Raw genomic sequence first — 57,671 nt, forward strand, 5'->3', positions numbered from 1 at the left:
GCTGTCAACGAGGTCTTCCCATGATCAACGTGACCAATCGTACCAATATTAACATGCGGTTTTGTTCGTTCAAACTTGCTCTTCGCCATCTGAGCTCTCCATTTTCCGTCCAAGCCAAGGACTAAGTTAAAAATTAATTACCAACCTGAAATTACGCGTATTTCTTTTGAATCTCCAAAGCAACAGCCGAAGGTACAGGCTCGTAATGATCAAACTGCATTGTGTACTGTGCACGCCCCTGACTCATAGAGCGAAGGGTATTCACATAACCAAACATATTTGCCAAAGGAACCATCGCATTCACAACCGTTGCAATACCGCGCGCTTCAGTTCCCGAAATCTGTCCCCGACGAGAATTGAGATCACCAATAACATCACCAACATAATCATCTGGTGTAACAACTTCCACCTTCATGATCGGTTCAAGAAGCTGTGCACCAGCCTTCTTTGCTCCATCACGAAAAGCTGCACGAGCAGCAATCTCAAAAGCCAAAACCGAAGAATCAACATCGTGATAGCCACCATCAATAAGCGTTGCTTTTACACCAAGCATAGGAAAGCCTGCAAGAGGACCTGACCCCATAACACTTTCAATCCCTTTTTGGACGCCGGGAATATATTCTTTAGGAACAGCACCACCCACAATCTTCGACTCAAAAATAAAGTCATCACCATCATGAGGCTCAAAAACAATTTTCACACGAGCAAACTGACCGGCACCACCCGATTGTTTCTTGTGCGTATAATCAATTTCCGCCATTTTAGTAATTGACTCACGATAAGCAACTTGAGGCTGCCCAACATTTGCTTCAACCTTAAATTCACGCCGCATACGGTCAACAATAATATCAAGATGAAGCTCACCCATTCCAGCTATAATAGTCTGACCAGATTCCTCATCCGATTTAACACGAAATGAAGGATCTTCGGCTGCCAGACGATTAAGAGCAATACCCATTTTTTCTTGATCTGCTTTTGTTTTCGGTTCAATCGCAATCTCAATAACAGGCTCTGGAAATTCCATCCTCTCCAAAATAACAGGCTTCAAAGGATCACAAAGAGTATCACCTGTTGTCGTCTCTTTAAGTCCTGCAAGAGCAACAATATCACCAGCAAATGCTTCTTCAATATCCTCACGAGAATTTGAATGCATTTGAAGCATACGCCCCAAACGCTCTTTCTTCTTTTTCACAGTATTCTCAAGAGAAATACCTTTCTGAACTTTACCTGAGTAAATACGACAGAACGTCAACGAACCAACAAAAGGATCATTCATAATTTTAAAAGCAAGCATAGATAGTGGAGCATCATCTGAAGATTCGCGTGTCGTCTCAGTCTCAGTCTTCACATCAATACCACTAATTGCCGGAACATCAACTGGAGAAGGAAGATAAGAAACAACAGCATCCAAAAGCGGCTGAATTCCCTTGTTTTTAAAAGCTGTACCACAAAGAACCGGATGAAACTGAACTTCTACTGTCCCCCTACGAATGAGAGAAACAAGCTGTTCATTGGTTGGCATAACACCTTCTAAATAAGCCTCTGTCGCAGCTTCATCAACCTCCACAGCCATCTCAATCAATTTCTCGCGATATTCTTCAGCTTTCTCTCTTAAATCAGAGGGAATTTCACTTATCACCGCCGAGGCACCAATAGAACCATCCCACTTTAAAGCCTTCATTTCTACAAGATCAACAACACCTTCAAAGTCATTTTCAGCACCAATCGGTAACTGCAAAACAAGCGCTTTAGCACCCAACCGAGAACCAACCATCTCCACACTACGATAGAAGTCAGCTCCTATTTTGTCCATTTTATTAACAAAAACCATACGAGGCACACGATATTTTTCAGCTTGCCGCCAAACAGTTTCCGTCTGAGGCTCCACACCAGCATTTGCATCCAACAAGGCTATTGCACCATCAAGAACACGCAAAGAGCGCTCAACTTCAATCGTAAAATCAACGTGCCCTGGCGTATCAATAATATTAAAGCGACGCTTCCGACCATCACGCCCTTCCCAAAACGTCGTTGTCGCAGCAGACGTAATCGTAATACCGCGCTCCTGCTCCTGCTCCATCCAATCCATTGTAGAAGCACCATCGTGGGTCTCGCCAATTTTATGATTCTTGCCGGTATAGAACAGAATACGTTCAGTCATCGTAGTCTTACCAGCATCAATATGCGCCATAATACCAAAATTACGATAATCTTCAATTTTATATTCGCGAGCCATTATATTTGCCTTAGTTTAAAACTTCTACCAGCGATAGTGAGAAAAAGCACGATTAGCCTCAGCCATACGATGAACATCTTCACGCTTCTTCACGGCAGAACCGCGATTATTAGCCGCATCCATCAATTCACCAGATAAACGCTCAATCATCGTCGTTTCATTTCGACCACGCGCCGCAGCAATCAACCAACGAATAGCAAGAGCCTGACGACGATCAGGACGAACATCAATCGGAACTTGATAAGTAGCACCACCAACACGGCGTGAGCGAACTTCAATATGAGGAGCAACATTCTCTAAGGCACGATGAAATAGAGCCACAGGATCTGTTTTCACTCTTTTTTCCACAGAATCGAGCGCACCATAAACAATACGCTCTGCAACTGATTTTTTACCATCAAACATAATGGCATTCATAAATTTCATAACAACCAAATCACCAAACTTAGGATCTGGATTAATTTCACGCTTTTCTGCTCTATGACGACGGGACATTGGCTTTGTCTCTCAATATTATTTTGGACGCTTTGCGCCATACTTTGAACGACGCTGTTTACGGTTCTTGACACCCTGGGTATCAAGCAAACCACGAATAATGTGATAACGAACTCCTGGCAAATCTTTCACACGACCACCACGAATCATCACAACAGAGTGCTCTTGAAGATTATGTCCCTCTCCAGGAATATAACCAATCACCTCAAATCCATTCGTCAAGCGAATCTTAGCAACCTTACGAAGAGCAGAATTAGGTTTCTTCGGTGTTGTTGTATAAACACGCGTACAAACACCACGCTTCTGTGGGTTCGACTGCAAAGCAGGAACCTTATTACGTTTAACTGGCACTACACGCGGTTTGCGAATCAACTGGTTTACGGTAGGCATGCAACCTTCCTCTTTTCGATCTACATTCGTCTCACCCAATCGGGCTTTTCTATTTCATTCCTATCCACTCCAACAGAATCGGAACAGATATCTAAGTCTACACACAAAATCGGGCATACCTGCAAAAAAACAGTTCACCCGACCACAAGCAGAGAAGGCAATAGCCTTTTGCACTAGCATTTGCTTTTAATCTTCTTAACACCTGTGAATAATCTTTCGGTTCATATCCAAAACACCTGATCACATCCACATCGGTTATGTCCACCTCTAATAGCGAGAACACTTACATTCGTCAAGAACTAAACAGCAGAAAGTTTTTAAAAATGAAAATAAATTAAATTTTAAAACTTTAAATTTGCTTTTACCGCTACTCTTGATAAATCAATTTACCATAGTAATATCCCTATAAATAAAAAAGCAGCAATGTGACTGTAATAAAACATGAATGCAGTAAATTGAATTGCATACTTGATATCTAATGATGAGCGCCATGAAAATAGCAACGTGGAATATTGCTGGAATAAAAGCACGACATGAAACATTATGTCAGTGGCTGCAGCAAAGCCAGCCGGACATAGTCTGTTTACAGGAAATTAAAAGTATTGATGAAAATTTTCCACGCGATGCAATTGAAAATTTAGGTTACCATATAGAAACACACGGACAAAAAAGTTTTAATGGTGTTGCGATTCTCTCTAAAAAAACACCAGATGAAGTGATCCGTCGATTACCAGGCAATGATAATGATGAGCAAACACGTTACATTGAAGCTGTTTATTCAACAAACAAAGGTGTTGTTCGTGTTGCATCTCTTTATTTACCAAATGGGAATCCTATTGAGAGCGAAAAATATTCCTATAAAATAGAATGGATGGAAAGACTATATACACATGCAAAATCATTGCTTGCGTATGAAGAACCCCTTATTCTAGCGGGTGATTATAATGTCATCCCCGCTCCATTAGATGCAAAAAAACCTCAAGAATGGTATCAAGATGCCTTATTTCTTCAAGAAACAAGAAAAGTATTTCAACGTATTCTTAATTTAGGTCTTTACGATGCTATCCGGAATGTCACCGATACTCCCTCCTTCAGTTTTTGGGATTTTCAGGCGGGTGCTTGGCCTAAGAATAATGGGATTCGCATTGATCATTTATTATTATCACCAGAAGCTGTTGATCAACTTATTTGCGCTCATAGTCAAACAGAAGTAAGGGGATATCAAAAACCATCCGACCACGTTCCTGTTTGGATTCACCTTAATATCAATTAAGAAAGTACAGCCGCCATTATGAAACAACAAAAAATTCCACTCAAAAATAATAACTATGCTACACCATGTAAACAGTATATCTTAAACAGCTAAAGTAAAGATAAATGAATGGAGGACATAAATGAAGAAATCATTGTTAATGTTTATTGCAGCAATGGCCATTGGATTCACAAGTGTCGCGCATGCTGAACATGAGACTCTTGAAAAAATAAAACGAACAGGGGAAATTACTTTAGGTGTCCGTGAATCATCTGGTTTAGCCTACGCCCTTGGTAATAATAAATATGTAGGTTTTCATACAGAAATGGCAGAACGTATCATTGATGATATATCAAAAAAAATTGGTAAACCAATTAAAATTCATTATCTTCCGATCACTTCTCAAAATAGAATTCCTCTCTTAAAAAATAAAACCTATGATTTTGAGTGCGGCTCAACAACAAATGATATTGCCCGCAGTAAAGAAGCAGCATTTGCTTATACGACATACATTGAAGAGGTTCGGATTGCTGTAAAGAAAAACTCTAACATTAAATCTCTTGACGATTTAAATGGAAAAACAGTTGCAACGACCACCGGTACAACATCTGTTCAACTTATTCGTAAAAACAAACGTGCAAAAAACATTCAGTTTAAAGTTTTAAAGGGGAAAGATCACGGAGATAGTTTTTTATTATTAGAATCTGGCAAGGCAGATGCTTTTGTTATGGATGCTTCAATTCTTGCTGGACATATTGCTAAATCAAAGAATCCATCTGATTATGTCATTCTTGATACTGTACTTTCAGTCGAACCTATCGCCTGTATGCTCAGATTAAATGACAAAAAATTTGAACAAACAATCAACGATAGTATCGTACGTCAGATTAAAGATGAATCACTTGAAAAGCTTTATAATAAGTGGTTTATGAAACCGATCCCACCTTCTAACACTGTTATGAACCTTCCCTTGTCAAAACAAACAAGATATGCTTGGGATCACCCAAATAATAAGCCTCGAGAAAGCTACACAGAAAAAGATTTATAAAATTTAATAAAGAAGAACCACACTCTTTAAAAGTTGAGTGTGGTTTATATTTTAATTCACTTTTTAATAAATTTGGCCTATGTAGATGCGCTTAGTTTATTGTCCTATTTGTGAATGACTAATTTGAGGGAATATCAATTAATGGACTTTTCTTTCCTTTGTAGAGATGACCTTACCCAAACACTGGTAACAGGATGTCTGGGAACTCCCGGCGTGAGTCATACCTATTTAGATACACTTCTCGATGGCTTAAAAAATACGGTTATATTGTCTATCACTTCACTTATCTTAGCTGTATTGTGTGGTGTTATTATAGGAACAATGCGCACTTTACCCAAAACATCGATAATCAATTATATATTTCGCACTATCGGTGCTATTTGGGTAGAGATTATGCGTAATATTCCCCTCCTTGTACAAGTATTTTTGTGGTATTTTGTTGTTCCTAAGATTTATCCACCAGCGATGAAATTTTCCCCTATTCTCTTAATAACATGCGCATTGGGATTCTTTACATCTGCACGCATTGCAGAACAGGTTCGTTCAGGCATTGAAGCGATTCCTTCTGGACAACGTTATGCTGCTATGGCAATGGGGTTTACAACTTATCAAAGTTATCGCTATATTATACTACCACGTGCTATACGTACAATTATGCCGCCGCTTACTTCAGAAGCAATGGGCATTGTGAAAAATTCGTCTATAGCATTCGCCGTTTCAATAAATGAGCTCATGCAATTTCAATACCAAGCAATTGAAGAGGTAAGCCATGTTTACGAAAACTATTTGCTTGTTACGATTCTTTATATTCTAATAGCCTTATTCGTATTCATTGTGATGACAGTCATTGAACAAATACTCAAAATTCCTAATTTTCAAACAAAGGGAAATTGAAAATGATGAATTTCATAAGCTCTCAGTTTGGACTTTATTTTCCTTTCAATTTTTCCGACTTTGATTTTTCCTTTTTTACCTTTGATGTATTTCGTTCTTACATTTTATCAGGTTTGCTCTTTAGCGTTTTTCTAACTCTTTTTGCAACGGTATTGGGGTTTGTTTTCGGCACCCTTTTAGCAATGATGCGCCTTTCTTCCATAAAACTTCTTTCTTGGTTTGCAATCGTTTACATAACAGCTATGCGTTCAATACCACTTGTGATGGTTATCTTATGGTTTTTCGTGCTTTTACCTTTTTTAACCGGTACATCCATCGGTGCAAATAAATCAGCACTCATTACCTTTACCGCATTTGAAACGGCTTATTTTGCAGAAATTATGCGTGCTGGCATAAACTCAGTTTCGCAAGGACAAAAATATGCGGGACAAGCTCTCGGAATGACATATTGGCAAAGTATGTACATTGTCATTCTTCCTCAAGCCTTTAGAGACATGCTACCAGTTTTTTTAACACAAGTTATTATCCTTTTTCAGGATACAACCCTTGTTTATGCAATCAGTGGCAACAGTCTTTTAAATGGTTTTGATATTGCTGCTAATAATTTTGGTGTAAAGCAAGAAGCTTATATCTTAGCAGCTGTTTTCTATTTTGTTATCTGTTTTACACTGTCACAAATAGTTTTGTATTTACAAAAAAAAGTGTCCATTATTCGCTAATAGGAAAAAAAATGTCTACTCATATGATCGAAATAAAAAATGTTTCTAATTGGTATGGCGAAATTAAAGTCCTTAAAAACTGTACAACCAACATTAATAAAGGAGAAGTCGTTGTCGTTTGTGGTCCATCAGGATCAGGAAAGTCAACACTCATTAAAACTATTAACGCTCTTGTCCCTTTTCAAAAAGGTGAAATTTGGATTAATGGAATACCTGTTCATTCAAAACAAACGAATCTGCCTAAATTGCGAAGTCAGGTGGGAATGGTATTTCAACACTTCGAGCTTTTCCCCCATTTATCTGTCACAGAAAATTTAACAATTGCACAAATCAAAGTCCTAAAACGAAGCAAAAAAGAAGCCCTTGAACGTGGATTGTTGTATCTTGAACGCGTTGGGCTGATTGAACACAAAGATAAATATCCTGGTCAACTTTCTGGAGGGCAACAACAACGTGTTGCTATTGCACGTGCCTTAACTATGGATCCACTTGTCATGCTTTTTGATGAACCAACATCTGCTCTAGATCCTGAAATGGTAGGTGAAGTGCTCGATGTCATGATTAGCTTAGCAGAAGAAGGTATGACGATGATTTGTGTAACCCATGAAATGGGATTTGCACAAAAAGTCTCGGAGCGTGTTATTTTCATAGATCAAGGAACAATTCTTGAAGACTGTTCATCTAAAGAGTTCTTTTCTGATCCACAAGCGAGAACACCAAGAACGCAAGAATTTTTGTCTAAAATCTTAAGTCATTAGCCGTTATATTATCACAAAAAGCTATCTCTACTGTAAACTTAGACACAAGACAGTAGAGTTTAATAACGGATGAGAGAATTTAAAAATATTACAATCAGATGTTTAAAAACTGTTATTTTTTAAAATATCAGCAACCAGTGAAATTGCTGTACGTCTCTCAAATTCATTACAAAGAGCAAAAGCCTGTTCTTGCAAAGGGCGAATCCAATTTCTGTTTTTTACATTAGCTTTTTCATAGGCAGCAGTTAACATTGCTGCCCCACGGACAATTTTTCCTTCTTGAAGCAGTATATTTCCAAGCATTGCTTGGGCAGAAGGACTTCCTTTTTTTGCTGAAAGTTGAAACCATCTTGCTGCTTGTATAAGATTCTTCTCCCTTCCCTCTCCCATTAAAAATATTTTTCCTAAATGATACTGAGCTTTAGGGTTTCCATAGTTTACCGCAGCCTGCATATAAAGATGAGCAGCATAAGAAGGATCAGGTTTCACTGGTGATTGAGGAATACCTTTTTTTATATATCCCGCAAGTTTAACCAATGCATCAGAAACATAACTTTCATCCTCTGAACCAAGATCAGCACCTTTTTCAACAATATATGCAAAAAAATTATATGCCTTATAATCATTTTTAGGGACACCATCACCGTTTGCATAGATAGAGCCAAGTTTCCAATTTGCACCAATATGGCCTCTCTTAGCTGCACAACGTAATGCTGCAATAGCCTGATTTATATGCCCATTTTTATAAGCAGACATGCCACGTTTTAAAAAATAAAACGAACCATCATTCGCTTCTTGCAAGCTATTGACATCTATTACATAAACAGTCGAAAAGAATCCCCCTAAAATCACAACAATCGTGACTTTTTTCCATATCTGAAGCCTACTAACCATTCCTCCCCCTATCTCAATTTTAATGATTATGTCTGTTACAAATTTCTTTATAGATATTTAAACCCTTTTTCTTAGTAAGAAACACACGCAATTTTAAAGTAAAAATTTTAAAAGAAAAGAAAAATAAATAAAAACCATCCAAAATGTTCGATAAAATTAAGTATCCATTTTTATATACAACAAATTGATTTTTAAATATAAATCCTCATTCTATATTTTGTAACACCTCCTTTAACATTCTAGGATTTATTGATTTTAAAATTTTATACACATGAGTAAAAATCACTCAATAAAATAACGTGCATTAAACAGCAACTTGAGAACGAAGAGAATACATGATGAATGGTAAGCGTTTAAGTATAAAAACAATACAAAAGATAGATAAGTATAATGATGATCGTTAACTTATAACTTCACGACTGCCTTACCACCTTAAAGATGAAGTTTCTTGCCACCGTCAATCTATAAACAATACAGCTTTTTGTTTAACAGATTCCACCTGACATCATTTCACATGAGGTTACTTCATACTTTACACACAAGCCCTACCTCAGAATACTCACCACTACATAAAACAAAAATACCACATGTATAATTTTACATGCCTTATATTGCTATTCTAAATGATGATATTTTACATAAATAAAATAACGTATTGATTTATAATGATAGTTTACATTTTTTTGCATATTGAATGAGACCCTCGAATATCCTAAGATTCTCTCATTCTAAACCTGTTCCATGTTAAATCAATCAAAACCATCCGCTTGTACATTACAAGCAGAGAGAGCTATGTGGATAAAAACTCTGTGTAAGAAAGAACTAAAAATGCCTCTTACGAACGGTCTGTGCTAAGGGCTGTCCGAATTGAACAGGATGGTGCCGGACGCTTGTTACTTCACGAGAATAAAGAAGGGAAGCTCAATAGATTTACCATTATACCATCATGATCTACATCGTGAAATAGGCTTGGATGCCTTAAAAGATGTCTCTTTAATGATAAACATAAAACAATGGATTTCAGTAGAGATTTTATGATCGTTCATGAAAAACTAACAAAAGAGAATGCTGCTTTAAAGAAGATCTATACCAGCCCTAATGATATGAAATCATCCATCAAAAAAATTAAAAGTTGAAATTAATCCAATCGCTCTAAAGCAACAAATATTTTCTTCTGCGCTGCACGCAGTTCTACAACCCTGTTCCGTTCACGCTCAACAATTTCTGCTTTTGCATTTTCTATAAATTTGGGGTTGTTTAACTTAAGCGATATTTTTTCAATATCTTGTTCAATTTTACTGACATCCTTCCTCAAACGAACACGTTCAGCCTCCAAATCAATCAACTGCCCTAATGGTAAACAAAAAACAGCCTCTCCCAAAATCATTTGTGCCGATACTTCCGGAACTTTATCAGAAAAATCAATAACTTCAATACGCGCTAATTTTTTAAGAAGTGCATCATAACGCTTCACACGCTCTCGCGTTACTTCCCCTCCTTCAACAACAACAAGAGGTGCTTGGGTAGCCACTGGAATATTCATTTCAAAACGTACAGACCGAATCCCTGTAACGACATCAATAAGCCAATTAATATCATCAGCAGCTTCTTCATCTATCAATGTTTCCTCTGGCCATTTTGTCAATGCGAGCATATCCTCACGCTTGATGGCTTGCGTTTCTGTAAGAGACCACAACTCTTCCGTCATATGAGGCATAAAAGGATGAAGAAGTTTATAAACTTCATCTAAAACCCAAGCAGTACAAGCTTGAGCCTCATTTTTAGCATCTTCATTTTCCCCCTGAAAAATAGGCTTGAGAAGCTCCAAATACCAATCACATAATGTATTCCAAATGAAACGGTAAAGTGTGGCAGCTGACTCATTAAATTTATAGTGTTCAATACCAGTCGTCACTGCTGAAATCGTTTTGGATAATTCTGTTAAAATCCAACGATTAAGCGCCAGTTTTGCTTGTTCTGGCTTAAAAGTTGGATCATGCTTTACACCATTCATCTGTGCAAATCGAGTGGCATTCCACAATTTCGTAGCAAAATTACGATAACCAGCAATACGGGAAGCGTCAAGTTTTACATCACGACCTTGCGCTGCCATAATAGCTAAAGTAAACCGAAGTGCATCAGCACTATATTGATCAATAAGCTCTAAGGGATCAATAATATTTCCCTTTGATTTTGACATCTTTGCACCCTTTTGATCCCGAACAAGAGCGTGCACATAGACCGTTGGGAAAGGAACGTCACCCATAAAGTGAAGTCCCATCATCATCATACGAGCAACCCAGAAAAAAATAATATCAAATCCTGTCACGGATAAAGATGTTGGGTAAAAAGTAGATAATTCAGTCGTTTTATTTGGCCATCCTAATGTTGAAAAAGGCCAAAGAGCTGATGAAAACCAAGTATCTAAAACATCTGGATCACGGATTAACTCAACAACCTCACCATAATGAGCAAAGGCTGAATCTAAAGCCTCTTTTTCACTTTTTTCAACAAAAACCGTTCCATCAGGACCATACCAAGCAGGAATCTGATGTCCCCACCACAATTGGCGAGAAATGCACCAAGGTTGAATATTTTCCATCCAATTGAAGTAAGTCTTTTTCCAGCTATCGGGAACGAACTGCATTTTGCCTTGTTGAACAGCCTCTATCGCTGGCTTTGCTAATTCAGCAGCATGAACATACCATTGATCTGTCAAAAACGGCTCGATAGGGACACCACTGCGATCTCCATGAGGAACCATATGGGTATGATCATCAACAGAGGCTAAATATCCCTGTTCTTCCATCAAAGAAACAATCTTCTGGCGCGCAACAAAACGATCAGATTTATCGAGATTTTCTACTAACATTTTTAATTCATCTGATAAAATCAAACCATCAAAAAAAGCTTCATTTTCACGGAGAAAAATCTCGGCTTTTTGGGTAAAAATATTGATCAAGCGTAAATGATTACGCTGTCCTACTTCAAAGTCATTAAAGTCATGAGCTGGCGTGATTTTTACAGCACCACTTCCAGCTTCAGGATCAGCATGCGTATCACCAACAATTAATAACCTACGACCAACAAGTGGCAAAAGAGCATTTTTACCGATAAGATTTTTATAACGTTCATCTTCAGGATTAACGGCAATTCCTGTATCACCAAGCATTGTTTCTGGTCGTGTTGTCGCCACTGTTATAAAAGTTGTCGCATCATTTGGATCAAAAATTTTACCCTCAAGTGGATATCTAAAGTGCCACAAATGTCCTTGAACTTCTTTTTGCTCAACTTCAAGATCTGAAATAGCTGTCAACAATTTAGGATCCCAATTAACGAGGCGCTTATCCCTATATATCAACCCTTGCTTATAAAGCGTGACAAAGACTTCACGAACTGCCTGCGACAACCCCTCATCCATTGTAAACCGCTCACGCGACCAATCACATGAAATCCCAAGGCGACGCAACTGATTTGCAATAACGCCTCCAGTTTCATAACGCCACTCCCAAATACGCTCAATAAACTTTTCTCTCCCCATTTCTTGACGCGTTGGCTCTTGGCGTTCTGCAAGTTGACGCTCTACAACCATTTGTGTAGCAATCCCAGCATGATCCATACCAGGCTGCCACAAAACATTTCTGCCACGCATCCGCTGAAATCTAACTATTATATCTTGAATTGTCGTATTGAGCGCGTGCCCCATATGAAGTGAGCCCGTAACATTAGGAGGTGGAAGCATAACGCAAAAAGGTTCTGCACCGCTTTTAGAACCAGCTCCCACTTTAAAGGCCCCACGTGTCTCCCATCTCTTTGCAACCCGTTGCTCTATAGAGGCAGCATCATAGTTTTTTTCTAACATTCTATCCATCCATAACGCCGCTGAAAAACACAATATATGATCAAATCCCGATCAAAAACCCGTGATTTTCAGCCATTCACTAGAGAGCTCGCAAAATTGCAAACAAAATTCTCATAAAATGAAAAACATAAAAATAATGTAAAAAATAGTTAAGATGATTTTTTAATCGCTTTCACAATCTCTTCACGCAAAATATCTTCCAGCAAAATAGGCAATTTAGACTGTAACCATTCTGCTATAGCCGGACGCAACACATCCTTTGCAATCTTTTCTGCAGAAGAAATACAATATGCTGACAATTCCACATGACCATCCCCTCTAGCTTCTGACTGTGATTTCCTTATCTCATCTTCATATTCTTTTGCTTTATAAACAGAATTCCGTTCTTCAGAAGAAAGCTTCATCTTTTGCATATCCATACCAACTGTATTATTTTCTGCCTCTATATCCTCTTTCTCTTGCGTTATCTTCCCCCCTTGATTTTCAGAAGAAAGACCAATACGATCAGCTAAAGCTTTCATAGCATCATCAACCGATAAGGTTGTATCATAAATACCCTCTGATGCAGCTTCTGAACGACCTTCCGAAGCATTCACTGCAACATCTTCATTTAAAAAGTGATCAGATTGAACCGCATTTTCTTCGATTATTTCACGAATAGATGTTAAAATTTCATCCATACTTGGCTCACGTAACACGCTTGAACTCTGTACCATACTTTACAACCTTTCAAAGACGCAACAATAAATAGAATCATATTTTCAGTGTATGCAAAAGAATCATAAGATCAACATGCCTCCCGCGATATTTTCAAATATGCTTGTCATAAAGAGGGCGCTACACGCAATTTTCTACACTTATAAATAACATCTCACCGTTCTATTTTTGAACATATTCAACTATTGATTTACTAATCTTTTAAAAACTAAAATAATTTAAGATTAAAGAGATACTTTTACGCATTATCGGATATATTTAATTGTTTTTAAACCTAAATAATTTGCAGTCAGTCTACCAATAGAAGATTGAACACTATAGCTTGCCACAACAGCATTACGCTCCGCCATTGCAAGCGCAATCTGAGCATTAATCAATTGAGTACGAGAATTTAAAACATCCAGCGTCGTTGCTTGCCCTACGCGATTTTCTTGAACACGGCCTTTCAGAGCAATTTCAGCAGCACGAACACTTTCACGGTAAGCAATAACAGATGAGCGTGCACCCTCCAACTGAAACCAAGCAGAAGTAAGTACTTGCCTAGTATTACTATGCGCCAAATCGAGTTGAAGCTGCGCCTGTCCAAGCTGTTCCCTTGATTGACGAATTTGCGCAGACGTACGCCCTCCTTCAAAGATTGGGACACTTACTGACAATCCTATTGATTTAGAAACTCCATCCTCTCCAGCACCGCTGTAGATTCGATTATAAGATGCTGTTGCAGAAAAATCAACTTTAGGGAGCAGCGCCCCTTCTTTCGCCTTTACATTGTAAACACTCGCATTGACTAAATATTTAGCATAAAGAATTGCTGGATGCATCACAACGCTCATTTGGTAAGCCATATCAAGGTTGACGGGAAAATCTTTGGCTACGGGGGGGCGTTTTAACTTTTCAGGATCAGAACCAATAACTTGTCGATACACTGCCTCTGCTGCTTTTACATCAGCACGAGCAAGACTCAACTCTGAAACAGCCACGGAACGTGCAGCTTGAGCTTGAGCAAGATCAACATGCCCTCCTTCACCCACATCAAATTTTGCTTTATTGGAACGAACTTGTTCTTCAAGAGCTGCCAAATTTTCTCTTCGAAGATCGGCAACACGACGTGCGTGATAGACATTAGCATAAGCGGTCACTGTCTCCAAAAACGTATTTTGTTCAACATTACGAAGATATTCACGCTGAGCCTGCAACTTAACTTGAGCTGAAGAAAAGATATTTTGCGTGATAAAACCATCAAATAATCTTTGATTTAATCTCACGCCTATAGATCCAGAAGTGACATAAGGACCTGTAAAAGACTTATTCCGACCATAGTTCCCAACCCCCTCAACTTGTGGCAATAACCCTGATCGCGCAATGACAACATCATCACCGGATATACGCACAGCTGCACGTTCACTATTCAACTTAGCATTATGCTTATAAGCCTTAGAAAAGGCATCCATCAATGTTTCAGCACAAACAATATCTGATAGTAAAATACTCAACACCAGTAATAAACACACCTGAAACTTCTTGTTTATTCTAAACACAATACACACAATAACAAACCCCAAATAAATCACAAAATTATCTTTTATTCACAAAACAAACAAGCACTAAAACACAAAACCAGGTGTTTTAAAAAAACAAGGAAGAGGCTTTACAGCGAGGTTAAAAGCACGACGTGCCGAAATGATCCCATCTTCTTTTATATAGATTTGTGCAACAGCAGCATTTCCATACCCTTCAACCACAACAAGACGTCCACAGTCTTTCATTTGATCAAAGATACCTTGTGGAATAAAATCAACAGATCCCTCAAAGAAAATCACATCATAAGGTCCCTCAACGGCATATCCTTGCTCTAATGGACCATGAACAGCAACCACATTATCACATTGATTACGTTCTAAAGCTTCAAGAGCACGTTCAAAAAGAGATTTATTACTTTCCAACGCAATCACAGACCCTGCAAGTTTTGCAAGCAACGCTGCACAATAACCACTATTTGCACCAATATCTAAAACAATATCTGATGATTTTACAGCAGCAAGCTGTAATAATTTTGCTAAAGATGCAGGTTTCATCAAATAGCGTGCAGGACCCCCATCTTGTACTGGACATAGAACAATATCGGTATCAAGATAACTTAATACTTTCATATCTTCCGCTACAAAATCTTCACGAGATACCGTTAAAAATGCTTCAAGAACTGATAAATCCGTTACATCGACTGTACGAATTTGATTGTCAACCATTTTGCGACGAAGTTCAGCAAAATCTGCAACCATAACGAATATTTTCTCCTAACCTACAAAAAACAAACAAAACAGCGACAATGATGGACGAAGACCTCTTAAACTATGAGCGTTACGAAAAAGGATGCCACACTCAACCGTTAGATTTTAACTGTATGATCTCTCATAAAAAAGTGTCTTCACAACTATAGAGGGAAATAATCTATTTTCCTATACCTCATCTCCCCTAAAAGCCGTTTCGTTTAAAATCGGCTGGAGGCCTCGCCCGGAATCGAACCGGGATACAAGGATTTGCAGTCCTCTGCGTAACCATTCCGCCACGAGGCCTCGTCAACAAACATAAAGGTTTCAATAAGGGAAGGCAACGCATCCGTCAAGGTGTAGAAATCTTCTCTCGCCTTTTTTCCTCTTATTACACAATTTATCATATTTTTTAAAAAAAAAGTAATTTTATCCTTTGCAAATCAGTATTGCTTTGCTATAGCCTTCTCAGCTAAATGATTGGGCACCGTTCCCCGGTAGCTCAGCGGTAGAGCAACCGGCTGTTAACCGGTTGGTCGCTGGTTCGAATCCGGCCCGGGGAGCCACTCTTCTTTTATTCCATGTAGTTTATTGTTTTTTCTAAAGCTTTTAGACATGAGGGATTCGTTAATAAAAGTGAGGGAATAGGATTTTTGCAATAAAATAGAAACGCAATATCCTACGGGATGTGTTTTTTGCAATAAACGCAAAAAACGTTTGATTCATTTTAAAATAGCACAAATAAGATTACTTTTTTCAAACCACCGCGCCTCTATAAGAGGGCTCTACAATTATTTGCACATTATAAATTACGATTTCTTTCATCAGAGATGAATTATTAAGTTCCATCAGCAATGAAACGGTCTCATATATTTTTTTCCAAAGAAAGAATAATTTGTACTCAATAAAGCAATTAAACTTTAAAACCTGCTCATGAATCAATCATCTTGAAAAATGGAAGAAACAACAATCAAGGTCATATATTATCTCCATACACCCCACATAACCTCCTTCCCATCCTAAAAGCAAAAAATATAAAACAAGTCTGTAAACACTCCGACGTCTTATCTAACAGGTTGTTCCTCCTGCTAACCACTTCAACGCTTTACAAACAACCTTGCCTTGGATATTCCTCACACTGTCATAAAACATTTAATATATAAAGTCTTATAGGCTTTATACCCCCCAAAAATAATAGTGTTTTACAGTAAAAACCAAGATAACAAGCTAAATTGTTAAGAATCCTGAGAAAGCCTTCAGAAATCATGACATTCTTGCTATTGTATTATGCAGTCACATGCTTTTTTAAAGAGATATCTCTTAAATTCCCCCCAAGCCCATTTCACAATGACTCCCGTAAATGGTATAAAATGAAATCGGTTAATCATCCCATCTTTATTTATAATAAAAGCCATACCATCATACTATTTTCCAACTCTCAATCTTAGCAATACCCCTTGCCTTTGAAAGAGTTTATAAGAATCATTTTATTTATTTCTCAAATGTTTATCTATACAATAATTTCACATCTAACGTGCAAATTAATACTTTTGATTGATCCACATAAATAGCTTCAAAATAAAAAAAATTACGATATAATGAATTATTCAATATATAAAACAATGAGTTATTATTAGACATCAATTTTTAAAATTAAAAGTTACCATTAAAGATAAAACACATCTTTTAAAAAATAGATTTTATATAAATAAAATCTATTTTCATTCCCATTTTAAGAAATGGGAATGAAGAAAATAAATAATCACCTCTACAATAATAATTTCTTTTTAAAAGATTTTTAAATAATCCAAATACTTAGAGGTTTTCATTTTTTAAAAATGAAAACCTCTAAAAGACCTTCTTATTTTGGTAAGAGTATTTTATACCTCTTTTCAATTATTGAGAACAAATCAACAAAAGTAAAAAATCTCCAGTACATAATCTTTTTTCAAGACTTTATCTAGGCAGCTTTTTTAACTGATTTTCGAAAACGAAAAGGCTTTGCACGCTTTGCCACCGCTTTTGCTTTTTTATGCCTCTCATTTGGAGATGAAGAACTCTTCCGCTGCAACTGTGCGGCATCATCTTTTCGACCTAAAAACTGTTTTTGACGTTTAGATTTTTTAAAACGGCGTTCCTTATCATTTTCTTTTTCTCTACTTTCTAGCACAATTGGCTTTTCTGGAAACGCTGCAAATTGTTCTGGAACAGACTCAGCCACCAATTTCATACGAATCAAGCGCTCTATAGCACGCAACCGTTCTCTTTCTATCTTCTCATCAAAAAGTGTAAGTGCTTCACCAGATGCACCATTACGTCCTGTACGACCAATACGATGTACATAACTTTCAGCTTCATCTGGTAAGTCATAATTAATAACGTGGCTTATCCCTGGTATATCAATACCGCGTGCAGCAATATCTGTTGCCACAAGGATCTGCACAGATCTTTCACGAAAAGCTTTTAAAGCAGACTGGCGAGCACCTTGTGATTTATTCCCATGAATTGTTGCGACTGAATATCCTATCTTTGCCAAACTACGTGTAACAGAATCAGCCCCATGTTTAGTTCGGGTAAAAACAATAACTGAATTAAAAGCTGGATTTGTCAAAAGTTTACTTAAAACATTCTTTTTTTCATTCGTCGGAACACAATATAATTTTTGGCAAATCCCTACAGCCGTAGTACCTTGAGGAACAACTTCAATTTTAACAGGATCATTGAGTAAACATTTTGCAAGCACAGCAATTTCCCTCGGCATTGTTGCAGAAAAGAGTGCTGTCTGACGCTCTTGATGCAAAAGCTTTGCAATTTGCTTGACATCATGAATAAACCCCATATCCAACATACGATCTGCTTCATCCAGAATCAAAAAACGAGATTGGGAAAGATCAACACACTTTTCACGAACAAGATCTCTCAAACGCCCTGGAGTCGCTATCAAAACATCCACACCTGCTTCCATACGTTTAATTTGTTTTAAACGTGATACGCCCCCAAAAATAAGACATGTTGAAAGATGAGCTCCCTTCGCCGCGGTACGAATTGTTTCATCAATCTGGACAGCAAGTTCACGCGTTGGAGCTAAAATCAAAGCGCGTGCAGTTTTAGGACAGCGTTTATCACCCAAAGCCAAAATCTGACTTAAAATAGGTAAACCAAATGCCAAGGTTTTTCCAGAACCTGTCTGAGCAACACCTAAAATATCGTGTCCTTTCAACATTACTGGAATAGCTTGTTCTTGTATAGGTTTAGGTTTACTCATCCCAGCAATGAGTAAATTTTTAATCAAAAGAGTAGGCAAACCTAACTTTGTAAAAACATTTTCTTCTTTTATAGGCAAAATACAATCTTTCCTCAGCTGAAGAACTCAAAACAAGTAACCAACTGAACTCTCCACTCAAGAATCCGCGCAAGAGAAATCCCTGACATTTTAAATGAAGCAACGCTTAAAAAACGGCTTGCGCAGCTCATGAGCACCTTGAAATCAAGATAAAGGCGTATAAACTTCACTTTATAAAAAGCCAACAAACCAGCCTAAATGCCTTCATCCCCATTATCCTTGGATTATGATAAAAAAGCAAGAACTTTACGAAATACATTTATCATGAATAAAAAACAATATTTAGATCGTTTACTTTTTGATGATTGTGTCCATCGGTAAATGTATCTTGATAAAATCAGGATAAATCTCGAGAAAAACTGGATTTTGTAAAGTTTTTTGACCGCCATAAATTAAATACCATTGGGTTTTATCAAAAATCGCCAAAGTTTTATATCGAATGATGCGATCCTTCATCTCAAGAACTGTTGGAATTAAAGCATACAAAGTACCGTTATCAGTTTGTAAATACTCTATATTTTCTTTATCTAAATAATAAGCATCAGAAGGCAAATCCTCAAATTTCCTATGCAACTGTTGAAGAAAATCACTACGTAAAGCACTCTCTGTTGTATTCAATCGATGTGCCATCTCTTTATAAAGTCGCTCAGGCATATAACGAGAAATAGGTGTAAAATCCCTATTTTTTATAGCGTGATTGACATCAATAACAACTCTTGAAAGTTCAGCTTTTTGTATTATTGTGGGCTGAGATGCTAAACTCTGTTGATTAACAATCAAAAAGAAAAATAGACTCAGCACCAAATAAAAAATAGGTCTCATCATTATACTTCTTGTTTTAGTAAAATTTCAGTTTCTCAAATAACGAAATCAAATAACGTTTGATCATCAGTAATATCACGATAACGCCAACCTAACGCTTGAAATTTTTCCTCTAAAAGACAAAAATTACCGTGTTTTTTTGTTTCAATCGCAACCAATACAGAACCAAAGTTTCTCGCTGATTTTTTAAGATATTCAAAACGTACGATATCATCATCTGGTGATAATGTGGAAAGAAAATGACGCAATGCACCAGGATGTTGCGGAAAACTAAAAATAAAATATTTTCTCAACCCTTGGAAACGTAAAGAACGCTCTTTAATTTCTGGCAAACGCTCAAAATCAAAATTACCTCCTGAAATAACGAGAAGAATTTTTTTTCCCTTTAACTCTTGAGGAGGAATACTGTTAAGCGCGTCAATCGATAAAGCACCAGCCGGTTCAAGGACCACACCTTCAACATTAAGCATTTCAACCATCGTAGAACAAACGCGATTTTCAGGAACCGTAATGACAGAATCAGGGGAAAATTGCTTTAGAATTGTATAGTTTAGTGCACCAATTTCAGCCACAGCAGCACCATCTACAAAAGTGTCAATACTTTCAAGCTTGACGCGTTTTCCACTCTCCAAACAAGCAAGCAAACTTGCAGCTCTTTGCGGCTCAACAAAACGAAGCTTTGTTTTCCAACCATATTCATGTAAAAACTTGCTCACCCCACTTGCCAATCCCCCCCCCCCTACTGGCACAATCATTAAATCTGGCTCACTTTCTCCATTGAGTTTTTTCCATTGTAAAGCAGCTTCACAGAGCACTGTTGCCTGCCCCGTAATAATGCGAATATCATCGAAAGGTGGAGCCATTACACCACCGCTCTCCACGACAAAGGCTTGCGCAGCTTCATAACATTGATCAAATGTTTCACCAATCAAACGAATATCAATGAATTCTTTACCAAAAATACGTGTTTTCTCAATTTTTTGTTGTGGCGTTGTCATCGGCATAAAAATCACGCCTTTACGTTTAAAATAACGACAAACAAAAGAAACCCCTTGCGCATGATTCCCCGCTGAAGCACAAACAAATGCAGAATCTGGTGATAGACTGCTAAGCATTTCTGAAACAAAATTGAAAGCACCACGAATCTTATAAGACCGCACCGGTGTTAAATCTTCACGCTTTAAATAAATTTCTGCATCATACTTTTGACTAAGAAAATCATTTCTTTGAAGTGGTGTTTCAGCAAACACGTGATGCAATCCCACCATAGCTTTTGTGACGTCTTGAATAAATTGACTCATAACACTAATCATTTCATGCTTTATTTATATTATAAAAGCTTTTTCTAGCGATAAAGAAAACTATTGTCAGTCAAAATTTCACTAAAAAAATGAAAAATGTTTCTTTTGTCATTAATTCTTGATTCAATAAAAGATATAGCTTATGAGAGAACTCTCATCGCGGACGTGATGAAAACGGTAAACATAGCAGACTTAAAATCTGCCGGTCAAAGACCTTGCGGGTTCAAGTCCCGCCGTCCGCACCAGAACATCTTAATTCCCCTTATTTCCCAATGATTTATTAAAAATAAACAAAAATTAAACCACCTTCTAAACCACCTTTCGCAACTCCATTATAACGCTATCAGATGGCACCGCGATGATGCAAAATACGAATCATTGCTGCTTTTTGAAGTCCTTTTTTAGCACTTTGAACTCCTCTTCGTCTTTTAGGGTGGAGAGGCAGTCAATTTTGATTTCCTCATCCTTAAGATGAGGAAATCAATCATGTTTTTAACGTTAAGCAGCTTTCACAACAAGACTTGGTAAAATCGCTTAGCTTCTGTTGTAACTGATTTGTAATGCTTAAACTCTTCTTCGAGGTCATTTGCATCTAACAAACGTCTCATCAACACTCCTAAGATTTATCCAACACCAGCAGCACCATTCACGCTCTTAACAGGAGTAAGATAATATGAAGAAAAGTAAGTGAGCTATGGAATAGAGATAGATCTGAGTTTAGTAATAGCAGTTGTTATTTATTTTATTGCTAATTTTGGGTTGGCTTATACTCTTTATAACTCTTGTAAAACGACGCAAAGGCTCAGAAAAAAGATAGATGAAAAAGACAAAATAATAGATAAAGAAGCTGAAATAATACATGCACAAAAAGATGTAACTCAAAAACAAGAAGAATCAATGCGAAGATTAACTGCTTCTAAGATTATTTTTCCTCGAATGGCAGTAAAAAATTTGGCCAAAAAGTAGTTTTAAGTAGTTTCTCACAAACATTTTTTCAAGACAGGCAATCACAACATCTCTGTCATAGCGCACATATAAATACGCAACAGCCTTAATGGGGGAACATGAGCATCAATGCACAAACCATTCTCTGCCTTGATCTAGATACCAAGACAGGCTGGACAATTTCTCGTGTAGACCGCAATATAACAAGTGGCACTGTCAATTTTGAATCCTATCGTTTTGAAGGCGATGGTATGTGCTATTTGCGTTTTCAGCAATGGCTTACAAAAATGAAGGTAACAACAGACAAAGGCAATGCCTCAAAAGAAGAAATGATTAACGCGGTGTGTGCAAAAGGACATGCGCTACAAGATCACTTGAAAAACAGTCTTTTGGCGAAAGCCAATCTTGTACGCAAGGCTGTTTTGAACATCCGTGAAAAAAGGCTGAAAAAAAGGCAATGAGAGAGAATTCAAGACCACTCACGTTGATTGAAAAGAAAAATCTTGAAGGGATTTTAAATGGTCTTGGAGGAACAGTGAAAAACATTGCAGGTTAGTAAACTAGGGAAAATTGCTGATCTTTTTGTGATTAGATATGCGTTTAAATCGACATAAAGGCACCGTACAAAGCGATTTAAGATTTTATGATAAAAAATTTATAATATAAAACGCTCTGTACGGTCAAATTTGAGGCAAATAGACAAATTTGTAAAATTAGGATTAAAGCATGTTCATTATAAAACATCTATTCTTAAAAAACCGTAAACAGCCAATGCAAAAGAGGTTTATTGCAACGGCTGTTGGTTATGTTCCTTGGGGGGAACAGAGCAGAGGAGTATTTTTACAACCTCTACAAATATGAAGACGGCACAAGAGAATGTGAAAAGTTTGATGGCGGGCAGTATTATACCACACCAGAAAATGCGGATTTTAGTACCAAAGCGCAAGTAAAAGCATGGGTTTACGGTGGTGCTATTCTAAAAAACGTTCTCAATTATGAACCTCTTATAGACGAGATCAATAGAGAGATCAAAAAACTATCGAAAACTGCAGGAAATCAATATGTTTACAGATAAGAAGCTAAGAGCCTTGTTTGGCAGATTAATTTTAAATTTGGCAGTTTCAGGAGAAGATTTTTATCAACTATAGTCCGCTCTCTGATTAAGATAAGAATATCTATCTCTTTGAGCTTATCTTCTAAATCACATTCTTTAGCTAAATTATTTATAACCAGCACTTCATGCGATTTCATTAATTTTGTAATAGACTGTAATGTTAGAGTGGCTTTTTGATAGTCATCTGGAATTAATATTTTCAATTTAAATCTCTCGTTTCATTCATCAATATTCGAGCTCATTATTTCATTTCTAAAACAACCAAAAAGCAATCTCACCGCTGATATTTTGATATAACGCCAAGCCTATTAACAAATTATACCCTTTGATTTCATTGTTATTTCTAGCAATAAGAATAGCATTAATCAGTTAGTTTTTATAAACTTTAAAACATTGCGACGAAAAGAAAAAGTTTGACTCGGTAGATGGAGAATTGCGCTTTTCTCATATTCTAGAGGACAAACCTGAAGTGCTACGCTGGACTGAAACCCATGTCCCAGTTTTCTTATAATAGACTACCAAGAAGGCCATACTTACGAATCAGATTTTATTGTCGAAACAGAAAAAGCTACATATTTGTGCGAGATAAAGCGTGCTTCATATAAGCGTGATGCCTCTCTTTGTTCGTTGAGATATAACTTATTTGTAACATGAAGAGTAAATTTATTAAAATCATGATAAGAGGGAGATAGGAACTTTATAGGTGTATCATCATAGGATTAAGTCGTTTTGTTGAGAGCTATTTCTATTTCTGCCAAAAGATTTTTGATATATTTAATTATTATTTCGTAATAGTGGATGTACTTTATTTTTATGTGCAAGAAAGCTGAGTGATTGTGTAAAATAGTATTCATAAAATTACATTATTCTTAACTTGTTAAGGACATTTTTTCTAGCGAGGCTTTTGCAATTGCAATGCTCTTTTTTATTCTAAATTTTGGTTAGAAAAAGTGTATATAGGTGTTATTTTAATTTAAGATATGCATATTCCATTGTTGGTGTTAGTGTTGTAAAAAATGATATTTTATTTGATATAAGTATAAGGTGTTACCAAGAAGATCGATGTATAGATAAAATTTAGATTGTTACAATATCTTGAAAAAGCAATGGGTAAATAATTGATAATTGTGCTACGAAAGTTGTTAGATGGGTGTGTGTCAGCAATTCTTAATAAAAAAATTTTTCTTGATAGTCGTTTTTTTTCAAAATACTGCTCTTTTTATGCAAATCTTATGTTGGTAAGCTATGCAGTTTTCACGGGAACAAGATAGTGCATTGAAGGCTGTTTCTGCGTGGTTGAAAGAGGGACGTTCTCCACTTTTTCGCCTCTTTGGCTATGCGGGGACGGGTAAGACAACGCTGGCACGCTATTTTGCAGAAACAGTTGATGGTTCTGTTCAGTTTGCGGCGTTTACAGGCAAAGCGGCACAGGTTTTGCGCTCTAAAGGTGCCAGTAATGCTTGTACTATTCATTCCTTGATTTATTGTCCTCGTGGGGAAGAGGAAGTTTCCGATGAAGTTACGGGAAAGAAGTCTATTGCGCCGACATTTGCATTAAATCGGAGGAGTGCGGCTGCACAGGCTAAGCTCATTATTGTTGATGAATGTTCGATGGTAGATGAAAAATTGGCGCGTGATTTAATGAGCTTTCGGACGCCAATTCTTGTTCTTGGTGATCCAGGTCAATTGCCTCCTATATCAGGTGGAGGATTTTTTTCTAATGGAGAACCAGATTTTCTTCTTTCAGAAATTCATCGGCAAGCGCGGGATAATCCGATTATACGTCTTGCTATGGATGTGCGTGAAGGACGCGATATTGCTTATGGTGACTATGGAGAAGCTCGCGTTGTTACACGTAAAGAGGTCAATCAACAATTGGTTTTGGATGCTGATCAGGTATTGGTAGGGGTTAATCGTACGCGCTACCTTTATAATCAGCGTTTGCGTGTATTAAAAGGATTTACAGCAGATTATCCACAAGCAGGAGACAAGCTTGTGTGCTTGCGAAATGATCCTACTAAAGGTTTGTTGAATGGCTCTTTATGGAAGGTGATGACTTCACAGAAGGAAACAGTTAAACCAAGTATCAATCTTCTTGTGAAACCAGAAGAAAGTGAGCGTGGGGTAGCAAAGATTAAATTGTTAAAAGCAGCGTTTGAAAACCCTGATCAAGAAATTTCATGGCAATTAAAAAAGCGATATGATGATTTTGATTATGGGTATGCATTAACGGTTCATAAAGCGCAAGGTTCTCAATGGAATAACGTCGTTTTGTTTGATGAAAGTTTTGCATTTCGTGATATGTATGCGCGCTGGCTTTATACAGGAATTACGCGCGCAGCAGAACGTTTAATGATTGTTCGATAGAAAAAAATATATATATTATCTAAGTTTCAGATGGAAAATGCCTTTTTTCTATCTTGTTACACATTATAGAAAAATGGAAATGGGTATGGCGGTAAAACTTTCGGTTAATCTTAATGCTGTTGCTGTTTTGCGTAATCGACGTAATCTTCCGTGGCCAAGTATCACGAATATTGGGCATATAGCGCTTGCTGCTGGAGCAGCAGGTTTGACGGTTCATCCACGCCCCGATGAAAGGCATATTCGTTTTGCGGATTTGCCAGATATATACTGTTTAATCAAGAACAATTTTCCTACAGCTGAGTTTAATATTGAAGGTTATCCCAGTGATCAATTTTTGGATATCGCTGAAAATTACGCGGATCAGATTACCCTTGTTCCTGATGATCCAGCGCAGTCAACGTCTGATCATGGTTGGAATTTTGCTCATGATGCAGAATTTTTAACACCTATTATTCAGCATTTGAAAAAAAGAAAGATTCGTGTATCACTTTTTGCTAATCCTACGATCGATGGTCTTGATATTGCTAAAGCAATAGGGGCTGATCGTGTGGAATTTTATACTGGACCTTATGGGGGGGCATTTCAGGATAAGATAAAACAGGATCAAGAGCTCAATAAACTTGTTTTAGCAGCAAGAAGAGCAAAAGAGTTGCAGTTAGGTATGAACGCAGGGCATGATCTGACGCTTATGAATCTTCCTGCTCTTGTCAAAAACATTCCTTGGCTTGATGAAGTTTCTATTGGCCATGGGCTCATTGCCGATGCATTAGAGTATGGAATGCGTGATACTGTTCAGCGTTTTATCCGGTTATTATCGTAATCTTTTTCTCTCTATGAAATAGAAAGAGAAGTTTTTATAAAGCTTTGCCACTTTATCTTAAAAAAAATAATATATGTTTAGATAAATAGCACTATTAGCGTGCATTATAAATATTCTATTGTTGCTCTGTTTATTGGTTGCTTTCTATCTTTTGTTTTTGAGTGTATGAGATGTTTTTTATTTGTGCTATCTCTATTAGGGAGAAAAAATAGGGGTTGGAAAGTATTTTCCTTGTAAAGGAATGCGTAGGATTTTTATGGATCAATACACAAATTTTCTTTATGTTTGAGCTCATTTTACGGGTTATCTGTAAATAGTATAACGTAAAATCTCTATGGATGATATGAAGTCTATTGCTATCATCATTTTATTGGCTAATTTAATATTGTAGCAGTTTTTGGCATATAAGGGTTTTGATGATTTCATCATGAACAGATTTAAAATCAGAAAATGCTTTTTATGAATAGGCTTAATGCAATAAGAGCTGTCAAATAGAATGATGATATCGACTTGTAGCTTTATGAAGTAAAGAGAGTGGTGTGCAATAAATCTTTTAGGCGATTATAGGGGACTTTTGAAAAGGGCTCGAGCACATTAAAAGTTTTTTATAAGACGCCATAAATGAATAACATAATGTCAGTATGGGGGTGTTCTTTTTCGCGTGAGAAGCGCGGATATTAAAGAACGTAAAAAGTAAAAACGTCCTCTCTATTATTCTAAAGATATTTTTGTATATGCTTTTAAAAATTGTATTAAAACAATACTTGTTATTTTGTAATTTTTCTTGCTATCCGTATTGATTTGGTTCATGTTAAAAGTTGTATATTGTATCTTAATTTTTAGAATATAGTGTTTTGTTGCACGATAGAAGAGTAAAATATTAGCAAATATATTTTCTTTAAAAATCTTGTTTTGTGTAATTATTGTTTTTGTGGAATAGCAGTTGAAGTTGATTTGGGGATCCGTATATGTTTTGGGAATGTTTGGGGACTACAGTTTTTTTATGCAATATGTAAACTTTAAAATTATTCAATTGCTATGTTCGTATAAGCGGTGTTTTTTGTCTTTATAAGTGTGTGATGCACTGAAGATAATGTTTCTTATTTAATAAAAATAATCTGAAATCCAGTTTAAATAGAAAAAGAAGGAAGTTTTTTATGCGTGTTTATTATGATCGTGATGCGGATGTTAATCTTATTAAAGGAAAAAAAGTAGCCATTGTTGGTTATGGTTCTCAAGGGCGTGCGCACGCTTTAAATTTGAAAGATTCCGGTGTTAAAAATGTGCAAATAGCTTTGCGTTCAGGGTCGGAAACAGTTAAGAAGGCTATGGCCGATGGTTTTGAAGTGGTGAGTGTTGCGGAAGCTGCAAAATGGGCAGATCTCATCATGATGGCAACACCAGATGAATTGCAAGCTGATATTTATAAAGAGCATATTCATGATCATTTACGTGACGGAGCAGTGATTGCTTTTGCGCATGGTTTGAGTATTCATTTTGGTTTAATTGAGCCTAAAAAAACAGTTGATGTTGTAATGATTGCTCCGAAAGGACCAGGTCATACAGTGCGCAATGAATACCAACGTGGTCGCGGTGTTCCTTGCTTAATTGCGATTGCACAAGATGCTTCAGGGCATGCTCATGATGTAGCGTTGTCTTATGCATGTGGTCTTGGTGGTGGACGTGCTGGGGTGATTGAAACAACATTTAAAGAAGAATGCGAAACTGATCTTTTTGGTGAACAAGCCGTTCTCTGTGGTGGTCTTGTTGCGCTTATTCGCGCAGGTTATGAAACGCTAACGGAAGCAGGTTATGCGCCGGAAATGGCTTATTTTGAATGTTTACATGAGGTTAAATTGATTGTTGATCTCATCTATGAAGGTGGTATTGCAAATATGAATTATTCAATTTCCAATACGGCTGAATGGGGCGAATATATGTCTGGTCCACGCGTGATTACTGATGAAACAAAAGCAGAAATGAAGCGTATTTTAAAGGATATTCAGACGGGTAAATTTACGTCAAATTGGATTCAAGAGTATAAAGCCGGTGCAGCTCATTTTAAAGGCATGCGGCGTTTAAATGATCATCATCCTATCGAAGAAGTTGGCAAAAAACTCCGTTCTATGATGCCTTGGATAAAATCTAACGCTTTGGTTGATAAAGAGCGTAATTGAAGCTTCTAAAGAGATATTTTGTAAATAGCTTTTATAATTTTATAGATAAATATCAAAAAAGGGTAACTTTAGTTACCCTTTTTTATATGTTTTTTGCAACATAAGCTTTATTTTTTATTTTTTTGCATAATTCTTTCTTCCAAAAAGAAAGTATACAATTCCTAAAAATATGAACCACGCTGGAGTGTATTTTAAAGCTATGGCAGTATCAGCTTCTAATGATAATAAATAAATAATGAATGCAAAGAAAACAAGAAGCGCCCAACACATAACAACACCTCCTGGCATTTTATAAGGAGAGACAGTATGCTGGAGAGGACGATTACGACGATAGACGATATAGCTGATCAAAATGATAGACCATACAAATATAAATAAAATTGCGGCAATCGTCGTAACAATTGTAAAAGCAGCTATGAGGGTTTGAGATAACGATACAACTGCATAACCAAATAAGATGCATAAACATGAAAAGAATAATGCGTTGGCTGGAACGTGGTTACGAGAAAGTTTTCCTAAAAATTTAGGAGCACCTTTTTGTGTTGCTAGCCCATATATCATACGGCTGGTAGAAAAAATTCCACTATTTGCTGAAGATGCGGCAGCTGTGAGGACAACAAAGTTCATCAAACCAGCAGCAGTTGGAATACCAATCAGTGCATACATTGTTACAAATGGGCTTTTTTCTGGACTGATTTGATCCCACGGCGTTACAGACATAATCACAAGAAGAGAGAATATATAAAAGAATACAATGCGGATTGGTATTGAATTAACAGCCTGTGGTAAAGCTTTTTGAGGCTCTTGTACTTCAGCAGCAGCTGTTCCAGCGAGTTCAATGCCAACAAAAGCAAAAATAACAATTTGAAATCCAGCAAAAAAGCCTGTAATTCCTCGCGGAAAAATATTTCCACCGTTCCATATATGGTTAAGAGAAGCAACCGTACCGTTTGGAGAGACAAAACCGGTAAAGATCATATAAAACCCTACAACAATTAAGACTAGAATTGCTACGATTTTGATAAAACCAAACCAAAACTCAAGTTCGCCAAATAGTTTTACGGCGACGAGGTTAAGGATTAAAAAGGACATAAGACCAATTATAACGGGAATCCACGGATTGAGTTCAGGCCACCAAAAGTGTGTATAAGTGACAATAGCGATAATTTCAGCAGTTCCGGTGACAATCCAACACAACCAATATGTCCAGCCGATAAAGAATCCGGCACACGGACCTAGAAGATCGGTTGAGAAGTCAATGAAAGATCGATATTGTGTATTAGAAAGCAATAACTCTCCCATAGCACGCATGACAAAGTATAGAGCACAACCAATAATTGCATAAACGAGTAGAATTGAGGGGCCTGCTACACTGATTGTTTTTCCTGATCCCATGAAGAGACCTGTTCCAATCGCTCCACCAAGGGCTATAAGTTGTATGTGTCGGTTATGTAGTCCACGTTGCAATTTCTTCTTAGTTTTTTTTTCTAAATTTTGTTTGTTCATTTTTGGGAAGTTCCCCTTAGTTATTTTTAAATAAAAATTATCCTAAAAAAGGTAATCCCTTCTATCGGAACACGCTATGGTTAAGGAGTAAAGGAATTTTTTTCTATGACTATATGTGAATAAAGAAAAAACATTATAATTTAATGGAATAATTATTTTAAACATAATAAATAAAATATAAATTATACTATATTTTTTTATGTTTATACATATATTACATACACAATATATTATGTATTATTTATAATATATAATATTGTTTGTATTAATATAATAATTTATTATTTATTAAATATTTATTTACAATAAATTTATAATAACTGATAATATTAATCAGTTTTTATTTAAAATTCTTTATTAATAAAGATTTTTTTGCAGAAAAATATAAATTAAATTATAAATTTATTAAATATAAATGTTTGTATATAAATAAAATAATATTTAAATTATTAAAATATTATTTAAATATTAAAAATTTATTATAAATTTACATTTAAATATTTATATTTAAAATTTATTATAAATAGAAAAATATTTTCATAGAATCTTTTTTTATTGTAGATAGCTGTTAAGATATATTCTGTTTAGAGCTGTATTGTTAATTTGCTAAAAAATTGAATATAAATTTTTGGGGGCGGTTTTAGATAAAATCTCATGTTTTATTAGTAAACAATATCAGTGAAGTTTATAGAGAATTCTTTAAAGAATAGCACGTTTCTTATCCTATAATGCAGTAAAATACTTTTGTTTAGAGTAGTGATATAAAGCATATAAAATTTTACACATTAAGTATTTTTAGAATGTATGGTGAGTATTCAGGGTAGGGCTAGCCCATAGAGCCTTATGTAGGTGAATCATATAAGAGGTCAGCAGCATCCCTCTTAACAAAGTCGGATTGTTTACGAACTCAGACTTGCGAGGAATCCTCGTCTTTTGAGGCATGAGGAGGAGATTAAGTAGAAAAAGGGTAACTAAAGTTACCCTTTTTTGAAATGTTTTGTATAGATTTATTTGTTCTTTGGAGAGATTTTTTTTCTTATAAATATAAAATACATTATACCTAAGAAAATAAACCAAAAGATACTGTATTTTAAAGCGGTTAGGGTATCATGTTCTAATGTCAACAAATAGAGCATGAAAGCAAAAAAAACTAACACGATCCCGCACATAATGACACCTCCCGGCATTTTATAGACAGATTCAGCATGTAGATGAGGGTGATTACGACGATACACAATATAGCTAATCAAAATGACAGACCATACGAATAAAAATGCAATCGCTGAAATGCTCGTCACAATTGTAAAAGCACTTATGATGCTTGGAGATGATGATGCAATTGTGTATCCTACTAAAATACATAGGCAGGAAAAGAACAGAGCATTGGCTGGAACATGGTATTTGGAAAGCTTCCCTAAAATTGGAGGAGCACCTTTTTGAGTTGCAAGCCCGTATATCATGCGGCTAGTCGAAAAAATACCACTATTTGCTGAAGAGGCAGCCGAGGTGAGAACAACAAAATTGACCAAACCAGCAGCTATTGGAATGCCTGCAAGCCAAAACATGGAGACGAAGGGACTTTTTTCTGGCACAATTTGATTCCAAGGTGTAACGGACATAATCACAGCGAGAGAAAGGATGTAAAAAAGTACAATACGCACCGGTATTGCATTAATTGCTTTAGGGAGAACTTTTTTAGGTTCTTTAACTTCAGCTGCTGTTGTTCCAGCAATTTCTATACCAACAAAAGAAAAAATGGCAATTTGAAATCCAGCAAAAAAACCTGTAATTCCTCGCGGGAAGATATTTCCATCGTTCCATACATGGTTAAGAGAGGCAACAGTACCATTTGGAGAGGTAAAGCCTGTAGCGATCATATAAAATCCAACAATAACTAATGCCAAAATTGCTACGACTTTGATAAGACCAAACCAGAATTCAAGTTCACCGAAAAATTTTACGGCAAGGAGGTTAAGGATTAAAAAGAAACCAATGCAAGCAAAAACAACAATCCATGGATTAAGTGTTGGCCACCAGAAATGCATATAGTTAATGATAGCAATAATATCTGCAGCCCCAGTCACAACCCAGCTTAACCAATAGTTCCAGCCCACAAAGAAAGCGATTCCCGGTCCTAGCATATCGGTTGAAAAATCAATAAGGGATCGGTATTGTGAATTAGACAGCAATAATTCTCCCATAGCACGCATTACAAAGTATAGGGCACATCCAATAATAGCATAAACGAGTATGATGGAAGGGCCTGCTACACTAATTGTTTTTCCTGATCCCATGAAGAGACCTGTTCCAATAGCTCCACCGAGGGCTATAAGTTGTACGTGACGGTTATCTAGGCCACGTTGTAGTTTCATCTGAGGACCATCTTTTAAATTTTGTTTACAGTTCATTTTTTGGGGGTTCCCTTTAATTATTTTGAGATTAAATTACATTAAAAAATGCATCATTCTGTATCGAAGCATGATATAAATGAGGTGTAAAGAAAAAAAACGTTTTTTATGATTTTGTGTGGATAAAGACAAGAATATGGTTTTGAAAAAAGAGGATGTTTTCTTTTTAAATAACGTAACAGATATTTGAATAGGGAGTTTTAATTTTGGCTCAAATAGCGCTTAAGAGTTCTCATCTTAGTTTAAGAAACAGTTTTTAATGATAGAAAATTAAAATGATTTTTAAAATCACTTTTTTGTTTCATAAACGAAAAGAGGAATATCATAGCTTATTTCTTCTAAAGTGATGAATAAGGATTTTGTTTAGATATTGATAACATTTTATAAAAGGTTGCGAGAAATTCACATCGTTTACACAAAAATCCTTGAGACAATGATAAAGAAATGTAGCGTAATTCAGTTATACAAAGAAAAAAGAACTGGGGATTGTATAAGCTCTGTTAGAGGTTGAGCTGTTCATAGTGAGAGACAGAATCAGAAAAAGATTGCTCTATTAGCTTTGTAATTTGTTATCAAAAGATAAAACTATCCAAAAGAAATGAAAAAAAACAGAGATAAAACTGTTCCTGTCGCTATATTAATCGCACCTTTTATCCGCTGCTTTTTTAAAGCGGAGCTGGCAAATGATATAAAAATGGTCATTAAAGTAAACCATGCAAAGATGTTGAAAGAATGTATTGTGACAAGTTCAAAGCCTTTTTTAATTCCACCGCCAGAAGATAAAAATTTTGGGAAGTCCGCTATGTAAAATATTGATACTTTGGGATTTAGTATTTGTGTCAAAAAACCGTCCATATAGCTGGTGACAAGTTTTGTTTTACCAATAGCACTCTTTTCATTTGTTGATATTCTTTCTTTTGAATTTAAGCTGTGTATTCCGGATTTAATCGATTTAAATCCCATGTATAATAAAGTGCTGCCACCCATGAGTTTTAATAAAAAAACAGCGTTTGTTGTTGAGAATGAGCACTGATACACCTAGTATGGAAAATGCCCTATGCACATATGTTGGCTTTGCACAATCCTAAAACGTTTACAAATGCGTTCTTTTTCCTAATCTCGTTGCATTATCGATGATAAGGGCCATATTCGGCCCCGGTGAGATGACTAAAAAAAATGAAACAATGAAAAAGGTCAGTATTTGATGATTCATTTTACCTTTAGCTCTGAAATTAATTGATCTTTGAGATATAATTCTACTCTGTTACACTGAGAAAGTTTTCCTACACCCTGTGGAGTACCTGTGTATATGAGATCACCACGTTTTAGCTGAATGTAGTGACTCAAAAATGATATTATCTTCTCAAAGCTAAAGATCATATTTTCCGTATTGCCAACTTGTCTTGTTTCGCCATTCAGCTTCATTGCAAAGGTTATTGGGTTGTTTATTTGTTCCTTGTTTATGAAGTCAGAGACGTATGCAGCGCCTTTAAATCCTTTCGATAAAAGCCAAGGAAGCTTTTTTCTTTCAGTTTTGTTTGCAAATCCCGCGCTGTGAGATCAAGACCTATTGCTAAGGCATCATAGCATTCTTCTGCTTCTGCCTCCGTGACCATGAAAGCGTCCTTTGAGATTTTGAGCACAATTTCAGTTTCAAAATGTGTTTCTTTGGAAAAATCAGGGAGATAAATTGCATTGCCTAAGATGAGTGAACTGTTTGGCTTGCTAAAGATAACAGGTTCATCTTCAACAACATTGCCTAGTTCATGAACATGTTCAACATAATTGCGTCCAACACAGTAAATGTCATTTATCATAGGATCCCTCCAAATTTTTTATTTTCTTTTTGTATAGGCAAGAAAGAACTTTGCAAACAATATTTTTCTTATATCGTGTTGTGCGTTTTCTGAACAAGAGGCATTGTGTGGGTTGATGACTAACCATGATGACAGCCCTTAGCATTGTCTCTCTTTTGAAGAGTACCCAATCTTACAGTCTTTGAGAGATAAGAAACACTGCTTTCATTTTGGTTGCTAATCGCGTGAAATTCCTTTAATATTTTAAAGGTGTTTTTGGGTCCTCTACGCAGCGATCAGTAGGGTCTGAAAACCCTAAAGTTCGATTATAAAAATGAGCCCACTGTGTGGGTGTCTCGGAATTCTGGGAGATTTTGCTATGTCCAAGTGCGATGAGCACTAAAAGCAAAAAAAGCTGATTCAAACTCAGTACTTTCAGGCTTCCGGGATACGAATGCGAGAGCGCTCGCACCTGCACAAGTCCCCTTGCGTTCCTTTGCGGTATGTTCTGATACATGAATTGGCAAGCGTCGTAAAACACGAGATGATGCTGTCGAACTCGATGTCTCAGATCTCGCTCTACCAGCTACCAACTGATGCTCAAAAGCTTTGAGAGAAAGCAAATAAAGTCTTAGCAAATGCAATGACCGTGGTGTTTGCTACTTACCAATCAATCCAAGTGATTGCGGATGCGAAAAAGGAATGTGATTTATCCGAATTTGATCTGATCATTTGTGATGAATCACACCCTACGATTGGGGTTGTGTTGGGAACAGATAAACGTGAATATGAATTTATCAAGGTTCACGATAACAGCATCATTCGGGGGTAAAAACGTCTTTATATGACAGCGCCCCCCCCAAGGTCTTTATGGATAATGTCAAAAAGCAAGTCAATGAGATCAATGCCGTTCTGGCTTCTATGGATGATGAAGAACTCTATGGAAAAGAGCTTTATATCTATACATTCTCTCAAAAGCCGTTAAGAATGAACTTTTATCTCCTTATAAGATTATTATTTTGGGTGTTGATGAAGAGGAAGTAAGTCAATCCATTCAACATCTGATAACAGATGAGAATTATGGACTTATTCTTGACGATAAAACCAAGATCATAGGCTGTCATCAAGCCCTTGCTAAAATAGATCTGAAGGTTGACTTGAGTGATGACCCAAATCTCATGCGTCGGGCTTTGGCTTTTTGTAAAGATATCAATACGTCTAAACGTATTCGTGATACATTCAATTCTAAAGAAATACAGAAATAATTGTATCATCTTCATAAGGTCCATAAAGAGACTTCGCCTCTTGACTGTAAATTTTCTCATATTGATGGAACACAAAGTGCCAAAGAACGCAATAAAGCCCTTGATTGGCTTAAGGAAGATGCGGGGGAGAGTCTGCCCGTGTGCTCACCAATATAAGATGTCTGTCTGAAGGGGGGATGTCCTTGCTTTTGATGCGGTTATGTTTTTACATCCCCATAAAAGTCATGTGGATGTGATACAGGTGGTGTGGCGTGTCATGCGTTGTGCAAGGAAAAAAGAGAAGCTATATCATTTTACCCGTTGGGGTATCTGCCGGTGTTTTTGCTCGTGAGATGCGTCCGTTCGGTTCTCTGATACATCCTTTAATCCGAGGACCTCTATGTTTTGTACGTTTTTTCTTTTTGTTATATTTTTTTCAATCAGAATGGGATAGCATCATTAAGAGACGTGCTATGATAAGCAGCACCTGAAGCGATAGCATAACTTTGAGTAGTGATGGGTGAGGAGGATGCGGATTGTTCTTTCTTAGCATCAAGCAGATACAATTCACCTTTGAATTGTGGTAAGACAGTCTCTGTTGCAAGATGTTCACCACCGTTTTTATCTTGCCATTTGCATGTTTGTAATTTTCCTTCTATATAAACCTTTGAACCTTTGTTTAGATATTGAAGTACAATTTTTGCCAAATGTGGATTAAAAATCACAACTGAATGCCATTCTGTTTTCGCTACTTTTTGATTGGTTTTTTTATCTGTATAGCTCTCAGAAGTCGCTATACTAAAATTAACTATTTCTGCTCCAGAATTCATTGTTTTGCTTTCGGGATTAGCACCTAAATAGCCAATTAACATCACTTTATTTAGCATGTTGCCACTTACTTTTTTAATAGTTTTTTCAATTATTTCAAAATGATATTATTATTTTTCAACATATAAAATTATGTTTTTTATCTTTTGATAAACATAAAGCCACATCATGCAAATGACATGGCTTTCTTTTTACTGTTTAAAAGCATAGTGTCACAAATGCTAGCATTGACCACAAACCTGAGCATCATCAAAAATATAGGAATCATCATAAATCCATGCATTACCACCAACCCAGCAATTCCCTTCGTGACTTAAATTGCCTTCATGCTCTATAAAACCACCCAAGTCATCCGCCTTTACATTACCAAAGTCTCTTAATGCACGTATGCGATAAATGGTTCGAACTCGATCACTTAAAAGATCTTTCACTGTTTTCATTTCATTTGTTAATTCATATTTTTTTTGCAAGAGCTTGCTTTTGAAAGGAGGGGGTATCATTTGCAACAGTAGCAATAATGGAGGTCATTTGATTTTTAACTATAGCGTTCATTCTAGTAATCCTTAACGTAATGGAGTTTTCAATTGACACCTTATAAAGGCACTGGGCGTTGAAAACACGGCGTTAAGTTTGTCGCTATACTTTCCCCTAAAAAGGGTTTTGTATGACATAACTACACCCGACAAAATCATTATATGTCCTCACAAGCACAAAAGATAGTCAGTATTTTAAAGACATGGGAGAGGCTGTTTCGTAACCTATCCGCTTAACTCTAAGTATTTCTACACACTTGATACTTTTTTAACAGCATGACTTTGCAATTTTTTCTTTTTTATACTTACCGAATTGAATATAAATCGCTTTTTCTAGCTTTCTGTCTATAAGGTCATAAGAATGAATTCTTTGTAAAAAATTATAAAATCGGAAATTTTACTATGGCTTTTTAACTGAGCACTGTAGTGCGTAAATGGACATGTTTATTAAATTGCGTGTGCTTAACATAAGAAACAATACACAGACTAAAAAGAGTACTAAAGAGCAATATCTAAGTATCAGTATCCAATGGAAAAGAAAACTTGTGCTCCATGTACTTAGAAATGATAGGCAAAGAGACCGTTTCTTTATAACTACTTGGGAAACTTAAAACGACAAGCGCTAAATTTATTAGCTTTAAGAGGTTGTGCATATACTGTTGTAAATCACGTGTTAATGTCTTCCAACCTATTGTATTGCCGTGTTTGTATTTTGGGTTGCTCTGCAATTCAGAAGGAATATTAGAATTGTATAAAATTGCAAAAACAGTTGTGATTATTACCAAAGAAACAGACGCGAATGTCAAAATACTCTGAATAAAGTCAATTTTTATTCCTAAAAAACATAAAAATATAAAAGTTATAATACCAAACAGGCCCTATAGGTTCACATATTGATATAGAAGCTTGTAGAGACTTAGGAATTGAAATATTAGACGGCGGTGGAGATCCAACTTCTGCTGCTGAATTTGCCTGGCTCTTAATTATGTCTGCGCGTAGAAAACTCTGTAAATCTGTGTCTGATATGAAAAAAGGACGATGGCAAACAACATTTGGCAACCAAATGAAAGGGGCTACTCTTGGAATATTCGGATTTGTGCGTATTGGCAAAATGGTTGCTCAATATGCTCAAGCTTTTGGCATGTCCATTTTGGTTCATGGGAGCGAGCGTTCAACGCAAGAAGCAAAAAATTTAGGTTATCATTTTACGCATTCAAAAGATGAACTTTTTACACGTCCTGACATTATATCCATACATTTACGCTTAAGCGATAAAACCAGAGAAATCATTCAATTAGATGATCTATTGAGCATGAAACCTCATGCTATTTTTGTCAACACAGCGCGTTCAGCTTTGGTTGAAAAAGGAGCGATAGAAAAAATACTAAGTTTGGAAAATTCAACTTACTTTGCACTGGATGTTTATGACAGCGAACCAGTATATAAGAGCAAATTATTGCAATCAGATAGAGTTCTTTGCACACCGCATCTGGGCTATGTGACTGAAGAAAGCTTTGAGAATTATATTGAAAAAGCTTGCAAAAATATAGCGTCTTTTATGAAAAGCGCTTAATGCTGGCTGAGCCAATGTTTGTAAAATTTAACTTATATCGCTAGCGTATCAAATTTGCACGACACATAATAGCTTATTTCCTTAAATGAAGCATATTCCTTAGCTTTCATATTAATACCAATCGTATTGACAGATTTTTATGTAATCAGCATAAAATACCTAATTTATTGTTGCAAGCATTATTAAAAAAAGGCTACTTTATTGGAATACACTTTAATTGGAGGGGGCATAGTGAGCAATAATAAATTTATAGAAAAAAATCATTATAGATGGATTATATTGCTTGTTGCCACTATCGCTCAAGCATCAGCTTGCTTCTTTGTTCAAGGGATTGGTCCTTTAGCTGAATTTTTTAAGAAGGATTTCTCGCTTAGTGACTCTCAGATAGGTTTGCTGTCTTCAGCAGCGCAATTCCTACCTATTATTGGGTTACTTGTAGCTGGCGAATTACTAGACAAGTTTAACGAGCGCTATATTGTTGGAGTTGGAGCGGTCGGCGTTTCTGTCGCTCTTTTGTTGGGAGCAATCGCAGATAACTATATTTCTCTTTTGGTCTGTTTGCTAATTTTAGGGGGATTTTATAGTTCTGCTCAACCCGGTGGCGCTAAATCTGTTTCTTCATGGTTTCCACAATCGCAGCGCGGATTTGCAATGGGAATAAGGCAGGCGGGGCTACCATTAGGTGGGGCATTAGCTGGGATAGTTCTTCCTGCTAGTGCATTTATCTATGGCATACAAGGTGCGTTTTTGGTCGGTGCCATCGTTTCTTTTTTAGGGGGATGTATATTTATTATTTTTTATCACTCACCAGCAAAAGTTGTAGCTATCGTTCCAAAAAGCAAGGCAAAAGTTTCGTTCTATGCAAATGTAAGGTCACGTCTTGCGATGTTAGCTGCGCCGCATATGAAGAATATTATTTTTTCAGGCGTTTCACTTGTGATCGTTCAATATGTTTTAACCATTTTTATAACGATTTATTTTTATAGAATCTATCACCTGTCTCTAGATAAAAGTGCTTATTTGTTTTTTGTTTCACAGGCTTCTGGTGCCTTAGGAAGAATTATTTTAGCAGCGTGGAGTGATCATTGTAGAAAAGGACGATTTTTTCCTGTCTTGTTTTGCATGATTGCAGTCGTTTTTGGATTTTTAATATTAATTTTGGGCATTAGTGGATCGATAATTTATTTAACTATTTTATCTGCTTGGTTAGGTTTTTTTGGATTAGGATGGTATGGCCCTTGGGTTGCTTATATTGTAGACTCTTCGCCGAAAGAAAGCGTTGGATTTTCTCTGGGTTTAGCAATGTCTGTAAATCAAATCGCAATTATTACTGCTCCACCATTATTTGGATTAATCCAAGATTTTACAGACACTTATGTACTAACATGGCTGATTTTAATTTTAATTATTGTTTTTTCACTTTTCTTAATAAAAAAGTAGGGAAATATATATTGGGGAGGAAATTATAGTGATAAATGAAAATACTTTTGAGTTGAGCAATGGCGAAAGAGACAAACTTTGGGAGGCTTTGGACCATGTTATTTATGATCCATACGGTGGTATTGAGTATTCGGTTAAGCTAAAAAAAAATAGCATTTTCGCTGCTACCCCATAGAATATTGACAATTCTTATGAATCAAAAGATGTCTATTACCCCTAGAGCATATTTAATCTTTGAAAACCTTCCTATTGATAGAAAAATTAATACGTCACCTAATCCTTATAATTTAGATGCGTCTTGTAAAAGTGGCTATATTAGCGAAAATTTAATTATGATGTTTTCTTTATTAATCGGAGAGCCTTCTTCAATTAAGTTTGAAGGCGAACATATAGTAAATAACCTAGTTCCTTTAGAGGATAATAAAAAAGATTATACAGGATTAGGATCTGAAGTTGAGTTAGATTTTCATATAGAAAATGCTGCACTAAAATTTATAAGAGGTTTAAATTTATCTCCTAAAGGGATACTTTTAACCGGTGTTCGCAATGATGTTGATGGCCCGTTAACGAGAATATCTGATGCATGTCTAGCTTTAAAACTTTTAAATGAAGAGGATTTGAGGAGCTTAAGGGATAATTTATATATAATTAATGTTCCCTATAGATGGAAAAAAAATGGGGTAACCTCTACAAGTAAAGTACCCCTAGTTCAAGGGGACGGTGAATTCCCAGATATCAGCGCTGTTTTTTATCCAGGCATGTTAGAACCACAGTCAAAAAAAGCCAAGGAAGCTTTAGATCATTTTTATGAAGCTATTAAGGCTGTATCTTTTGGAATTGATGTACAACCAGGAAGATTATTATACATTGATAACAGAATGGCTCTACACTCTAGAGATAAATTTTCTGGATCATTTGATAGTTATGAAAATCCAATGCGGTGGATTCAAAGAGTGTTTGTGTCTGCAGATTTATGGAATCATAGATATGTAGAACAAATAAAAGAAAGAGTATTTGATTTTCAATGCTAATGTCCTGATAATGATATAATGGTGAGTATTATTCTGATTTATATATATTGACTACACATCTCATATATATATATAAATTTCTCCCGCATAATAAGGTGAGGTTACTACCTGATTATAAGCTATGGTGACCTATTAATTTTCTATGGCTGCATTTGATTTTTGTTATTTTTGCCCTTCCTTTCAAGCCGCTAGGGGAATTCTCCTATCAAGTCCTTGAAAGAGCGATTTGGAGTAATTTCATAATGCGAAACCAAAACATAGTGACAAACTTTTCTATTGTTTTCATAGACATGACGGTTTGCATGGTTGCACCCTTCAAGCATGGTGGCTTCTTTTCTTGCACGATGAAATCTTTCATATATGAGACAACATAATTAATTTATAAAAGATAATTCAATGTATTATCTAAAAAATGCAACGAAATAGCTATTAATGTGAACATATGAATTAAAAAAACAAACATCGCGTACAAATAAATTCAAACATAATTGGGCATACGACTTATAACATTTTTTAGATGAACAAATAATAATACACCCCATATCTTTAAACAAAGAATGAAAATCATAAAATGAGCTCTAAGGATAATAGGAACTCTCCACAAAAAAGAAGAGCCAGAGATGAAGACTCCAAAGACTTCATCATCACCATCCTTCACTATTTTGTTAACATATTAATTTTATACAAGAATCTTTCCCTCGGAAGAAACAGCATTTGCAACAGCTTCCTCGCTTGCCTCATCGGGTAATAACATCTCATTATGGGCACATCCCGATGGAATCATAGGAAAACAATTTTCTAAATGATAAACACGACAATCAAAAAGAACAGGCTTATTACAGTCAATCATCTGCTGAATTTTATCATCAAGTTCATCGGGTTTTGAACAATAAATTCCCACGGCTCCATAAGCTTGTGCCAATTTCACAAAGTCAGGCATAGATTCCGTATAAGAATGAGAAAGACGATTACCATGCAGCAATTGCTGCCACTGGCGAACCATCCCCATATACTGATTATTTAAAATGAAAATTTTTACAGGTGTGTCATGCTGAATAGCTGTTGCAAGTTCTTGAATATTCATCTGAATAGAGGCATCACCAGAAATACACACAACAAGCGCATCAGGATAGGCAATTTGAACACCGATAGCCGCAGGAAGACCATAACCCATAGTTCCAAGTCCACCAGAAGTCATCCAATGTTTTGGTTCATCAAAATGATAATACTGTGCTGCCCACATCTGATGCTGTCCGACATCTGTTGTGATATAAGCACAAGCATCTTTGGTCAGTGCATAAAGCCGTTCAAGAGCATATTGTGGCATGATAACATCTTTTTTTTCCATATATGCCAATGAATTACGTGATCTCCAGCGATTAATTTGCGTCCACCACGCCTCACGGACTTCACTGTTAAACGCTGGTTTCTGTATCTTCAAGAGTTGCGTCATCTCTCCCAAAACACAAGCCACATCACCAATAAGTGGCACTTTCACTTTTACGATCTTATTAATAGAAGAAGGGTCAATATCAATATGGATAATACGCGCATGAGGTGCAAATGCATCCAATCGCCCTGTGATACGATCATCAAATCGTGCTCCAACAGCTAACATAACATCACAATCATGCATGGCCATATTAGCTTCATAGGTTCCATGCATCCCAAGCATTCCAAGCCAATTTTTGTCAGAAGCGGGATAAGCACCAAGCCCCATGAGTGTTGACGTAATCGGAAAATCACCCAGTTGAACTAAATCGCGCAAAAGCTTTACAGCTTCCATCCCCGATGAAATAACACCACCACCAGAATAAATAACAGGACGCTTTGCTTCTACTAAGAGAGAAACAGCCTCTTCAATAGCCTGCGCATTCCCTTTCGACTTTGAATAAGAACGCATAAATGTCGGCGTTTGAGGTGCTCTATAAAATCCTGAAGCAAATTGAACATCCTTAGGAATATCAATCAAAACCGGTCCAGGACGACCTGATTGAGCAAGAGAAAAAGCTTCATGAATAATAGCCGCAAGATCATTGACGTTTTTAACCAGCCAATTACGCTTCGTACAGGACTTGGTAATTCCAACCGTATCAGCTTCTTGAAAGCCATTTGTTCCAATGATCGTTGTCGCTACCTGACCAGAAAAACAAACAAGAGGTATAGAATCCATAAGAGCATCTTGCAAAGGTGTAACAGCATTCGTTGCGCCTGGACCAGAAGTCACAAGCATAACACCTACCTTTCCAGTACTGCGTGCATAACCTTCAGCAGCATGCCCTGCAGCTTGTTCATGGCGCACCAAAATATGCTGGAGTGTATCTTGGTGATAGAGCACATCAAAAATAGGCAGAACAGCCCCACCAGGATAACCAAAAATATGTTTAACCCCTTGATCTATAAGAGCCTGAATCACTATTTCAGCCCCCGACATTATTTTTCCATCTGCACTCTCTTGCTTTCTTGGATCATTTCTCATTTTTCCCACTCACCTACTTGATAGGACAATAAAAAAAGCCCCTAACGGAGCCCATAAAAAAAGACCCCAAAGGAGCCTATTACACAACACATACTGTATGATCACCCCCATTATTCCAACGTATAAAATATATAAAAATTTCCTTGTAGAAAGATTTCTAATTCCATTGATACCATTCGTCAATAAAAAATTATATTTTCTAAAAAAAATCTTTTTCACGAATTATCTTTTATCTTTCGATAAGTTTCTTTGCAAAGCTCTAGCTCTTTTATCAAAAAGTAAGCATCCATTCTTCATCAAATTGATTACGAAACCATGTCATTTGTCTTTTTGCATATCTCCTCGTTTGTGTTTTCACCGCTTCAAGAGCATTCTCAAAGCTTCTATATCCATCCAAATAATCCATAAATTCAGGTATACCAATAGCCTTCATTGCTGGTAATGAAGGGGAAAGCATAAGATTCTTCATGATCATCACCTCTTCTAAAGCTCCTCTTTCAATCATAAAATCCAAGCGTTTATGAATACGTTCATAAAGCAAAGGACGTGGTGGCATAAGAAGAATTTTTTCGGTGAAATTCGGCGCAATGAGAGGTATTGTTTTTTGTTTCTGCCACCAACTAAGCGTCTTACCGGTTGCATCATAAACTTCCAAAGCACGGACAATACGCTGTCTATCATGCGAAGAAATTTTTTCAGCAACAACAGCATCAACCTGCAACAACTGGCAATAAAGACTTTCAGGTCCCTCTTTATCAAGCCGAAGTCGCCACTTCTGCCGCACAACATCTGGAACATGGGGGATTTCCGAAATCCCCTCTAAAAGAGCACGAAAATAAAGTCCTGTTCCACCAACAAAAATAACTGATCTTAAAGAAAAAGTAGCCAATAGCTTCTCGACATCACACAACCATTGCCCTACTGAATAATTCACAGTAGGACTCACATGACCATAAAGATAATGTGGAACAATCGCAGTATCAGCCTCCCTCGGCCGTGCCGTTAAAATATTTAAAACATCATAAACCTGCATTGAATCAGTGTTAATAATGAGAGCATTTTTTTCTTGAGCCATTTGCAAGGCAAGTTCTGACTTCCCACTTGCCGTTGGTCCCGCTATTAATGTAACTGTTCTCTGTGTCATGAATGGCAATTTCTCCCAATCAGTAACTTATTGCAACATACAGCCCCCAAAGCCCCTTATGAAACTTATAAAAAAGAAAAAATGGAATTAATAACAACACCAAAGGAATTTCGAAGCATTTTTGCTATCATAATTCAATAATAAACTACAGCCATAATCATTCTGTCCGTTAGTCCATTAAAAATAAACATATTCTTTGTCATCATTTATGAAAATAATACTGAGCTTAACCTATACAATCAAAAAGCTTTATTTTTTCCTATAAAAACAGCATGCTACTCTGATTTATAATAAGAGATTCAGAAATTGTCTTCTTCACGCTCTCTTTATTTATAACTATTTTTTCATCCGTCACCAAAAAAGGTATAAATATATATAACTAATTTAGTCTAATATGATTTTTCTCTAGGATAACTTTTTTCAAACTGAAGTGAAAAAAATGTTCTTTATAGCACACAAAGTACAATCATAAAGTGCTAAAAGTCTCACTAGATAAAAAAACATTATTTATAATAATAATTGCACCCTTTATCTATAATAGTTGAGCGTTTTGCAATCTGAATAAGAGCTCCCAATATCATAAGATTTTCTCATTTTTATCCTTCTCATAAAGTGCCATATCAATACCATTCACTTGTGCATCAAAAGCAGAGATAAAAATTGACTTAAACACAAGACATAGATCTCTTATGCAGCACTTCAAAGCCTAGGCTGTTGCAATATTGGGAACTAGCAAATCTATTATGGTACCAACTTGTACTTTTATTTAATGCAAAAATAGAGCTGCCCAACGGATTTTATGTTATACAATTCATGCTCTTTGTCATGAAATGAGCTTGAGAAATATTGGACATCACATGGCTGAGCTACAAAGTAGCTCATATACTAAAAGCTGATAAAAAACAAAAAATTAATTTTTAAGCCTCAATCTATTGGGGTATCAATCCATTAGAAGCGCTACGAACCGTAACTCTCCATCTGGACGCGCTACGATGAATAGAGCATTTTTGCGTCCAGCTTCACGTAATTTATGAATACGTTTTTTAGCCTCATCGATTGTTGTGATAGCACTCTGATTGATATCAATAATGACTTCACCAACGCGAATACGCTTTTTATCCGCTGCGCTATTTCGTGCAACAGATGTTACCACTAATCCTCGAAGTTTATCTGAAATTGAATAACGATGACGCAAATCCTCTGTCAATTCAGCTAGCGTCATTCCCATAAATTGCATTGTCACGCTTTTTGACAGATCATTGTCTTTTTTATCATCAACTTCTTCTTCTATATCTTCATTTGCATCTGTTTCAATCAAACGTCCAAGCTTAACTTTTACTGTTTTTTCTTGCCCATTCCGTAAAACAGTAACATCCACCACTTTTCCTTCTGAACTTTCTGCAACTAAACGCGGCAAATCACGTGCATGCTTAATTTTGAAATTACCAAAGGAAAGAATAACATCTCCAGTTTGTAACTGACTATTATCTACATTATTTTCTTCTGTCTGTTCTATTTTACCAGCCACCAATGCTCCTACAGCATTGTCCAATTTTAAACTTTTTGCAATATCCTCTGTTACCGGCTGAATACGAATAGCCAACCAACCACGCCTTATTTCTCCAAAATCACGCAATTGATTAATAACAGAAAGGGCCATATCCGATGGAATAGCAAACCCAATACCGATAGATCCTCCAGAAGGTGAAACAATTGCTGTATTAATGCCAATGACTTCACCATTTCTATCAAATAACGGACCACCAGAATTGCCCCGATTAATTGCTGCATCTGTTTGAATAAAATTATCATAGGGACCAGCATTAAGATCACGGTTACGTGCAGAAATAATACCAACCGTTACACTTCCACCAAAACCATAAGGATTACCAATAGCCATAACCCAGTCACCAATACGTGCTTTTTCTGAGTCACCAAAACGCACAGCTTTTAATTTTTTACGTCCCGCATCCACTTGAAGTAGTGCCAAATCAGTTTTGCTATCCTTGCCAAGAAGCTTCGCCTTGAGTTTTGTACCATCCGTAAAATTAACTTCAATATCATCAGCATCAACAATAACATGATAATTTGTAACAATAATCCCTTTTTGCGCATCAATCACAAAACCAGATCCCAAAGAACGCACCTTTTGAAATTGACTATTTTTTTGACCATCTTTGGGTGTAAAAAAATCATTAAAATATTCCTCCAGCAATGAATCTTTAGGAATAACGGGTACTGAAGTATTTTCATCCTGTTCGGTTCCTTCAACCGTCTGTGCCGTAGAAATATTCACAACCGTCTCCAAAAGCTCAGAAGCTAAATCAGGAACAGAAAGCAATGTCTTGTTTGTCTCTGCGCCCCAAGACAAATTCACTGATCCTGATAAAAACAAAATCACACACAAAACAACTCTTGTGATAAAAGACTTCAAAAACGTATTTCTACTCACGATACTTCTATCCATGATATGCCTTTAACCAAAGCTGAAAAGAGCCTTACCCAATTTTATTATACAAAATCAGTATGGCTTAATACTGTCTTACATTCATCATAAAAAAAGCAGCTATAGAGCATACTTCTCATATGAAATAGTATACTCTATACATTGTTTCATCTATTCTCCACCAGACTTTGAATCAGTTTTGCTCAAACTAGGACTCATTGTTGATGAAAGCTTTTTCTTTACTTGCAAGGGATTTTGAAAATAAAAAAAGAAATCCTCATTTGGTGAAATGACCATCGGAACTCTTTCTAAATTCTTATACTGTTCCATCGCTAACCAAAAATCGTAAAAAGATGGATTAGCTTCCCGCGCATTTAATAAAATGCGAATACTTTCGGCTTGTCCTTCACCGCGAGTAATTTCAGCATCACGCTTTGCGGCTGCCACAATTTCTTCATATTCACGATTTGCTTCTGCCACAATACGATCTCGTTCTTGTTGACCACGAGCACGAATATTTTCCGCAGCAGCCTCCCGTTCAGCTGCCATTTGTCGATAAACATCTTCTGAAACAGCATCCGTTAAATCGGTTTTTCGAATACGCACATCAACAATCGTAATACCCAGCGAACCTGCATCTATAGAAAATTGCCGTTGCACCTCAGCCATCATTGCGCCTCGTTCATCCGATAAGGCTGCTTTAAATTCTCGCTTACCATAAACAGCACGCAAAGCGTCAATAAACCGTGGTGCAAGGTTTTCACGTGCCGCAATTTGTGGACGCCCCGAAGCAATACGCTGTAAAAACAATTTAGGATCCGTAATACGATAAATAAAGAACGCATCCACTTCGTAATAAGCACCCCCACGAACTTGTACCGATTGCGTAGGAACATCGTAACGCAACAAGCGATTATCCACCACAATCATCTTATCCACAAAGGGCATTTTCGAATAAATTCCAGGATTAGACTCGACCTTAACAATTTGACCAAAACGCTTAATTGCCACTTGTTGACGAGGATAGACAATAAAAAGTGACATCCATAAAATGATCAAAAGAAACATTATAGTACTAAAAATAAACAAAAAACGAGACTGCTGCATTATTAGCGTCCTCCAGAAATATGAGCATCCAAGAGCGATGTCGAACGTGCTGATTTCGCTTTTGCTTTTTCTGATAAATTGTTACGCAGCAATTCGTTCAAAGGAAGATAAGGCACCGCTGGAGAATTCATTTGATCAAGAACCAATTTATTTGGTGAAGAGAAAATACGCCCCATCGTCTCCATATAAAGACGATAACGCGCAGCCTCTGGTGATATTGCCGCCTCACGGGCTATGGCCTGAAAACGTTCAGCACGCCCGCGTGCCTCTTCAACCATTTGTGCTTTTTCACCTTTTGCGATTTCCCGTGTACGTGAAGCTTCACCATTTGCTAAACCAATCTTCGTAAAACGCACACGATTTCCTTCTTCAATCATTCGTCCACGTTCCTGCTCTGCCTGTTGAACAGAATTAAAAGCAGCAGCAACCTTTGTCGGAGGAGCAGCTTCACTAATCGATACACGGCTTATTTCGACACCGAGTTGATATTTATCGACAGTCAACTGGGTAATCTTTCGCACATCGTTAGCAACTTCCTCTTTTTTATCGCGTAAAACATCATCAACAGGTCTGGAACCAATAACCTCGCGCATTGCACTTTCAGCAACCTGACGAACTGTCCCTTCTTGATCATTCACATTGAATAAAAATTGTCCTGGATGTGAAATGCGATAGTAAACAGAAAAATTGACATTAACAATATTTTGATCACTAGACAGCATCAAACCTTCACTTTGTTGTACCTGACCAGGCTTCCCACCAATTGCAATCGTTTTTTCAGTTAAAGGCACTTTCATATAAGTCTCAATTGGCCAAAAGTGAAAATGCAATCCATCACCGATAATTCCCGCCTTAGGCACACCAAAACGCAATTCTACTGCTTGCTCATTTTGTTGGACAATATAAAGTGATTGATAGAGCAAAAAACACACAGCAATCAGAAGGAACAAAACAACAATTCCCCCTCTACTAAATTGTTTAAACTGATCCTTCCCTTTACGCAAAATATCATCAAGATTGGGACCATTTTCGCCACCATTATTGCCACCAGAACCAAAAAGATTCTTAGCCGATGTTTTTTTGTCACCACTGTTCTTGTTTTTATCGCCACTCCACGGGCCACCACCATTTTGATTTGTCCAGGGCATTATCACCTCTTTAACTGACTACCATTCATTCAAATACCAACCATCCACTTGGATCTTATAGGGATTCTCTTATCTCATTACAATACAACTGACAGGTTCTTTTCACTTATAATTATTTTCGTTCGTAAACCACAAAACGTGTCGGATGACTATCTTTTTCTCCTTTTGGAATATCTTGTGTTTCTACAATAGTCCATTTTTCTTTATCAAAAACAGGAAAAAAACTATCACCTTCTATAGAAGCTAAAACTTCTGTAAGGAATATTTTATCAGCCATATGCAACCCTTGTTGAAAAATTTCACCACCCCCAATAATAAAAACTGCATCCGCACCATTTTGAGAAGCCACACTTTTTGCGATAGAACAGGCTTGCGACAAAGAATGAACAATAACAGCGCCTTCAGCCGTGAATGCACAATTACGGGTAATAACAATATTTGTACGCCCTGGTAAAGGACGCCCAAGAGAATCCCAAGTTTTTCGCCCCATAATAATGGGGCTACCAAAAGTCAAAGCCTTAAAGCGTTGCAAATCCGTAGATAAATGCCAAGGCATCGCACCTTCACGACCTATAACACCATTTTCTGCAACAGCTGCAATTAAACAAACTGGAAAAGTCATACTGCTACCGGTGCCTTAATATGGGGCTGCGCTTCATAATTAAGCAATTCAAAATCCTCAAATTTAAAAGAAAAAAGATCTGTTACCGCTGAATTTATAAGCATCAACGGCAAAGCATTTGGTATACGAGACAACTGGTATCTCGCCTGCTCAAAATGGTTAGAATAAAGATGAGCGTCGCCCAGAGTATGAATAAAGTCTCCTGCTTTAAGTCCGCTTACTTGGGCAATCATCATCGTCAACAACGCATAGGAAGCAATATTAAACGGAACACCTAAGAAAATATCTGCTGAACGCTGATAAAGCTGACAAGATAGCTTCCCATCAGCAACATAAAATTGAAAAAAACAATGACAAGGAGGCAAAGCCATCTCCTCTATCAGTGCGGGATTCCAAGCAGATACAATTAAGCGACGAGAATCAGGCGTTTCTTTAATCATCGTCAAAAGATGACTGATTTGATCAATATGCCGTCCATCGGGAGCAGGCCAAGAGCGCCACTGATAACCATAAATAGGACCAAGGTTCCCTTTCTCATCAGCCCATTCATCCCAAATTGACACACCATGTTCCTTCAACCATGCAATATTTGTATCACCTCTCAAAAACCACAAAAGCTCATAAATGATCGAGCGCAAATGCAATTTCTTCGTTGTTAACAGAGGAAAGCCAGCCTGCAAATCAAACCGCATTTGATACCCAAAAATTGATCGCGTCCCCACACCGGTTCGATCTGTACGATCAATGCCGTTATTTAAAACATGCGATAAAAGATCAAGATAGATTTTCATATAAATATTATGGTTGATTCTTAACGTTACAGGAAATAGAAACTTCAAAATTTATAAAAATACAATTCAAAAAAATCCTCTTCCCAAACATCTTTTATAGGAAATTATTATTATACGATTGCATTTTGATGAATCAAATCGTAAATAAATTTTAAAAGAAACAAGTTAGGTATGATCATAAAAGGGATAAATTTATGGAGAATGAACCAGCTTTAGCACCACATGATACAAGAAAACGTATCTGGGCTATCATGTCCAGTGCATCAGGTAATCTAGTAGAATGGTATGATTTTTATGTTTATTCCTTTACGTCCATTTACTTTGCATCACAATTCTTTCCCTCAGATGGCAATGTCGTTACACAACTTTTAAAAGCAGCTGGTGTCTTTGCTATTGGTTTTCTTATGCGCCCAATCGGCGGATGGCTTTTTGGCTTCATTGCCGATCGTTACGGACGCAAACGCTCAATGCTTATCTCTGTTTTTATGATGTGTGGTGGTTCGTTCTTAATCGCCCTACTTCCTACCTATGAAACCATTGGAGTAGCAGCAGGAATTCTTTTACTTTTACTCAGAATGCTTCAGGGGCTTTCTGTCGGTGGTGAATATGGTACAACAGCAACTTATATGAGCGAAATTGCCCTCAAAAATCGCCGAGGATTTTTTAGCTCTTTCCAATACACCACACTGATTGGTGGTCAGCTTCTAGCCAGTCTTGTTATATTCATTTTAGCGCTTTACCTCACCGAAGATCAGCTAAAAGCATGGGGTTGGCGTATTCCATTTGCCATTGGTGGACTAGGAGCAATTGTTGCGATTTATCTACGCCGCACGCTCCATGAGACAACGACCAAAGAAAGTCGTTCTAGTGCACAAGCTGGTAGTATTAGGGGACTTCTAACCAACCACCGAAAAGCTTTTTTTCTAGTTATCGGCTTTACCGCTGGAGGATCGCTCACATTCTACACCTATACGACTTACATGCAGAAATATCTGATTACAACCACCGGCTTTGATAAACATACAGCCACAACTGTGATGACTGCTGCACTCTTTGTTTTCATGTTACTTCAACCTGCATTTGGTTTTATGGCTGATAAAATTGGAACAAGAACTTCACTCCTTATTTGGAGTGTCTTATCTATTATCTTTACCATTCCTGGACTTAATGTGATTGGTAGTACTGATAGTACATGGATTGCTTTATCAGTTATTATTGGAATGCTCTGCATTATGAGCTTTTACACGTCCATCTCTGGCATTGTAAAATCAGAAATGTTTCCCGCTTCAGTACGAGCAATAGGAGTTGGGCTCTCTTATGCTATTGCCAACGCACTGTTTGGCGGTTCTGCTGAATATGTCGCGCTTGGATTAAAAGATCTTGGATATGAATCTGTCTTCTATTTTTATATAACCGGCATGATGATTATTGCATTCATTTCTGTTCTCTTAATGCCCGATGCTCGGAAAGAGGGCTATCTTCAAGGTGATAGTATCCATTAAATTTTCTAAACTAAATCAAGAATCCCGATTTTTCGGGCTTCTTGATTATGATAGTACTGTAAAATCAATATTTACAACCTATTACAGACACGCCTTTCATATCATAAACATCTCTCGTATCATAAAGGAGCGATATCCTCTTCTTTGATATGAACCATGGTAAATAAATTATCCCATGTCATGACCGTATATTTTTCATGATACCAATAAATCCAGTATACTTAGCTTTAAAAACATCAGATCTGTTTTAATTAAAATCCTCTTTTCTTTATCAAAAATAAGCAAAATATCGTTTCCTTATTTGTCTAATAATAGAAATTAAACCGCATCTATTATCACCAATCAATCCTCTCTCAACACCCCTTTCTGATCTGGATGATCAATGACACCGTTAAAGATACAATAAAAATCAAAACATACCTTCCTATAAATATGAGTACCGTTTTTGTTCTATGACAAAAATAAAAACTGCAAACATCATAAAAATAAGCCGCTTCCATCCCCCTTTTTTTAAGAAAAATCGCAATATAATTGAATTTTTATGGCTTAAACTGTAAACAACTTTAAAGAGAAGAAAAGTTATAAATCTAAAAGGGGAATACTTCATGAATAATCAAACAACTTTAGATCCACATGATACAAGGAAACGTATTTTTGCTATCATATCCAGTGCATCAGGAAATCTGGTAGAATGGTACGACTTTTATGCTTACTCCTTTGCATCGGTTTATTTTGCATCACAATTTTTTCCTGAAGATGAAGATATCGTTACACAACTGTTAAAAACTGCAGGAATCTTTTTTATTGGCTTTCTTATGCGTCCAATTGGAGCATGGCTCTTTGGATTCATTGCGGATCGTTATGGACGTAAACGCTCAATGCTGATTTCTGTTTTTATGATGTGTGGAGGCTCTTTTCTCATTGCCCTACTTCCTACCTATAAAACCTTGGGAATAACAGCAGCATTTCTCCTCCTTTTAGTCCGCATGTTCCAAGGACTTTCCGTTGGCGGTGAATATGGTACAGCAGCAACTTATATGAGCGAAGTTGCACCCAAAAATCGTCGTGGGCTCTTTGCTTCTTTTCAATATGCAACAACGATCACAGGTCAACTTCTTGCAAGTTTTATAATATTTATTTTATCTCTTTACCTTACTGAAGATCAGTTAAAAGCGTGGGGATGGCGTATTCCTTTTGTCATTGGTGGCTTTGGAGCAATTGTCGCAATTTATCTGCGTAGTTTGCTCCATGAAACAACAACCCACAAAAGCCGCTCTGAAAAACATGCTGGTAGTCTTAGAGAACTTTTTCGTAATCATAAAAAAGCTTTCTTTTTGGTTGTTGGCTTTACAGCTGGTGGATCACTCACATTTTATACATACACCACTTATATGCAAAAATATCTGATCACAACCACGGGCTTTGATAAACAAACTGCAACAACGATAATGACTGCCGCCCTCTTTATTTTTGTGCTACTCCAACCCCTTTTAGGTTTCATAGCCGATAAAATTGGAGCAAGAGCTTCACTCATTAGTTGGAGTACCTTATCCATTATCTGCACCATTCCTGTACTTAAAATGATTGGGAATGCCCATAATGCATGGGCAGCACTCTTAATCATCATTGGAATACTCTGTGTTATGAGTTTTTATACGTCCATTGCTGGTATCATAAAAGCAGAATTGTTCCCAGCCTCAATCCGCGCAATTGGTGTTGGATTTGCTTTTGCCATTGGAAATGCACTATTTGGCGGTTCTGCTGAATATGTAGCGCTTGGATTAAAAAATATGGGATACGAATCTGTTTTCTTTTTTTATATAGTTGGTATGATGGTCATTGCACTCATCTCTATTCTCCTTATGCCCGATATAGATAAAGGAGGATATCTCGATAAAGACGATAAACTTCATTAAACTTATTTTTTGGATAAAAAAGCCCAAGAAAATGGGCTTTTTTTATAATTATTTACACAAAAAATTAATTTTATTTATGAAACCCACTTCATTATCTTACTCTCAACAATAGACAGTCATCGAATACTTTCTATGACCTATAGATATTACTTCCATAACATATTGATTTGTAATGATTGTTTATCATTTTTTATCTCAATTGAGAAACCCAAATACCATAAGATTTTTTTCTACCCTTTTTATATTACGTCCTCATAACTATACCTCTTGCAAATCAGGAACAGAGTTAATGCTATGAATAAAATTATTTAATAAAATAATAAAACAGCCTTTTATAAAATACTTAAATTACCAAAAATTGTACAAATCTATTGATATAATTTAAATTTAACAAATTTTCATAAAATTAAATGTATCTTACTATAAGAAAAACTTAATCAAATCTTATCAAGAAAACAATTATATTTAATTATTAAATTTATTACGACGATTTTTATTATTTAAATTAATTAATAAAAATATTTATACTATATAATAAATAGTTTAAAATTGCAAAATTATTTTATTTTAAATAGTTATTCATAAAAATAATCATTACACAATTGAATTTTTCTGGAAATCATAAACAATTATGGTTAGAAAATATCAACTATAAATTTAAAAGGGGAGCACTTCATGAAAAATGAAACAACTTTAATACAACATGATACAAGAAAACGTATCTTCGCTATCATATCTAGCGCATCAGGGAATCTAGTAGAGTGGTATGATTTTTACGTTTACTCATTTGCCTCTATTTACTTTGCACCACAATTTTTCCCTTCAGATGGCGATGTTGTTACCCAATTTTTTAAAACTGCAGGGATTTTTTTTATTGGTTTTCTTATGCGCCCAATTGGAAGTTGGCTTTTTGGCTTTATTGCTGATCGTTATGGACGCAAACGCTCAATGCTCATATCTATTCTTATGATGTGTGGGGGCTCTTTTCTCATTGCCATACTTCCCACTTATGAAACTTTAGGGAGAACTGCAGCAATTCTTCTCCTCCTAATCCGTATGATGCAGGGACTTTCAGCAGGTGGTGAATATGGTACAGCTGCAACTTATATAAGCGAAGTTTCCCTTAAAAAACACCGCGGTCTCTTCGCTTCTTTCCAATCTGGTACGCTTATTACTGGTCAACTTTTAGCCAGTTTTATTATATTTATTCTGGCACTTTATCTAACGGAAGACCAATTAAGAACATGGGGCTGGCGTATTCCTTTTGCCATTGGTGGATTAGCAGCAATAGTTGCACTTTATCTACGTCGTTCGCTTCATGAAACGACCACTAAAAAAAGCCGTTCTCAAAAACATACTGGTAGTCTTAAAGAGCTTCTAAGCAAGCATACAAAAGCATTTTTTGTGATTGTTCTCTTCGCCTCTGGAGGATCTCTCACATTTTACACTTGTACGACTTATATGCAGAAATATCTGATCACAACCACGGGATTTGATAAACATACCGCTACAACTGTAATGACCGCTGCACTCTTTATTTTCATATTACTCCAACCCATATTTGGTATCCTAGCTGATAAAATTGGGACAAGAAATTTACTTATCCTTTGGAGTGCACTCTCTACTCTCTTTACGATTCCTGGACTTCTCATAATCGGTCACACGCATAATCCATGGATTGCGCTATCAGTTATTATTGGAATACTCTGTATTATGAGCATGTATACATCCATCTCTGGTGTCGTAAAATCAGCAATGTTTCCCTCTTCAGTACGAGCACTGGGAGTTGGTCTCTCTCATGCTATTGGCAATGCATTATTTGGTGGTTCTGCCGAATACGTAGCACTTGGATTAAAAAATATAGGACATGAATCACTGTTTTATTTTTACGTAATCGGCGTAATGATCATTGCATTCATTACCACCCTCTTTATACCGGATATGAGCAAAGGAGGATATCTTCAAGAAAACGATTAAACCTTCGATGCTAAACAAAAAAGCCCAAAGAATTTTGGGCTTTTTTTATTGAGCAAAATTGAATTTTAAAATTGTTTAAATTTTATCAAGTGCGTTTAATTGTTTAGCTACCAAATAATAGAAAGTCATACGACTTTTTCTGCGATCTCCAGACATCATTTCTGCAACTTTTGACACAGCCATTTTAGCCCTCTGCTCATCCGCGCCTAATACATCTTGAACCCATTTTTCAACGCGTTCTAACTCTTTTGGATCCGATGTAGCAACAAGCGCTGCATCCTGCTTTTTCATCACTAAAGCTAAACGACGGCTAAGCCGTTCTACTGCTGCTTCATCGGGATTTGAATCATATAGTTTAATATCTGCTAGATTATTGGTCATTTTGCATCATCTCCTCTCCAAAAATGAGCGGCCTATACTTTACAGCCGCATCATATAGCTCCATAAATAATTAGAGGATTAAAAATATTAACAACCCCCCCTTTTCCTAAGACTGTTCTTCATCTATATTTAAGGAGCTGGTTTACCAGCTATGGTAATAAATGGACAATGAAATAAACTCATTGGACCCGGGGGCGGTACCCGGCGCCTCCACCAAAATATAAGAGACCAAAGTTATATTTTGGTGGGGGCGAAATAGGATCGACAAGGGCGTAAAGATTGCTCTTTTACTCGGCATAGTACCACCGTTATCGGACTAAATGAGTAGTTGCAAATGACAACTATGCGGAAGCACGTCTCGCTGCTTAATGCAGTGCGAATGTTTCAATTTAAGTCTTAAACCGTCGCAGGTTTAAGCGGGGTTCGGAGGCACCTGGCAACAGAAGCCTTCACTTTTTTTAAATGTTATTGATTGATCTTTCAGACATTATCAGACATTATTTACCATAGAGTTTCGTTTTTATTCGATTTATTGAGGTGCATCGTAGACAAAATACTGCTAATTTTAAAATATATCTATCACACAATATCAATACGCTCCATTCTGCTACGTGAAATAAAAGGAATAAACTTCGATGGTTAAAGATCAAATCCGTTACGATATTCTCGTTCAGGATGCGCTTCGTGGAGTTATCCGTAAAGTTTTATCGGAAGTTAGCAAAGCAGGTCTTCCGGGAAATCATCATTTTTTTATAACTTTTTTGACGAATGCCCCGGGCGTTAAAATTTCTCCTCGGCTAAAAAATCGCTATCCTGAGCAAATGACAATCGTCTTACAACATCAGTTTAGAGATCTCAGTGTTTCAGAAACAGCTTTCGAAGTAACCCTCTCCTTCAGGGAAATAACCGAAAAGCTCGTGATTCCTTTTACTTCCATTCAGGTCTTTTATGATCCTGTAGCAGCATTTGAAGCAGCATTTGATCTGCCCTCAAATCTTACCTCTGGAGAAAGTGAAAATTCAGAAAATACCTCAACGACGCCCATTACCTTATCAAACACACAAAAAAAAGAAAATACGCTTACAAAAGAACAAAATTTCAGTACAAATAAAGAATCTTCAAATAGCGATACAAAACAAAGTGCTGATGTTGTCTCTTTAGATTCTTTTCGGAAAAAATAAATTTTCTCATGACTGAATTGATTAATCTTCGCCGATTTCGAAAACAAAAAAAACGTACAGAAAAATCTCTTCGTGCTGAGCAAAATCGTTATCGTTTTGGACGAACAAAAACTGAAAAATTTTTTGAGCAACAAAAATCTTTAAAAACGCAAAAATTTCTTGATCAAAATCGTTTACGAAACGACGAATAAAGGTGG

General features: G+C 36.6%; 44 protein-coding genes, 3 tRNA genes, 1 other RNA gene and 4 pseudogenes. 23 read left to right on the plus strand and 29 right to left on the minus strand.

Going from position 1 to position 57,671, the window contains the following annotated elements:
- From ACFINF_RS02820 to rpsL, 4 genes are all read right to left on the minus strand, one after another.
- On the minus strand, nt 1–89 hold an 89-nt coding region (locus ACFINF_RS02820), incomplete at its 3' end, for a GTP-binding protein (RefSeq protein WP_236860026.1).
- A gap of 62 nt (nt 90–151) precedes the next feature.
- Nucleotides 152–2,236 carry an elongation factor G gene (fusA, locus tag ACFINF_RS02825; RefSeq protein WP_015856588.1) on the minus strand — a complete coding sequence of 695 codons (2,085 nt, stop codon included), beginning with the start codon at nt 2,234–2,236 and terminating at the stop codon, nt 152–154.
- Between the two features lie 24 nt (nt 2,237–2,260).
- Nucleotides 2,261–2,731: a 30S ribosomal protein S7 gene (rpsG, locus tag ACFINF_RS02830; protein WP_375619589.1), complete on the minus strand. Its 471-nt coding sequence runs from the start codon at nt 2,729–2,731 to the stop codon at nt 2,261–2,263.
- 18 nt (nt 2,732–2,749) lie between these two features.
- Complete coding sequence (gene rpsL / locus ACFINF_RS02835; RefSeq protein WP_006589495.1) at nt 2,750–3,121, minus strand: 30S ribosomal protein S12; 372 nt, start codon at nt 3,119–3,121, stop codon at nt 2,750–2,752.
- Between the two features lie 490 nt (nt 3,122–3,611).
- Here rpsL and xth point away from each other — a divergent pair, with 490 nt between their 5' ends.
- The 5 genes from xth to ACFINF_RS02860 all read left to right on the plus strand — a co-directional run bounded on the left by xth (nt 3,612) and on the right by ACFINF_RS02860 (nt 7,792).
- Nucleotides 3,612–4,394 (plus strand): exodeoxyribonuclease III, encoded by a 783-nt coding sequence (gene xth, locus ACFINF_RS02840; protein WP_015856590.1) that lies wholly within the window; start codon nt 3,612–3,614, stop codon nt 4,392–4,394.
- A 121-nt stretch (nt 4,395–4,515) separates the two neighbouring features.
- Entirely contained in the window at nt 4,516–5,421 is a 906-nt protein-coding gene (locus tag ACFINF_RS02845) for a transporter substrate-binding domain-containing protein (RefSeq protein ID WP_375619590.1), read from the plus strand.
- 141 nt (nt 5,422–5,562) lie between these two features.
- A complete protein-coding gene (locus ACFINF_RS02850; RefSeq protein ID WP_273788551.1) occupies nt 5,563–6,315 on the plus strand; it encodes an amino acid ABC transporter permease in 753 nt (250 codons plus the stop codon).
- 2 nt (nt 6,316–6,317) lie between these two features.
- Nucleotides 6,318–7,034 carry an amino acid ABC transporter permease gene (locus tag ACFINF_RS02855; RefSeq protein WP_273788550.1) on the plus strand — a complete coding sequence of 239 codons (717 nt, stop codon included), beginning with the start codon at nt 6,318–6,320 and terminating at the stop codon, nt 7,032–7,034.
- 11 nt (nt 7,035–7,045) lie between these two features.
- Complete coding sequence (locus ACFINF_RS02860; RefSeq protein ID WP_375619591.1) at nt 7,046–7,792, plus strand: amino acid ABC transporter ATP-binding protein; 747 nt, start codon at nt 7,046–7,048, stop codon at nt 7,790–7,792.
- A 102-nt stretch (nt 7,793–7,894) separates the two neighbouring features.
- Here ACFINF_RS02860 and ACFINF_RS02865 read toward each other — a convergent pair whose 3' ends face one another.
- The 6 genes from ACFINF_RS02865 to ACFINF_RS02890 form a co-directional block, all read right to left on the minus strand.
- Nucleotides 7,895–8,686 carry a tetratricopeptide repeat protein gene (locus tag ACFINF_RS02865; RefSeq protein ID WP_375619592.1) on the minus strand — a complete coding sequence of 264 codons (792 nt, stop codon included), beginning with the start codon at nt 8,684–8,686 and terminating at the stop codon, nt 7,895–7,897.
- Between the two features lie 1,138 nt (nt 8,687–9,824).
- A complete protein-coding gene (locus ACFINF_RS02870; protein WP_375619593.1) occupies nt 9,825–12,548 on the minus strand; it encodes a valine--tRNA ligase in 2,724 nt (907 codons plus the stop codon).
- A 149-nt stretch (nt 12,549–12,697) separates the two neighbouring features.
- A complete protein-coding gene (locus ACFINF_RS02875) occupies nt 12,698–13,264 on the minus strand; it encodes a DUF2497 domain-containing protein (RefSeq protein ID WP_375619594.1) in 567 nt (188 codons plus the stop codon).
- Nucleotides 13,265–13,510: 246 nt separating this feature from the next.
- Nucleotides 13,511–14,836: a TolC family outer membrane protein gene (locus ACFINF_RS02880; RefSeq protein WP_375619595.1), complete on the minus strand. Its 1,326-nt coding sequence runs from the start codon at nt 14,834–14,836 to the stop codon at nt 13,511–13,513.
- Nucleotides 14,837–14,869: 33 nt separating this feature from the next.
- Complete coding sequence (locus ACFINF_RS02885) at nt 14,870–15,544, minus strand: protein-L-isoaspartate O-methyltransferase (protein ID WP_375619596.1); 675 nt, start codon at nt 15,542–15,544, stop codon at nt 14,870–14,872.
- A gap of 220 nt (nt 15,545–15,764) precedes the next feature.
- A tRNA-Cys gene (locus tag ACFINF_RS02890) sits at nt 15,765–15,838 on the minus strand.
- 185 nt (nt 15,839–16,023) lie between these two features.
- On the opposite strand from ACFINF_RS02890, the gene ACFINF_RS02895 reads away from it, so the two are divergent.
- Nucleotides 16,024–16,098 (plus strand) — tRNA-Asn (locus ACFINF_RS02895).
- Between the two features lie 1,394 nt (nt 16,099–17,492).
- Here ACFINF_RS02895 and ACFINF_RS02900 read toward each other — a convergent pair.
- The 3 genes from ACFINF_RS02900 to ilvA form a co-directional block, all read right to left on the minus strand.
- Nucleotides 17,493–18,875, minus strand: a complete 1,383-nt coding sequence (locus tag ACFINF_RS02900; RefSeq protein WP_375619597.1) for a DEAD/DEAH box helicase — start codon at nt 18,873–18,875, stop codon at nt 17,493–17,495.
- 291 nt (nt 18,876–19,166) lie between these two features.
- The gene (locus ACFINF_RS02905) at nt 19,167–19,697 is read right to left on the minus strand and encodes a hypothetical protein (protein ID WP_375619598.1); all 531 of its coding nucleotides are present in this window, start codon (nt 19,695–19,697) and stop codon (nt 19,167–19,169) included.
- A 35-nt stretch (nt 19,698–19,732) separates the two neighbouring features.
- The gene (gene ilvA, locus ACFINF_RS02910; protein WP_375619599.1) at nt 19,733–21,010 is read right to left on the minus strand and encodes a threonine ammonia-lyase IlvA; all 1,278 of its coding nucleotides are present in this window, start codon (nt 21,008–21,010) and stop codon (nt 19,733–19,735) included.
- Nucleotides 21,011–21,157: 147 nt separating this feature from the next.
- Between ilvA and ACFINF_RS02915 the strand changes: the two genes are divergently transcribed.
- The 4 genes and pseudogenes from ACFINF_RS02915 (at nt 21,158) to ACFINF_RS02930 (ending at nt 23,018) form a co-directional block, all read left to right on the plus strand.
- Nucleotides 21,158–21,243, plus strand: a tRNA-Leu gene (locus tag ACFINF_RS02915).
- Nucleotides 21,244–21,685: 442 nt separating this feature from the next.
- Nucleotides 21,686–21,964 carry a hypothetical protein gene (locus tag ACFINF_RS02920; protein ID WP_375619600.1) on the plus strand — a complete coding sequence of 93 codons (279 nt, stop codon included), beginning with the start codon at nt 21,686–21,688 and terminating at the stop codon, nt 21,962–21,964.
- Between the two features lie 98 nt (nt 21,965–22,062).
- On the plus strand, nt 22,063–22,404 hold the full coding sequence (locus ACFINF_RS02925) for a hypothetical protein (protein WP_375619601.1): 342 nt from the start codon (nt 22,063–22,065) through the stop codon (nt 22,402–22,404).
- A 265-nt stretch (nt 22,405–22,669) separates the two neighbouring features.
- Nucleotides 22,670–23,018 (plus strand): annotated as a pseudogene (locus ACFINF_RS02930) (hypothetical protein).
- On the opposite strand, the gene ACFINF_RS02935 reads toward ACFINF_RS02930, so the two are convergent.
- Entirely contained in the window at nt 23,009–23,260 is a 252-nt protein-coding gene (locus tag ACFINF_RS02935; protein ID WP_375619602.1) for a hypothetical protein, read from the minus strand. The pseudogene ACFINF_RS02930 and the gene ACFINF_RS02935 sit on opposite strands and share 10 nt — an antisense overlap.
- A 1,042-nt stretch (nt 23,261–24,302) precedes the next feature.
- Between ACFINF_RS02935 and ACFINF_RS02940 the strand changes: the two genes are divergently transcribed.
- The 3 genes from ACFINF_RS02940 to ilvC all read left to right on the plus strand — a co-directional run bounded on the left by ACFINF_RS02940 (nt 24,303) and on the right by ilvC (nt 28,421).
- Nucleotides 24,303–25,424: an ATP-dependent RecD-like DNA helicase gene (locus tag ACFINF_RS02940; RefSeq protein ID WP_375619603.1), complete on the plus strand. Its 1,122-nt coding sequence runs from the start codon at nt 24,303–24,305 to the stop codon at nt 25,422–25,424.
- An 85-nt stretch (nt 25,425–25,509) separates the two neighbouring features.
- A complete protein-coding gene (locus ACFINF_RS02945) occupies nt 25,510–26,244 on the plus strand; it encodes a pyridoxine 5'-phosphate synthase (RefSeq protein ID WP_375619604.1) in 735 nt (244 codons plus the stop codon).
- Nucleotides 26,245–27,401: 1,157 nt separating this feature from the next.
- Nucleotides 27,402–28,421, plus strand: coding sequence for a ketol-acid reductoisomerase (ilvC, locus tag ACFINF_RS02950; RefSeq protein WP_375619605.1), 1,020 nt, complete (start codon nt 27,402–27,404; stop codon nt 28,419–28,421).
- 114 nt (nt 28,422–28,535) lie between these two features.
- Here ilvC and ACFINF_RS02955 read toward each other — a convergent pair whose 3' ends face one another.
- The 4 genes and pseudogenes from ACFINF_RS02955 to ACFINF_RS02970 all read right to left on the minus strand — a co-directional run bounded on the left by ACFINF_RS02955 (nt 28,536) and on the right by ACFINF_RS02970 (nt 34,152).
- A complete protein-coding gene (locus ACFINF_RS02955) occupies nt 28,536–29,927 on the minus strand; it encodes an amino acid permease (RefSeq protein ID WP_375619606.1) in 1,392 nt (463 codons plus the stop codon).
- 1,007 nt (nt 29,928–30,934) lie between these two features.
- Nucleotides 30,935–32,335, minus strand: a complete 1,401-nt coding sequence (locus ACFINF_RS02960) for an amino acid permease (protein ID WP_375619607.1) — start codon at nt 32,333–32,335, stop codon at nt 30,935–30,937.
- A gap of 585 nt (nt 32,336–32,920) precedes the next feature.
- Entirely contained in the window at nt 32,921–33,298 is a 378-nt protein-coding gene (locus tag ACFINF_RS02965) for a LysE family translocator (protein WP_375619608.1), read from the minus strand.
- 246 nt (nt 33,299–33,544) lie between these two features.
- Nucleotides 33,545–34,152, minus strand: a pseudogene (locus tag ACFINF_RS02970) (fumarylacetoacetate hydrolase family protein).
- A 456-nt stretch (nt 34,153–34,608) separates the two neighbouring features.
- Here ACFINF_RS02970 and ACFINF_RS02975 point away from each other — a divergent pair.
- A pseudogene (locus ACFINF_RS02975) lies at nt 34,609–35,728 on the plus strand (helicase-related protein); the annotation flags it as partial.
- Between the two features lie 87 nt (nt 35,729–35,815).
- Here the strand turns inward: ACFINF_RS02975 and ssb are convergent.
- From ssb to ACFINF_RS02990, 3 genes and pseudogenes are all read right to left on the minus strand, one after another.
- The gene (ssb, locus tag ACFINF_RS02980; protein ID WP_375619609.1) at nt 35,816–36,262 is read right to left on the minus strand and encodes a single-stranded DNA-binding protein; all 447 of its coding nucleotides are present in this window, start codon (nt 36,260–36,262) and stop codon (nt 35,816–35,818) included.
- Nucleotides 36,263–36,424: 162 nt separating this feature from the next.
- On the minus strand, nt 36,425–36,643 hold the full coding sequence (locus tag ACFINF_RS02985; protein ID WP_375619610.1) for a hypothetical protein: 219 nt from the start codon (nt 36,641–36,643) through the stop codon (nt 36,425–36,427).
- A 493-nt stretch (nt 36,644–37,136) separates the two neighbouring features.
- Nucleotides 37,137–37,611: pseudogene (locus ACFINF_RS02990) on the minus strand (hypothetical protein).
- Between the two features lie 110 nt (nt 37,612–37,721).
- On the opposite strand from ACFINF_RS02990, the gene ACFINF_RS02995 reads away from it, so the two are divergent.
- From ACFINF_RS02995 to ACFINF_RS03005, 3 genes are all read left to right on the plus strand, one after another.
- Nucleotides 37,722–38,309, plus strand: coding sequence for an NAD(P)-dependent oxidoreductase (locus tag ACFINF_RS02995; RefSeq protein WP_375619611.1), 588 nt, complete (start codon nt 37,722–37,724; stop codon nt 38,307–38,309).
- A 231-nt stretch (nt 38,310–38,540) separates the two neighbouring features.
- Complete coding sequence (locus ACFINF_RS03000; RefSeq protein WP_375619612.1) at nt 38,541–39,749, plus strand: MFS transporter; 1,209 nt, start codon at nt 38,541–38,543, stop codon at nt 39,747–39,749.
- Nucleotides 39,750–39,940: 191 nt separating this feature from the next.
- A complete protein-coding gene (locus ACFINF_RS03005) occupies nt 39,941–40,780 on the plus strand; it encodes a TauD/TfdA family dioxygenase (protein WP_375619613.1) in 840 nt (279 codons plus the stop codon).
- Nucleotides 40,781–41,459: 679 nt separating this feature from the next.
- Here ACFINF_RS03005 and ACFINF_RS03010 read toward each other — a convergent pair.
- The 7 genes from ACFINF_RS03010 to ACFINF_RS03040 form a co-directional block, all read right to left on the minus strand.
- Nucleotides 41,460–43,259: an acetolactate synthase 3 large subunit gene (locus ACFINF_RS03010; protein WP_375619614.1), complete on the minus strand. Its 1,800-nt coding sequence runs from the start codon at nt 43,257–43,259 to the stop codon at nt 41,460–41,462.
- 271 nt (nt 43,260–43,530) lie between these two features.
- Nucleotides 43,531–44,403, minus strand: coding sequence for a tRNA (adenosine(37)-N6)-dimethylallyltransferase MiaA (gene miaA, locus ACFINF_RS03015; RefSeq protein ID WP_375619615.1), 873 nt, complete (start codon nt 44,401–44,403; stop codon nt 43,531–43,533).
- Nucleotides 44,404–45,343: 940 nt separating this feature from the next.
- Nucleotides 45,344–46,870, minus strand: coding sequence for a Do family serine endopeptidase (locus ACFINF_RS03020; protein WP_375619616.1), 1,527 nt, complete (start codon nt 46,868–46,870; stop codon nt 45,344–45,346).
- 150 nt (nt 46,871–47,020) lie between these two features.
- Nucleotides 47,021–47,956 carry a protease modulator HflC gene (gene hflC / locus ACFINF_RS03025; protein WP_375619617.1) on the minus strand — a complete coding sequence of 312 codons (936 nt, stop codon included), beginning with the start codon at nt 47,954–47,956 and terminating at the stop codon, nt 47,021–47,023.
- Nucleotides 47,957–47,958: 2 nt separating this feature from the next.
- Nucleotides 47,959–49,104: an FtsH protease activity modulator HflK gene (gene hflK, locus ACFINF_RS03030; protein ID WP_375619618.1), complete on the minus strand. Its 1,146-nt coding sequence runs from the start codon at nt 49,102–49,104 to the stop codon at nt 47,959–47,961.
- A 112-nt stretch (nt 49,105–49,216) separates the two neighbouring features.
- The gene (locus ACFINF_RS03035) at nt 49,217–49,726 is read right to left on the minus strand and encodes a dihydrofolate reductase (RefSeq protein WP_375619619.1); all 510 of its coding nucleotides are present in this window, start codon (nt 49,724–49,726) and stop codon (nt 49,217–49,219) included.
- The gene (locus tag ACFINF_RS03040; protein WP_015856618.1) at nt 49,723–50,517 is read right to left on the minus strand and encodes a thymidylate synthase; all 795 of its coding nucleotides are present in this window, start codon (nt 50,515–50,517) and stop codon (nt 49,723–49,725) included. Before ACFINF_RS03040 ends, ACFINF_RS03035 begins: the two co-directional genes overlap by 4 nt.
- A gap of 194 nt (nt 50,518–50,711) precedes the next feature.
- Here ACFINF_RS03040 and ACFINF_RS03045 point away from each other — a divergent pair, with 194 nt between their 5' ends.
- The 3 genes from ACFINF_RS03045 (at nt 50,712) to ACFINF_RS03055 (ending at nt 55,912) form a co-directional block, all read left to right on the plus strand.
- On the plus strand, nt 50,712–52,019 hold the full coding sequence (locus tag ACFINF_RS03045; RefSeq protein ID WP_375619620.1) for an MFS family transporter: 1,308 nt from the start codon (nt 50,712–50,714) through the stop codon (nt 52,017–52,019).
- A gap of 605 nt (nt 52,020–52,624) precedes the next feature.
- Entirely contained in the window at nt 52,625–53,935 is a 1,311-nt protein-coding gene (locus ACFINF_RS03050) for an MFS family transporter (protein ID WP_375619621.1), read from the plus strand.
- Nucleotides 53,936–54,610: 675 nt separating this feature from the next.
- Nucleotides 54,611–55,912, plus strand: coding sequence for an MFS family transporter (locus ACFINF_RS03055; protein WP_375619622.1), 1,302 nt, complete (start codon nt 54,611–54,613; stop codon nt 55,910–55,912).
- A gap of 75 nt (nt 55,913–55,987) precedes the next feature.
- Here ACFINF_RS03055 and ACFINF_RS03060 read toward each other — a convergent pair whose 3' ends face one another.
- Nucleotides 55,988–56,293 (minus strand): DUF2853 family protein, encoded by a 306-nt coding sequence (locus tag ACFINF_RS03060; RefSeq protein WP_015856622.1) that lies wholly within the window; start codon nt 56,291–56,293, stop codon nt 55,988–55,990.
- Between the two features lie 97 nt (nt 56,294–56,390).
- Between ACFINF_RS03060 and ssrA the strand changes: the two genes are divergently transcribed.
- The 3 genes from ssrA (at nt 56,391) to ACFINF_RS03075 (ending at nt 57,665) form a co-directional block, all read left to right on the plus strand.
- Nucleotides 56,391–56,747, plus strand: a transfer-messenger RNA (tmRNA) gene (gene ssrA / locus ACFINF_RS03065).
- Between the two features lie 181 nt (nt 56,748–56,928).
- Complete coding sequence (locus ACFINF_RS03070; RefSeq protein WP_015856623.1) at nt 56,929–57,474, plus strand: SspB family protein; 546 nt, start codon at nt 56,929–56,931, stop codon at nt 57,472–57,474.
- A gap of 8 nt (nt 57,475–57,482) precedes the next feature.
- Nucleotides 57,483–57,665 (plus strand): DUF4169 family protein, encoded by a 183-nt coding sequence (locus ACFINF_RS03075; protein ID WP_375619623.1) that lies wholly within the window; start codon nt 57,483–57,485, stop codon nt 57,663–57,665.
- Nucleotides 57,666–57,671 lie beyond the last annotated feature (6 nt).

The organism is Bartonella sp. TS25HLJMH, assembly GCF_042193505.1.
Lineage (GTDB): Bacteria > Pseudomonadota > Alphaproteobacteria > Rhizobiales > Rhizobiaceae > Bartonella > Bartonella grahamii.

Excerpts from the sequence above, each read along its gene's own strand:
- ACFINF_RS03020 (WP_375619616.1), bottom strand. The coding sequence starts at position 46,870 with ATGGATAGAAGTATCGTGAGTAGAAATACGTTTTTGAAGTCTTTTATC.
- ACFINF_RS03060 (WP_015856622.1), bottom strand. The coding sequence starts at position 56,293 with ATGACCAATAATCTAGCAGATATTAAACTATATGATTCAAATCCCGAT.
- ACFINF_RS02960 (WP_375619607.1), bottom strand. The coding sequence starts at position 32,335 with ATGAACTGTAAACAAAATTTAAAAGATGGTCCTCAGATGAAACTACAA.
- ACFINF_RS03005 (WP_375619613.1), top strand. The coding sequence starts at position 39,941 with ATGAATCAAAAGATGTCTATTACCCCTAGAGCATATTTAATCTTTGAA.
- rpsL (WP_006589495.1), bottom strand. The coding sequence starts at position 3,121 with ATGCCTACCGTAAACCAGTTGATTCGCAAACCGCGTGTAGTGCCAGTT.
- hflK (WP_375619618.1), bottom strand. The coding sequence starts at position 49,104 with ATGCCCTGGACAAATCAAAATGGTGGTGGCCCGTGGAGTGGCGATAAA.
- ACFINF_RS02985 (WP_375619610.1), bottom strand. The coding sequence starts at position 36,643 with ATGAAAACAGTGAAAGATCTTTTAAGTGATCGAGTTCGAACCATTTAT.
- ACFINF_RS02995 (WP_375619611.1), top strand. The coding sequence starts at position 37,722 with ATGTCTGCGCGTAGAAAACTCTGTAAATCTGTGTCTGATATGAAAAAA.
- ACFINF_RS02855 (WP_273788550.1), top strand. The coding sequence starts at position 6,318 with ATGATGAATTTCATAAGCTCTCAGTTTGGACTTTATTTTCCTTTCAAT.
- ACFINF_RS02865 (WP_375619592.1), bottom strand. The coding sequence starts at position 8,686 with ATGGTTAGTAGGCTTCAGATATGGAAAAAAGTCACGATTGTTGTGATT.
- ACFINF_RS02955 (WP_375619606.1), bottom strand. The coding sequence starts at position 29,927 with ATGAACAAACAAAATTTAGAAAAAAAAACTAAGAAGAAATTGCAACGT.
- rpsG (WP_375619589.1), bottom strand. The coding sequence starts at position 2,731 with ATGTCCCGTCGTCATAGAGCAGAAAAGCGTGAAATTAATCCAGATCCT.
- ACFINF_RS03010 (WP_375619614.1), bottom strand. The coding sequence starts at position 43,259 with ATGAGAAATGATCCAAGAAAGCAAGAGAGTGCAGATGGAAAAATAATG.
- ssb (WP_375619609.1), bottom strand. The coding sequence starts at position 36,262 with ATGCTAAATAAAGTGATGTTAATTGGCTATTTAGGTGCTAATCCCGAA.
- miaA (WP_375619615.1), bottom strand. The coding sequence starts at position 44,403 with ATGACACAGAGAACAGTTACATTAATAGCGGGACCAACGGCAAGTGGG.
- ACFINF_RS03035 (WP_375619619.1), bottom strand. The coding sequence starts at position 49,726 with ATGACTTTTCCAGTTTGTTTAATTGCAGCTGTTGCAGAAAATGGTGTT.
- ilvC (WP_375619605.1), top strand. The coding sequence starts at position 27,402 with ATGCGTGTTTATTATGATCGTGATGCGGATGTTAATCTTATTAAAGGA.
- ACFINF_RS02945 (WP_375619604.1), top strand. The coding sequence starts at position 25,510 with ATGGCGGTAAAACTTTCGGTTAATCTTAATGCTGTTGCTGTTTTGCGT.
- ACFINF_RS03040 (WP_015856618.1), bottom strand. The coding sequence starts at position 50,517 with ATGAAAATCTATCTTGATCTTTTATCGCATGTTTTAAATAACGGCATT.
- ACFINF_RS02940 (WP_375619603.1), top strand. The coding sequence starts at position 24,303 with ATGCAGTTTTCACGGGAACAAGATAGTGCATTGAAGGCTGTTTCTGCG.
- ACFINF_RS03075 (WP_375619623.1), top strand. The coding sequence starts at position 57,483 with ATGACTGAATTGATTAATCTTCGCCGATTTCGAAAACAAAAAAAACGT.
- ACFINF_RS02870 (WP_375619593.1), bottom strand. The coding sequence starts at position 12,548 with ATGTTAGAAAAAAACTATGATGCTGCCTCTATAGAGCAACGGGTTGCA.
- ilvA (WP_375619599.1), bottom strand. The coding sequence starts at position 21,010 with ATGATTAGTGTTATGAGTCAATTTATTCAAGACGTCACAAAAGCTATG.
- ACFINF_RS02875 (WP_375619594.1), bottom strand. The coding sequence starts at position 13,264 with ATGGTACAGAGTTCAAGCGTGTTACGTGAGCCAAGTATGGATGAAATT.
- ACFINF_RS02905 (WP_375619598.1), bottom strand. The coding sequence starts at position 19,697 with ATGAGACCTATTTTTTATTTGGTGCTGAGTCTATTTTTCTTTTTGATT.
- xth (WP_015856590.1), top strand. The coding sequence starts at position 3,612 with ATGAAAATAGCAACGTGGAATATTGCTGGAATAAAAGCACGACATGAA.
- ACFINF_RS02885 (WP_375619596.1), bottom strand. The coding sequence starts at position 15,544 with ATGGTTGCAGATTTTGCTGAACTTCGTCGCAAAATGGTTGACAATCAA.
- ACFINF_RS03045 (WP_375619620.1), top strand. The coding sequence starts at position 50,712 with ATGGAGAATGAACCAGCTTTAGCACCACATGATACAAGAAAACGTATC.
- ACFINF_RS03055 (WP_375619622.1), top strand. The coding sequence starts at position 54,611 with ATGAAAAATGAAACAACTTTAATACAACATGATACAAGAAAACGTATC.
- ACFINF_RS03050 (WP_375619621.1), top strand. The coding sequence starts at position 52,625 with ATGAATAATCAAACAACTTTAGATCCACATGATACAAGGAAACGTATT.
- ACFINF_RS02965 (WP_375619608.1), bottom strand. The coding sequence starts at position 33,298 with ATGGGATTTAAATCGATTAAATCCGGAATACACAGCTTAAATTCAAAA.
- fusA (WP_015856588.1), bottom strand. The coding sequence starts at position 2,236 with ATGGCTCGCGAATATAAAATTGAAGATTATCGTAATTTTGGTATTATG.
- ACFINF_RS02925 (WP_375619601.1), top strand. The coding sequence starts at position 22,063 with ATGAGCATCAATGCACAAACCATTCTCTGCCTTGATCTAGATACCAAG.
- ACFINF_RS02850 (WP_273788551.1), top strand. The coding sequence starts at position 5,563 with ATGGACTTTTCTTTCCTTTGTAGAGATGACCTTACCCAAACACTGGTA.
- ACFINF_RS02845 (WP_375619590.1), top strand. The coding sequence starts at position 4,516 with ATGAAGAAATCATTGTTAATGTTTATTGCAGCAATGGCCATTGGATTC.
- ACFINF_RS02860 (WP_375619591.1), top strand. The coding sequence starts at position 7,046 with ATGTCTACTCATATGATCGAAATAAAAAATGTTTCTAATTGGTATGGC.
- hflC (WP_375619617.1), bottom strand. The coding sequence starts at position 47,956 with ATGCAGCAGTCTCGTTTTTTGTTTATTTTTAGTACTATAATGTTTCTT.
- ACFINF_RS03070 (WP_015856623.1), top strand. The coding sequence starts at position 56,929 with ATGGTTAAAGATCAAATCCGTTACGATATTCTCGTTCAGGATGCGCTT.